The organism is Bacillus sp. AFS031507 (assembly GCF_002584635.1).
In the GTDB taxonomy this organism is placed as follows: Bacteria; Bacillota; Bacilli; order Bacillales; family Cytobacillaceae; genus Neobacillus.
The window spans coordinates 1-48,222 of the sequence record NZ_NUOW01000035.1 but is presented as its reverse complement, the minus strand read 5'-3'; the positions used below and the strand labels follow the sequence as shown (position 1 = coordinate 48,222).

Below are 48,222 nucleotides of genomic sequence, written 5' to 3'. Positions count from 1 at the left end.
AAATAATTCAATATCAATAACGAATATAATATACCAACTAGTAAGTAAAGCGATTGAAGAAAGAAGGAATTACTAATATGAAAAGAATGTTTTGGGTTATTGACTTAACTCGGCAATGTCAATATAAAAAAATCACCATAAAGGAGGATACTTTAACGAATTTATCCCAGGTTTTTTGGACACATTATAAGTGCCAAAAAGCCTTTAAATATAATCAATAGTTTGATAGTAATAAAACTATTTAATTGAGAGGTGTGGAAATTTGAGTACGGTAACAAATAACTTAAAATGGTTAATTTATTCATTATGTTTTGTCGTTCTATTAGGAACAATGAATGCGGTCTTATTTAATGTAGCTCTTGAGGATATTGCAAAAGATTTATCAATTAGTCATTCAAAAGTAAGTTGGATTACAGTAGGTTATGCCTTAGTTACTGCTATTGGCTCTATGATTTATGGAAAACTAGCTGATCGTTTTCGTGTAAAAAAACTATTTATCATTTCAATCATATTGTTTATATTAGGTTCCATCATAGGTTTTAGCAATCAATCATTTGTTGTTGTTATCTTTGCAAGGCTTCTACAAGCTAGTGGAGGATCTGCTTTTGTTGCGCTCGCCATGGTTACTGTAGCAAGACTATTTACTCCTGATGAAAAACCTCGAGCATTAGCAATGATTAGTTCTTCTATCGCTTTAGCTGTTGGTATGGGGTCACTAGTTGGTGGAGCAATTAATGATACATTTGGTTGGCCGTATCTATTCTTAATTATGGTCATTTCCATTGTAGGTATTGCATTACTGATGAAATTTATGCCAAAAGAAGAAACTCATTATTCAAATGACGTATTTCACTTTGATTTTCTTGGTGCTTTGTTGTTATTTGGATTGATCGCTACCTTTTTACTAGGGGTAAACATAAATAGCTGGCTTTTTGTATTCTCATTCGTTTTATTTTTCTTATTCAGGACACGAATGACCAAAGCAAAATATCCATTTATTGATATTGAATTATTTAAAAACAAAGTTTACCTTCGCTTAATAACTGTTGGATTTATTAATAATACTGCCGGATTGGCAATTATCTTACTTGGCACCCGGTGCGGGGAGTGAGGAAAATTCGCCGGCAGCAAAAACATTTCCCCCTCTTTTACCGTTACGACCTCACGCTTTCCTTCTGCATTAATCACTTCCACGTAACAATAACCTTTGATCTGATAGAACACTTCTTCAGACGGATCCACATGAAAATCGCGCCGTTTATTCGGACCTCCGATCACTTGTACCATCAATTCGGCATCTTTCCAGATCACTTTATTATTCACCGGTGGTTTAAGTAGGTCTTTATTTTCCTCAATAAAATTCCACTGCGCTCATAGGTTTAGACACTCCCTTATATCATTTAATTGTTTTTTTAAACAGAGTAATTTAGGCTTTGAATTCTTTTTGCATCATGACGACCTCTTTAGCTAGCTCCTTAATTCTGTTTAATACATCTTCATCTACAATTTCATTCTGCTTATTAAAGTGGTCGGTATGAGTATAAACGGAACCTGGTGCTAAGCTTTACACCAATCATCGTTCCGGATATATCCAATAATTTCATTTAAAGTCCACCTTCAAAAACCGTTAATCTTTTCTTTGCCAAGTAGGAATAATTACGATTAATAAAATATTACTCGTTATTTCATTACTGTATATTTAGAGGACTTTTTATTATCTACTACTGTCAATAAATTGCTAATGAGGTTCTTAACAACTGTTAATGCCATTTCGTCAGTCAATTGACCATTTTCATCGATTTTTACATGAACCTGCGGAATTAGAACCTCTGGCCGATTAATCGGATCCATATTTATTTTTAGTAGAATATCGCGTAAATGTGATTGAGCACGAGCTGTCCCTAATATTCCCAACGATGCTCCCATGATGGCGACAGGTTTGTAAGCAGATGGATAACCAACAAATGGACGAGATAACCAGTCAAGAGCATTTTTTAATGCTCCTGGAATCGAGGAATTGAATTCTGGCGTAGCAATTAGAAACCCATCCCCTGATCTGACTAAATTGGCAAGCTGTATAACAGTTTCCGGAGGATTAGCTTCCAAATCCTCGTTATAATTTGGTATTTCTGAAATATCAGCAAACGTATATTGTATTTCGCTTGGCAGCATATTTACTGCATGATCTAGTAGTATTTTATTGTAGGATGCCTTTCGCAAACTTCCGCAGAATCCGACAATATGTGCTTTTTGAGTTGTCATGAAAAACCTCCATAAAATATTTATCAATTACATCTTGGTGCGTGCGGACCAAAGCTCAGGAAATAGATGAATTGTCGCGTTTTGTTCCAACCAACTTGATGCTGGCTCCTTATAATAAGCGAGTTTTTGTCCATGTGTTCGCCGAGACAACATGAGATGCAGGTGTTGCCAAGTTGCATATTCCTGTGCCAGATCCATCATTACTTCTGCCAGGTCCCGTAAATCGAGATAAGCTTCGCTTCCACTGTAAACACGAACCCAGCTATCCTCAACTTCCGGGATTGGTTCGTTGGATGAGTGGAATGACGAGATAATGGAAGTATCCGGAATCGCAAACCCACGTCGATTTAAAAGGGATAATACATCGTCATACAAGCTTGGCGCATGGAGCATCTGTTGAAGCTCACTATAAATCTCCGGAATGTTTGCTAGTGGTTCCAACGACTTTTCTGATTTTTTTCCTAGAAGAAACATTAATGCACGAAACATAAACGAGTGCACTGAGGATGAACGGCCTTGGCCTAAATTCTGCTTTATCGGACTCCATTCTTGTGGCGTCATCCCTCTTGTAATCTCATAAGAAGCGTTCATCGCTTTGAAAATCGCAATTGCTCTTCGTAGCGTACGAGTAGCTGTATAAACATCATCTTGTTGGAGGTGATGCTGCGCAAGACGGACCTCATGGCAGACAGTACCAACATACAATTCACCTACTTGACAGGTAATCAAGAACCCCATTTCATATGGACTCTCACTAATTAATTCCTGTTGGGATAAAAGGATTTGTGGGCGGATGTATTCATTATAGCCATTACCGCCTTGCAATGATTTAAGGACACCTATAAAAGGTCTGAGATCTTTAAGATTCTTATCCATGTTTAATCACCTTTCCCTACGCTTTTTCACGCAAAAATAGTATACAAACTGTCCCAAGTAATCCACTTATAGAAAAAATATAGAAGTACCAAGAAAGATCTACATTCCAGCTTATCAGCAATCCCCCAAGCAGAGGACCGCAAACCGCTCCTATTCTGCCAAACCCGTGAGCCCACCCCAATGCGGTAGCATGATTATCTGCAGGATAAAATGTTTGAATGTATGAATTCATCAAAATTACACCACCGTAACTTCCAAAACCTGCAATACCAACAAGGATGAATAACAATACGATTGAGAATTTGATGCTTAACAGTATTATGCTTATACTTGCAAGGAAAAACGAAATACTTATAACACGTTTAGCTCCCCATCGATCTGCAATAACACCAGCAAGAACCGGGCCAATCGCCGCAAAGGCGTTAAGAGCTACTAAAAATGCCAGGCTTGAACCCATCGGGTAGCCAGATTCACGCATGATTTTTGGAAGCCATGTATTCAGGCCATAAATCATCAAAAAACCCATGAAAAAAGTAATCCAAAAAAGCAGCGTTGATCGAACATTTTCGCGTTTAAATAGATTTGTCACAGACTGCAATTTCTTTTTTTCTTGGTTTTTGTAATCCCCCGAATCTTCGTTATCTTTAATTTCTTCCATAGAGAGACCATAGCGATTAATAATCTCCTCTGCTGCAGCATATCTATTTTTGGACCTTAGGAAAATAATTGACTCAGGTAAAAATCTGATAATAATCGGCACTACCAAAATCGGTAAAAAACCGAAATAGAATAAGAAACGCCATCCATGTTCTTGTAATAAAAAAATAGCAAGAATTGCCCCTGCCACTCCACCTATAGAATACCCAGTGTACATCAACGCATAAATAAATGATTTTCGCTTTGCTGGGGAATATTCTATGGTAAGAGCCGTTGCCGTTGGGACGACCCCCCCCAATCCTATTCCTCCGATAAAACGATAAAATCCAAATAATTCCGGATTAGGAGCCATGGCGCACAAAGCCATTGTAATGGAAAATAACGATATGCATATGATCAAAGACCCTTTACGTCCAATAAGGTCGGTCAATGTGCCAATTATTACTGCGCCGAGTATCATGCCCACAAGTGCGTAACTTCCAATCGCGCCAGCCTGGATAGCAGTCAATGACCACTGCTTATCATCTAGTAATGCAGGTAGCACAGCCCCATATATCCCCAAATCATAACCCTCAGTAAAAATACTAAACCAACAAATGGCGAAAACAAGCCAAGTCATTCTTTTATTACTAGATGTACTTAAGTTCTTCAATTCTTGGTTAAGTGCATCAATACTAGGTTCCATTGCAGAAATATTCACCTTGTTACTCAATTTTTTCCCCTCCTGTATAGTCGGTATTTGCAAGCTTTAATAAATACTTTCAAACACTAGAACACATGCATTTAAGTAAGCCTTTTCTAAATATACATCAGCCAATGAAAAATCCTCTTTTCTCAAGAGTCTGTTTCAGCTCATTCCTTAAACTGGCCGCAGGTGAGATGGTTTCAGGTCGGTTGCAACGGCGTGCTGTGTGCTCGCACCATCCATATACAATTTGATCATCATCCACCACATTGCCTAGTATGCTAATACGCCGGCCATCATACGTTCGGAGTGAAGACATCAGTTCGTCATACTCCAAAAGTCCCTTTTCAAGGTGTTCCGTTGAATAGCGCTCATGGTGAATTAAAACATCCTCGGGGAGTCGGGGTTTTATTCCCCTCCTTGCTCCTTCTTGCTCATAACCTACTGCTAAACCCGCAACTGCTAAAACTCTTTCTGGGAGCCCTAACAGGTTTGAAAATTCTTCTACATTATTTCTTACAGCACCAACAGGAACAGTTGCTAGTCCCAGTGATTCTGCAGCAATCGTTGCATTTTGTAAAGCCAATGCTGAATCAACAACTGCTGTTATAAACATTTCGAGATTATCGCCAAGAAATTCATAATTCTGCCGCTCAGTTACATACTTAACTCGGTATAGATCCGCACAAAATACCAGGAATACAGGGGCTTCTCGAATAAAATTTTGATCTCCTGCAAGACTCGCCAGTCTATCCTTCTGCTCTTTATCAGTTACTATGATGATACTATAGGTGTGTAGGTTTGATGAAGTTGATGCACTGCGTGCAGAAGTTAAAATTGCTTTTAACGTTCCCTCAGGAAGCTGATCTACTTTAAATCTTCGGATCGACTCATGAGAATTTAAAATTTCGAGAGTCTGGTTATTGATGTCTGAAAGCAATTTTATACCTTCTAAATCGAATCTGTTTGTATTTTTTTTAGTCAACATGCTAAATACCCCCTGAACCAACTCAATGTGTTTGTAGAAATTTTGATTAATTATTTTCATGGTGCAAATACAAGGCAGATCAGTTCTTTCACTTTTTCCACGGAACGACCATCTAATATTTCAATATTTACAATTGGCATAGGAATCTCTCTTACAATATGACTACTCCTCAACCCTGAATGAAATTAAAACGCTTCGGATTTTGCTCGATCGTATCGGCAATAAAGTCATTTTGGATGCGTGCCATCACTTCTACATCTTGCGTAGGCGCCCAGTTCGAAAATGTAATAGGGATTGGGGATAAAACTTGGATATCCACATTTTTCCATTTTGAATGCGCTTGCAATGCTCCCAGGTTGGCCCCACGAATATTTTCTTTATTTCCAAATCATATAAATCTGAACTCAGATATATCTCCCTAGGTTTTTTATTATCTTGATCAGACCATTTTATTTAATTTCCAACTTTATTGGATTCCTTTAACATTTTTTACCTCCTCTTGTTTTGTGAAGATGTTTTTAATTTAATAAATAATAAGATTAATTATTTTAATATTAATTTGATTGTTTTATTTGAATTTATTATTACAATTCATTTGTTTAACTCATTTACTGATATCTTAAAACACCAACATATAACTTTTGTTTTTAGGTTTCTATTTGAAAATATCTGTTTTTAACCTACAATTACTACAAAAACAACTCCCTTCGAGTATTATTTTTTAAAAATTTATATCAATTTGACTATTCGTAGTTTTTAGTTTACTATGCGAGATGAGATAAGTAAAATTGTCTTAATTGATTTTAAAATTAACTTTTTTAATAGTAATAATTTATGAGATATATAGTCTTAGGTCGACTTAATATAGTGAGGTTAATTTCTAGACTTTAATGGAGCATAGTAGTTTAAATGGGGTGTATGATATGGATATTGATCATCTAAAAACATTTGTTTATGTTGTTGAACTAAAAAGTTATTCAAAAACCGCCCTTGTTCAACATATCTCACAACCGACCGTAAGTACCCGAATTCGGTCTTTAGAAGATGAACTTGGACAAAAGTTATTATATAGACATGGAAAAGAAATACAACTTACTCCAGCTGGAAATTATTTTTACAATAGTGTACAAAAAATTATACAAACCAACGATGAAATAAAGATGGGCCTTAAAGAATATGTTTCAGATTATGAATATTCTGTAGGTACGACCCTATTTCTAAGCAATTATTACTTATCAGAAATTATTCCGCAACTCCGAGAAATTCATAATGACATTACATTAAACATTCGGACCGTTTCTCAACCGTACCAATTGATCGAATTATTTACTAAAGGCATTATAGATGTTGCAATCCTATCAGCTCATAGCTTTCCAAATTACAGCCACCAAAAATTACAAAGCGTAGAATTGCTTTGGAAAGAAAAAACTGTCCTTGTTGTATCTCCAAACCATCCGCTTGTTGGAAATGTACTTGACTCATGTCACTACCTATCCAAATATCCTTTAGCACTACTTGGGACAGATGTTAATCATTACAGCCATCAATTAATTGAATTATGCAGGGAAGAGAATATCGCTATTAAACCTGAAGTAGCAACTGATAACTTTGAAATGGCAAAAAGATTAGTTGAAAAAGGAGATCTAATTTCATTCTTGCCATATGTTTGTGTCGAAAATGAAATTAAAAATGGCCAATTGGTTGAAATTCCATATAATTTTTCCAGAGATTTATCAGCTAGTATTTATCTTTTTTACCGTACAGATAAACACCGTAAATTTTTTAATTCCTTATATACATTATTACTGAAGAGCTATAATTCCCGTATATTGCCGTAATTTAATGTCCGCAATTTTACGGATTTTCAACCTAAAAAGGAGGCTGTCAGCCTCCCTTTTTAATATTTCTACTTTTTTATATTCCTTTGGATGTTAATAACAGCCTCTCAAAGAAAACTCATGGATATGTCTACATTAGAAAGGAAAAAAGCATAGATAAAATTGAGGATATTATATTAGTCGGTGGGGACTTTCTCTGCGCTGCCTATCACCTTTGCAACATGATGCAGAAGCAGTCGTAGATATTGAGTATGGTAATTGGTGTAAGTTGGTTAAAAAAAGATTACCAATAAAGAAGGATGAATCCATTAAGAAAATTGATATAGAGGGTACAGATGTTAACGAATATCGTTTTGTCTTTTTTGAATTAACGAATGATACAGATGTTTTAGTTGCTCAATATAAAAAGAGTCTTAAGGCTAAATGGGAATTGATTAAAATTGATCCTGAAAAATGCTTAAGGGAAAACAAATAATATCTTCCTTAATGCTTTAACTTAAAAGAAATGAATATTGGGTAGTTGACCAGGAACTTTTCTCCGAAGATATGTTGAATTTGATTTTGAACACAAAAAGAGCAATCCTATCTAGGTTTGCTCTAGGCTTAATGCTTGAATTTAAACTAAGTGTATAAATGACCGCCTACGTGACGTTGAATGTCTTTCATGTGGTTAAATTTATTACAGTCAACCATATGACTTTGGAAAAAAATTAAACAAAATAAAAAATTTAACACCTAATCAGGCTAGGACCACTAATAGTGGTATAGTTAAAGCCGCCAGTAACATAATTAAAAGTTATTGGCGGCTGAATGATATAACTTTAAAAATAATTTGCTAATCAGAACGATTATTGATAGGCTCGAGTATTTAATAAAGTTGCAAGATCAACAATTTTGAACCCTCTTCGTTTCAGTTCATCTATTATAACCGGAACAGCTTTAGCCGTTTCTATTTTATCCTCATCGCTATGCATTAGTATAATGTCACCATTGCGAACGTTGTCAAAAACATTTTTTTCTATATGGACATGCTCACGTTGAGACCAGTCTAATGTATCAATAGACCAAATGATGATTTTATAATGGTCTTTTTTTGCAACTGAAACCAGTTTAGAATCTGTCTCACCATAAGGAGGTCTTAATAAAGCTGGCGCCTTCCCGATTACTTTACGAAATGCGTCTGCAGTTTTTTGTAAATCTTGATGGATTTCTGCAGCTGTTTCTTTTGGTAATTCATGATGATAAAAGCTATGGCTTGCGATCTCGTTTCCATTATTGTAGGCAGATTTAACGACGCTAGGATATTTTAGAACCTTTTGTCCGATAAAAAAGAACGTTCCTTTAACATTTTTTTGTTTAAGAGTAGCGATTATTTTTGGTGTATTAATTAGATCTGGACCATCATCAAAAGTAAGTGCCACCATTTTTTTATTTGGTCCATTTACAAACACATCATTTGGGTAGCTTTTCGGAAACGCAAGTATATCATGACGCCATTGTACCATCCGCTGCCAAGCAGAAGCGGTAAGTTTCTGAGAGGTCCCCTTGATTGGAAGTATATAAGATGAAACGGGAATAACTATGTCACTAGGACTAAATACAGAGATGTGATTTACTTTTCCTGTTGATTTCGGAATAATCCATTTTAACTGGAATTGAGAATTTACTTTATAGGTATAGATATTGTCATTATTAAATACAGTAATCGTTGCAGGATTACCCATTACTTTTTTTATGGAAGAAAGTGTATATGCTTGTAGTGACGGATCATATGAACGTACATCAAAAATACGTCCCGCTTTGGTATAGCCAAAAACTGCATGCTTTTTTGAATAGGTTGCATAATAGCCACTCCCTGCAAAATCCACACTATCTGGGTTGCCCCAAACTTTTTTTACATCAGAAATAGATTGCTTATGAGCTGTAAATGGAATATTTGGAGCCATACCTGTTTTAGCTGCGGATACTATCTGCGGGATAGTTGCAGTTACAGTTTGGAATCGGTGTTCATTTGTATTTTGTGTGTTTGTTCCAACATCACTCGACATATTCTTAGTTGGAAGTGCCGATTGATCTTGATAACTTTTAGTTGCATTTGTTTTACTTTGACTTTGATTCGTGATATTGTTTGGATTGCACCCTATAAGTAGAATAAGAATACAGCTATATATGGCAAAAGAATATAATTTCATAAATTTCTTCCCTTCAGTGTTCTATTTTATTTTTCCTATTTATTAAGTTGTTATAAACATTAAAGAAAGTTGCTTCGGATTTTATCTCAATCATTTCACCCCCACATAAGAATGCAACTTGTCGCATAAGGATTAATTATCCCGAAGTATTATCTAATTCCACATTTTTTTAAAAAGGCGAGCACGGATTGTGTTTGCTTTTTTAATGTGTCCCGTTTATTTACCCGTTATGGTAAATAGGAAGTATTTTTTTGTTAAACATTGTGTGAAGCTTTTCACTTAAATAAACGAGTGCTTATGTTAAAGAAGGGATTGCTGCGGAATCCCGTTTTTCTTGTTCCGCTAACGATAGCAGTTTAGTTCAATAAAAAAGACAAAGTTGGTTTGGACTAACCACCTTCAAAATGTTAATGAAAATCCTTCCGGTATTTCGAATCTTGTTTTGGCAATACAAAAGAGGCTGCATGGTTAAAGAAAAATGCAGCCAGTTACGGATTTAGTGGCATACGATCGATAGGCAGACACTCCGCTTAAATAAATTCCGACCATTAATAAGTAATAATGAATTCACAATGAGCATCATTTTGAAAATCAACTTTTTCATAGTGTTTCTCCTTCAATTGTAATCTAACTATAGAACTTCCCATTCAACTTTAATAGGCCCTAACATTGTCTCCACTAAAGTCGGTGAATGCTTTATCATACCTCGGTTAACGAGAACTGTAATGCTTCCAATAGTCGCATGGATGCATCACCACTGTCTTCCCGGATCGCCTGCCATATTATTAACGGTACCCCTAGGGTAAAGTACGGAGTAGTGGTCCATTACCGGGTCCTGATTGTTATTTGAAGGCTGAGGAAATACTAACAAAATCTTGTATTCCGAACTTACAACATACCCTATAATTTCCTCACCATTACTTTTTACATCATATGCCGGAGTTCCATATGCTTTCTTGACCATAGAAAGTGATAATTCATTTAATTCCTTATCAAAGGATCTCGCCTCGAAGATCTGATCCCCTTTGTTGAAGCCAAATACCACATTGTATTTCGAAAATACAGCATAATTCCCTTTAGCTCTAGGTACCCAATCGACCTTATCCGGATTTCCAAGCTTTTTCTCTGCTTCATCTATAACTGTAGTTTTAACAGGAAACTCAGAATTTATGATTTTACCCCGCTTTGCCAATTGCATGATACTTGCAAGAAGCTTTCTCTGAATGCTCTCTTGAGATGATGAAGCAGCAGAATTGTTATTCGATGCTGACGATTGGTTTGTATTGTCTTGTGTTGTATTGTCCTGTTTTGTATTGTCTTGTGTTGCATTGCTTGGTGTTGCTTGATCTTGCGATGTTTTATCCACTGACGGAGTAGAATTAACATTAGAACTATTTGTACCGCTGTTGTTATTTGGGATAACCCCTGTACTGACTGATTTAATGGTGCTTGAGCAGCCTACCATAATTGTAAGAAATACAGCTAAAACAGCACATATTGCCGAACTTTTTTTGAATCGTGTAATCATAATAATTCTTCTTTTATTGGATTTACTTGCAAATCCTAATGCCCCAGTAATGCCCTTTTTTTCTGAGAATAATCTAAGCATACTGATCATAGTCTGACCGTATTTTTTGACTTCTTCTGTCTTTAAGGTGTTGAGGACAGCCGCATCACAAGCCAGCTCACAGTCTTGTTTTATCTGATTAAATGAATACCAGATTAAGGGATTGAACCAATATATTGCTTTAACAAACATAAGCAAGGTGTTTACCGCTAAATCCTTGTTCCTAATATGAGTTAATTCATGGCTGAGAATAAACGTAAGCTCTTCCGGGGTTAATTTGTCTATAAGCTCCTCTGGAATTAAAATTTTAGGACGTATCACCCCGTAAACTGCAGGCGATTTCGAGTAATTATTATAAATAATTTCCACCTTAGAATTTACTTTTAGCCTTGATTTTTCTGCTTCAAGAATTTCGATTAAGTCTTCTCTTTCACATCTTGAGCACTTTTTCAATTTAGCCATCATCAAGATATTTACGCATAGAATAAACAGTAAAGCTGATGAAACACCTATTATCCACAGCACCGCCGCAGTATCATAATTAAATATAGCCCCTTTAATACTAGGATCAGCTAATGCCTTACTATCTTCTTTAGGCGGTGTATTTCCGGTTTTAATAGTACTGTTTGATATTATGTTAGGAACATATTGCTCTGCTATAATATCAAGTTTCTTCTGCTCATTTGGAATAAAATTCAGCAAGCTTATATGACTTTGAATGCCTATTGGGAGTATTAGCCTAAGTACAAGCATAAACCAAATATAATAATGAAGCCTTGCGCTAAGCTTTTGTCTAAAAATTGCCTTAATGGCAAGTATCCCTAAGGCTAAAATACTGCCCATAAGTGACAGTAACAAGACTTCTTTAAACACTGCAGATAAAACCATGCTTCATCACCTGCCTTTTACTCATTCATTTTTTATCAAGCAATCTTTGAAGTTCTTCTATTTCTTTTTCAGAAATCTTCTCATCCTTTATAAAATTGGCGAGCATAAGTTGGAGAGAACCATCGTATACCTTTTGGATAAACGACCTTGTTTCTTCTAGTATAACGTCTCTTTTATCTACCAAAGGATAGAACTCATACTGAGGCGTCTCCTTATTCACACCTAAAACTCCCTTTTTTACGAGTCTGCTTATTAATGAATGAATTGTTTTCGGACTCCATTCCTTATTAGAACTTAATGCCTCTATTATCTTCGCAGCAGTTAATGGAGCTTCTTCCCATAACACCTTCATTACTATCCACTCTGCATCAGATATTTTGCAATCTATTTTCTTCATCTTTCTTCCTCCATCCTACAAGTGTAATCTGTATTTATAGATTACACTTGTAGGATGGTATTGTCAATAGCTTTTTTGCCTACAAAAATACAAAAAGTATTCAGGCAAAGCCTGCTGGGACGTGGGTTTATAGCGAGCTTATAAGTGTGCTTACCGACGAAGATTTTCTTTCCGTTAAATTTGTTCATAAGCCAGCCAGATACTGGAACTGCAATCGCAAGGGTTAAAACATATCCTGTAATGGACCATTGGATGGTATCTAATGTCGTGTTGAAATCCTTAGTTAGTTTGTCGATGTCGATCTTCACCATAGTTGAGTCATGCATTGGAGCAATTGCTCCAACTGCAAATAGCCCAGGCAGCCGACATATTCAGGTACCTATACAGAAGAAATATTGACTCAGTCTACGTTTACTTGCTTCAAACATAAAAAAACCCGACTTTCCATTTATAAGAAAATCAGAGTTTTTACTTTCAAAAAACTATTGCTTAAACACAATTATTTAGAACTTAAAGCACCAACTACAGGATTTGGAACATAAGGATGAAGAGGATAGGAACATGTGTACCTATCCTCTTATAAAAAACTTAATTGAGACTTTAAATCACTGGAATGTATTTACCTATGTAGACCTTCTAGTTGCCCATTACAATAACTGTTTGCGACGTTAGCTTAAGTACATTTTTTTACAAACCTTTTTTTAATTAAAAAAGGCACTATTGCTAGTGCCTAACCGCTTCATATTCCTTCATGATTTTATAAAATGTATTTTTCCTTAAATCCATTTTATTCATAAATTCAACTGCCGTTATTTCGTTCTTTTTCCATGATTCATATTTATTTATTAAAATTGCTTTCTGTTTCTCATTTAATGATTCTAGGCTTATTTTCGGTCTACCTAGATGTTTGCCTTTTGCTTTGGCCGATTCAATTCCTTCTCGTTGCCTCCTATGAATATCCTCTCTTTCTTTTTCAGCAACGAACGAAAGAACCTGCAATACTAAATCAGAAACAAATGTCCCCAAAGTATCCTTGTGCTGTGTTGTATCCAGCAATTGCATATCAATTACCCTAATGTCAGCTTTTATTTCGGAAGTAATGATTTCCCATTCTTTTTTAATCTCTTTAGAATTTCGGCCAAAACGGTCAATCGACTTTATAAAAAGTAAATCACCTTCACGTAAGCACTGTTTTAGTGCTTTGTATTGGGGGCGATTAAAATTTTTCCCGCTTTCCTTATCTATAAATATATCCCTTTCATTTATACCTAGTTCAAGCATTTCGTTAAGTTGACGATCAATATTTTGGTCTTTACTGCTTACTCGAATATAACCAAATATTTTATTTTTCATGATGTAATTATCTCCTTGATGCATTCTGTATGATACTTAAATCATAACAAAATAGTTTATAAAGATATATAATATTTTACAAACGTTTATAAAATTTTTTCGGACCTTTAAAACTATTCAATCATTAATAACTTAAATAGTGTAATAGTGTTTAAAATGGTGTACCTTTTGAAACTATCCTCATGTCCGTTTAGAGACAATATACGTCTCCAAACGGTACGACCTTATCGAAACACTAGCAGTGACTCTTCAATTTAGCCATTATTTCTTCATCACCTTAAAAAATTGCATAAAAAAGAGGACTTTCCTGTTTATGGATGTTGCTAGGAAGTCCTCAGACAAAATTAGATTTAGTTTTGTGTATGGTTTTTCATTTCAAATAAAAAGACAGGGGTTATCCCTGTCTAAGTGCTTTACCTAGCTAATACCTTAACACCAGAATGGATGGTAAGATAAAATGGGAAAAAGACCATTGTGGTATCATTTAAATTATCAAAAATAGCATCCAATAATAAGACTGATTCTTTTAGTTTTGCTGTCCATAAAGGATTGTCTGTGACAACATCACCTTTTAAGGCATTCAAATAATCAAATGCTTCCCATCTCATCTCTCTCAAGATACTGTATAGTCCATCAAGGAAGGCATACTCTGGGGGAAAGGCTTTATCCCCATTCCTTATAACTACCTCCATAAATTCAGTTAAATTCTCTACTAATTTCTCTGCATGGTCTAATTTCATGTCCATTGCCATTGCCCTTCACCTCAACCCTAATTTAATAAAATTCCCTATATAGGTAATATCCTTTTTGACCCCACTTTCCTTATATGGTTTTTCAAAAAAATTTCTGCTTAATTTAATTGTAAAACAGTTCAAGTCTAACTGTTTGTTTCACAGTGTTTCACAGACCACTCTTTTGAAAAATTCTTTAGGAAGAACTGCTGTCACCTATTAAATAAAAGCTACAAAGTAATATATAACAGGGGCAGAAATTCTTTTAAAAGTTTCCTTGTGGATTTTAGGGATAAATAAAAGATTTACAAAGTTATGATTTTAATTCTAACTTAGATTTTATTGTGGTTCATTTGTTTAAGGGAAGAAATGGCTAGGCAATGCAGGGAAAAGCAGTGTTTTAGGGGTATTTTTAATGAAAATATTGTTCACCAAGTTCAAATCATAGGACTTAAAAGTCCTCAATGAAGCCTTTTGTGCAGGATTCTTTGCTTGTATGGTGTTAGCAACCCTTTTTGGTATTTCAATGACATGGTGGGGTAGCCATAAAAGCATCCAATAAAAAAGACACCTGCTAATGCAAGTGCCTTCTTGGTTATACTTCTTGTTTTTTAAACTCTGGGTCAAATTTCCAATCAGTTCCCATGCAACATGCTTTATATGTCAGCTTCTTGCCACATGAAGGACAATCCCTTGTAAATTCATCTTTGAAAGGATAATCCCCTTCTTGAATAACATTGTAAGGTTGACCACATGAACATTTATATGGATATTTTTCCATAACTGCACCCCTTTTATAAGTAGCTTGCCTAATACAATCCTACCATATATTGGGTGAAAATAATTAAATAAAAGACAGGATTATATCCCTGCCTTCCTCTTATTAATCTCCTTGTACAGCTTACCCTGTGAGATGCCCACCTGTGCCACTATTTCCTTAATGGAATAGTCACCACTATCATACATCCTAAGTGCCACTGAAACCTTATCTGTGTCCATTGTAGGTCTTCCAAGTGTTACCCCTCTAGCCTTAGCTGATGCCAACCCTTCATTAACCCTCTGGACTGTCAATGACCTTTCAAGTTCTGCAATGACAGCCATCATTTGAAACATAGCCTTACCTGTTGGTGTTGATGTGTCCATGTTCTCCTTTAAGCTGATGAATGTCACACCTAACTTATCAAACTCTTCTACTGTTGTAAGGATGTCAAGGGTCTTCCTGCCAAGCCTACTGATTGATTCAACAATAACAGTATCACCTTCTCTAACAGTGTCCATAAGCTGTTGTAAGCCTTCTCTGTCCTTTTTAGTACCTGTCATCTTCTCTTGTATCAGCCTATCATGGGTACACCAGTGCTATCGGAATCATTATCGAACTTAAACAGATTTTCACTACTTGATTTACCCCTTTAACGCACTAAAACACACCCATTACTTGAGTCGTGTCGGAAATTTACCGAATGCCAGTATGTGATTGTGTGCGGTTTCTGTTTCATACCAACACACGAAGTAGTCATAAGCGGCTTACATAATGCCATCAGATTCACTCTAGAGCAGAACTTCATGTAAGATGAACGTAAGAGGGGGATAGCCACCACGAGCCATGTTGAGCGTCTATGTGCATGATGTTTTTGCTCTCAAGGCTTCCCTCTCACCTATCCCTTACCACAATACAAAAAAGCGTTCCTGCCAATTACAGAAACGCATCCTTAAGTTGAGAGAAGCAATACTATTCGAGTGGTAAAGTTGCACCAATCAACTCGTCTTTCTGATTAAGATAATCCAATACACTCTGTATATCCTCTACATCGTAACTTTTAACAACTATCATATGCTTTATGTGAAGTCCTGTGGGATATAGATTTGGTTGTTGTAAAAGGTTTCTTAATCGTTCTGGAGTGTAAAGAATACACCATCTTTCACTTCCGTCACTCATTTTCATGCTTATTTCTATCCAATTTGTTTCATTAGGGTCTTTTGACACTTCATCATCAAACTTCCAGCTTATTAAATCTATAATGTCCTCACCATTTACATTAAAGAGTGATAACGGAAACCATCTTAATCGTCCGTTCTCGCATTTAATTCGAACCATTTCATTATCATTATTTATATCAATTACTTGGTATGCTTTTCCCCTTGTTAAGCTATCAGAATAAACTCCTGCTGTTCGACAAACGAAGTTCAAGCTATCACACCCTTTTCCCAATTAGAAAAAGCGTTCCTGTCTTGTTACAGAAACGCAGCTTGTTAGCTGAACATAAGACTATCTTTATCAAAATACTTTTTAACCTCCTCAGTAAATCCATTATCCTCAATCCATTCATAGACTTCATCCTCTAATTTTTCCATTTCGTCAATTTCTGTCTCTTGTTTTGAAGAAAGATGTAATTCACCAATCTGTGCGATTGAACGAAAGAGATTGTGTCTCTTCTCCATTGCTTCTTTTCTCTCTTCATCAGTTTCCCGCTCCATAAATTCACCATGTAAACGACTAAAATGATGTGATCCCTTGTGCAGGAAATACATCGCAATAAACAATCTGCGTTTTTCTTCTTCTGTCATTGTATTAAATTTCAAGAAAAATCACCTCAGTTTCTATAATACCAAACACTTTATGATTTAACTCCTTTTGCATTAACCCTTACTTTAAGCTGCGGTGGAGGAAAAAAGGGGGGGTTTACTCTTAATGAAATCACAGTTTTATTAATCCTTACGTTATGTCTTAAACTCCTCATAGACATCCCACTCCAAGACACAAAAAGGGGATAACTCAATCCTAGTAATCCCCATTAACAACCCTTTGAATAGTGCATAGATATCAACGCAGTTGTTTTGTAGAAAAGCAACCGTTGGTTGAACAAGACATAATCTCTCTATTTTCCTACATAATCAATCTCAATTCCATTCACGCTTTCATCCATTTCGTAAGTTTCTGAGTTTTTATCGTAAATGACTCGTAATTTCATTTTACTAAGCCATCCAATTGAAAATTCCTTATTAGACCTAAAAGTATTTCCCGACTTATTTGGTAAGTTTTCATCCTTATTTAAAATTGATAACTGAGGTGATGAACTTGTTGTTGCACCACAATCTCTTGTGAAAATATAAGCTACTTTTTCACCATTAGGAGAAGGGACTTTTTGTACAATATCATTTCCACACATATCTCCAAATAATGTATTCAATACATATTTACCTACCATAAAAATAAGAAGTATTACAATTAGTGTAATCAAAATAGACTTCACCTTCATTAAATTCACCCTTCCCCAAAATGTAGTAGTTTAACTATCCTGCCCATTACCTCAATAATAATGGACAAATCAGATGGCTAATCTCCAATAGCGTAAATATGTTTCTTTTGATTTATCGCATCATCGCATAGTTCTTTTAATTCTTGTGCAAAAGTCCATATTTGTCGTTCTTTTTCATTAGTCAATTTGTATTTATTTAATAATTCTTCACAAATGCCTTTTAGCACTGGGATATCTTTAGTACATATGATTGTTCGACTAAAACGGTCTAGATTCAAGAGTAGGTTAAATTCCTTGCCAGTACTCTTTTCCATTGTTAATAAGTAATCGTGGGTTCTTTCATTAAAATGAACATATTTTTCTGCTTTTGATGCTTCTTTATCAGTTACTCCAATTACAAAATCAATCCCACACATCGTAAATCTCCTTCCCAAAATCCAAACAACTCTTTGTAGATAAATTTATCCTATACTATTTCAAGTAACCTATCTAGTACGCACAAAAAAGCGTTCCTACTTATTACAGAAACGCAGCTTGTAAACTAATATCATACTTTATCAATACCATTACCTGTTACAACAAAGTGAGGACTGCCATCCTTACGATTAAAGAATCTCCAGAATTCACTGTATTCATCGTCCTCTGAGGTGTCTGGGAATACTTCGAATACAAAACCTTCCGATAAAAATACCTTGAATCCTCCAACATTATCTGAGTCAATGCTTTCAACAATACAATTTTCTTGTACGGCTTCCAAAAAGTATTTAATACGCTCATCAAATCTATTGTTTCCTTGAATGTCCCAATCAAAGTTCTCATTATCTTCATTCCATCCTGACCAAGGAGAATAGAAATCCCGTGAAGCTACTAAGATTTTATTTTCTTTGATAATTCTCCAAGAACTTTGAATATCTAAAGCATATTCCGCTAATTCTTCAGTTTTGCCCTTCCTTGTTACTGAAATCATTTCCCCAAAACCAAGCCAAAAAAGATTAGATGCTCTTCCAGCACACTGTAATTTTAAACCCACTAATTTCCCTAATTCGGAACTGATTGCTTCTTTCATAATTCATCTCCTAGTAAGTTTAAAGTGTATTTTATCATCCTTATTGTACTGCCTGTAACTTCAACAAAAAAGGTTCTTCTCCTTCTTCATACAGACAGGAGAAGATTCAAAGTTATCGCTCCCTATTTCACACCTTAACTATCATCGAGAATAAAGTGTCGCCAAAATGACACTTCGTTCCCCCCCTTGGAACAGAGTGCAACTAACCTTCCCACTTAGCAGAAAAACGTCTCTGCCAATTACAAAACGCAGCTGTTAATATAACAAGAGTTATTCAATTTGAAGGTATTGTTTTGTGATAAGTGTGGTCTGATATAAGAGAACTGGTTGTTCTTTAATTAGTTTTTTTAAAGCCTTAATGCTTGTTATGGGAGAGACAAAATATTTGATGTTTTTCTCTAGTCCATCAGCAAGTTGGTCTTTAAGGACTTCGTTAATATCAACAACATCAGTGTTTTTGCCATTAAGTTCAAAGTCAAATCTCAAACGAATATTTCCATCGGTATATTTAGGGTCTTGCTTATCATTTAAATCTTTAATTATGTATCCCAGATTAAAGTAATAACTAGATGAGTAGCTTGATTTTTGTAACCCAAGTACAACCATTAATTCAATACTATCTAAAAAATAACAACTTCTTCTTTTGGTCATTCCGTTAGAAATAACTATTTCTTCTACAATCTCTTTAAACTCAGCAGTTTCCATCGGATTCCCCTTTTTGTTCTTTTAGGACAATTATTCTATGTAAACTTGTCTATTCCTTCTTAAGCTATCCTGCCCCGTTACTTGAATAAGAAAAAGGCTTTACTCCTTATTGAAGTAACACCCGATAGTGAAAGAAGAAAGTATCCAAAATTTACAGCTTGGTACCACACCACGGACAAAAATCTATTCCGATTCTTGAGGTGCCACCATCATGAATTATTAATCCATAGTCCTTATCCTTTTCATCGAATATGATGAGTTTGTCAGGACATTCAAAAGGGTTTTCATGAATATCGCACTCGAAATTTGCATGATAAGCCATATCCTCACAACAATGTTTTTTCATAATTTCATTTCTCCTTATTTAGTTCAAGCACCCGTTTGTTTAATTATTACTCACTATGAATTTCAAAGCAGAAATATCCAAAAGGCAAATGTTCTTCTTTTAATTCCATTTCTGATTTTGCAATTTCCATCATTTTGGGCAGGATTTCCCTTAAAGATTCTTTATATTTTTTAAGTGCTTTTTGATAAGAATCCACATCGTTATTCTTACATAAAGGATATAAAATTGCCCCTAATCTTAAATTACTAAGTGTTCTTTGGGTATCAATGGGGTTAAGACAATCTAAGATGTGCATCTCTTGAATCTTTTCATCAAACCAATCTCTACATTCTATATAAAACATAAATTCCTCGAATTCAATTTGCATATCTACTTCTTCATTTATATAGAATGGTGTAATCCTAATGTATTCGGTAGTTGAATTAGAACTAATAATCTCATCTAATATTCCATTTAAGTTCGTGATGGTCGGATAATAACTATATTTTCCGTTATAGTAAACAGTGTTATTATAAATAATCTCGTTAATCTTTCCTTTACCTTTCTCTATCATTCTCATCGCCTCCCTTATTACATATTCTTCATATATTAAGCCCACTTCTTCTTGAACTAAACTGCACCCGTTAGTGCAAAAAGGAAGGGATAGCAGCACCGATTCCTTTGTTTAACTCTTGCACCCGTTACTTCAATAAGAAGAAATTCAATTCCAATTATTTTTCAATATGGTGCGGATGGAACAAATATGATTGGATATTTTTCTCCTAGCTGTTTCTTCACTTCTTGGAATAATTGCAACCCTTTTTCATTGTGATTTTCCTGTTGTTTTAATCCATTTTCCTTTAATGAATCGGTTTCTAAATCAATCCATTCACCATATTCCGATACCCATTGCAATAGTTCTTCCCGTAATTTATCTGATAAAGGGAAATCCTCTATATCAAGATTCCCGCCACATACGTTGCACCAAATAGGGTCAGCCACAAAATCCGCTTCTAGTTTAAATGAATTAGTAAATTCGCATTTACAAACATCTTTTAACATCAAAAAGTCATCTCCCAAAAATACAATTTCTCCTGCAAGTTATTCAACTAATCTGCTTCTTTAGCTTAAGTAGATTCTTTCACAATCCATATAGCTTATGGTAACAATTAAAAAAAGACGAGTTTTATTAATGGTTCTATAAGTTCACTTCAATTTCGACCAATTGTCCAAACATCCGCTCCATTATACGAAAAAAGGAGAGCCTCAATTTAAAGCCCCTCTTCAACATATTATCTACTCCAATCCTTCAACTGTTGCAATATCTTCAGACTTGCAATTCTGAAGTGTTTCTGCTTCATTCTTTCCCACAAACTAATACTTCGACTCTTTAGCATTCCACTTTCAACCTAAGTCCTTTATTTTCTTCTGTACTTTTCTGATCAAGACATTCATTTCCCTACTATGTGGTCTATGCTTGTCCCCTTGTATATATCCGAAAAGCTTCTACGACACATGTATATACTATCGCTGTATGTATTACAAGCTGCCTCCTTAATACCCTAAGAGCATGTAGGGGGTTACTCCTTTCAGTCCTAATACCCCTTTTATGAATAAATAAGTTATTATGTTACGTTTACGGAATTTCTCAAATAACCGCAGCTACCCACTTAAACTGCAGAAGGCTTCTCGGACAATCCATAATTCTGTGGTGTGCGGATGAACCCACCTATGTCCTTTTCCCATAATAACCCCCCTTCATATGTGGAAATTACCCCTCCCCATGCCTACTCTGCTTTATGTTCGTCTCCCTCCTCTTATACTAGAATGAATAAGGTAGTAGTGGTCTATAGCATGATATGTATGGCTTGTTGGAATAACTAAAGGCATTAAAGATAGGGGTATTGTTCCGTATACACTCCACAATACCCCTTTTATGAATAAATAAGTTATTATGTTACGTTTACGGAAAAATGAGTATGAACGCAAAATGAGTATGAACGAAAAAAGAGCAGCCACAATAGCTTCTCCTATATGACTACTATCGTCCTGCTCCCATATTATTAAACTGATTCTGTAAATTTCACCCTACTTTGCTACCTTGTAAATTGGTTTTACCTTTTCATAGTAATATGTTTTCGGCACTAGTTTTCTTGCTTTCTCTTCCGCAAAAAGTGTAGCAATAATTGTGTCTATTTTTTTGTCTTCCTCAACACTCTCAGCAGTCAATACTAGAATGTTACTGTCACCTTCTGCCTTTGGAATGTTGACCTTGAAGTAGTATGGTGTCTTATATTTGCCTACTTGCTCTGTTTTTTTTGCTATTTCCAAAACACCAAGACCAACAAGCTTGTCAATTTGTTTCTTTAGTCTTTGTCTGTTACTGTCGCAACCATACTTAGCTAATGTACTGTATGGTGTATAGAATACATAACCATTACTCTTCTTTGCATGCTTCTTACTTTCCATTAGAAAGGCAAATAGCAATTGAATTAGTGGGAACTTTCGCTTCTCACTGGTCTTATTGACTGTCTCGAGAATGAATGTCAACTCGCTTTCGAATATTTCCCATTCTTTGCGACCTTTATTGTATAAGCTGTAGTCTTTTTCGTATATTATCCCTGTAAGCCTCTTAACTTCCCTCAGTGCATACTCAAGAGTTGTGTCTTCACCAAACTTGTTTCTTTCATTCGTATAAGCTTCTGTTATAAATGCTTTGACTTTTGTAGTCGTTTGCTCTTGAGTGTTTCCAAGTTCTTTTAGGTATTGACCTATGAGCAGGGTTGCATTATGCCTTGAGCCTTTGTAGGCAAGCTTCCTACTAAGCAGTAACTGTTTGCAGTATTCTTGCTTTTCCTCTACAGACTGGAATGTGTTAGCAATGTTTGCTTTAGCATTTGACAGAAGCTTCTCTGTTTGCTCAACGTGCTTATGCTCTACTGCAATAGCATTTACGGTTGGCTTTAGCTTCTTGCACATGTCTATGAAGCTGTGAGTGTATATTCTGTTCTCTTTTGCCTTCTGTAAGTATGCTATATTACGTTTAGCATCAGTCAATGGCCCTCTTAAGAAGTCAAACGTATCGTTTGGTACAAAATAGGTTGCTACGAGTGTGCCTTGATGAAGGCTCAACGGTAGCTTCACACCTTGCATATTTGTTGGTCTGAACTCTATCTTATGTTTGTCACCTTCAATATCCTTCAATATATGCTCATAGAAAACTTGCATTATCTTTATACTCGTAGCTTGCTCGAAGAACAGGTCTATATGAAAGCCTTTTTTACCACTGAAAGAGACATGGATTTGCTCTCGCTTAATGCCATGTCTTAGCAGGCTGTTTATGATTCTCCTCGCCCACTTCTCGCTTTTTTTCCATGAGCCATAGTCAATGTCAAAGCACAAAAACTTACTTAGTACTGTTCCTCCGAATATTCCATATACCGCTTTTCCTTGTACATGCTTCACTAACTCGGCTGTAGTAATAACGTAACGAGCATTCTTTAAATAACTTGTACCCGCTTCTTCTGTCCTATACTGTGCTTTCCCCTCCTTGTCCCTATATTGAACAAGCCTCTTCTTCTGCTCTGTTACATACAAGTCGAATAACAGTTGTGCAATTTCTCTTTCCTGTTCCATTGTTGGTCGAAAAGAGTTAATTTCTTGTACAAATTGTTCCATCTTGTCGTTTTGTTCTTGAATGTAGTCTCGCATGTTGGATTTTGATCCTTTCTAGTTTAATTTGCATAGTTTTCCTTCTCTTTCATTTGCTTGTAACGTTCCATTTCTTGAAGCAAAGCTGGTGTTTTCTCATACAGGAATACACTCACCTGTTGAATTCTTTTATTCTCTTTAATTGCTAAAAGCTTGTGTCCTCTCTGTAGCAAATAGTTAGCCATTCAAACGCTAAAAACGTGTTTACCGCTGTTTGTTGCAGTCGCTTTTTTCACTTTTAACCCTCCCTTGCGATTGATTTACTTAATTTGATTTGTTTAGCCATTCCTTAGAAAACACAAAAAAGGAGCGAGTCTACAGTACAACTACTTCACCAGAAAGCACACTTATCCCATCTAAATAGGCATTCAATCAGCCTACCCCCTATGAGTGTTCATAGGAAAAACAGTATAAGTGTGCCTCCTAATGAGGCGGTTGCATGTAGATTCACTCCTTACAAAGTATATTTGTTCGTTCAATTAATATCTCTTACATTATAAAACTATTCTTTTGGCAATACAATAGACCGACTCGATTGCATCTATTTACCATATTGGAATGTTGTATAAGATAGAAAAGGTTACCCTATTCACTGGTATCCTATTTCCATTCTTTAAACTCTCAATATAATCCCTCCGTTCCACCTACGAGTATCCCTCTAGTTGGATATGTAATAATGGCTAAAAAATAGGAGTGTATCGAGATCAGTGTTACAAACACTGGGAATTAGGTGTTTAAGATGGCAAAAAAGCAGTAAAATATCCTTCTCGTATCGGGATTTTTTACACCGTTTAGTGTGAATTGAGGTGCTGCCCCGTCTCTTTCTAATATAGGCTACACAAGATATCACTGTCACATCCCCTCTGCTTCCACCAAAAAGAGCAGTTACAATTACCGCTACAACTATTATTCCTCCTAAAGCAAAATTGTTGCATTTTTTGTCGACTTGTAACATTAAGTGCAATATAATTGCTTTAACATTTACTGTCACAAGGTGGTAATAGTATGAGCAAAGTAGATACTTTAAAACTAGAATTAGGTAAGTACTACAGTGAGAACGGTAGCTTCGATGGATTTAGGGTAAGTAATCCCAAGTTATACGATCAAATTAGAACATTTATGAAAAGAGAAATTGGCTTCTTCCCTAAATTCTTATTACTTTGCGGATATGACGTTCTTTACCACGGTCTTCCATTGGATCGTTCAAGAGATAGTATTATACAATGGCTGTTGGAAACTGGTAGGCTTGAAATAGATACTGATGTCTCCCATTTGGCATTATTTATAACAAGATCGTCAAGAGTGACATTTAAGCTTGGGGATACCCCTGTATTACTTGGATGCGAAGGATGCGAGTCTATTTTACCTGCCGAAGAATTCAATGCATCACATACAACAAAGATAGGCAAGCAGTCAAAATGCAGGTCTTGCGAAGCTTATGTATTTAAAAAGGACGATAGGAAAAAGAATGGAAATGCTCAGTGGAGGAATAGCAATCTTGACAGAGTCGCTGAAACTGGAAAGAGATATTATCTGAACAATATAAACAGGATTAGAGAGTCATCTAAAAAGTGGTATATTGACAATGTTGACAAGGTTAGAGAAAACGGAAAAAGGCATTACTTGTTAAACAGGGATAAAATATTGAAAAGAGGCAAAATACGCTACGCCATAAACCGAGAGCCTAAATTACAGTACTGCAAATCACATTATCTCAACAATAAAGATATGTACAGGAGAAGATCAGAGAAGCGAAGGGTTATCATGAATGAATTGCCGTATGAGAAATTAAACGAAGACAAACTTAAAAGTCTGCAAGGAAATGTATGTCCTTTGACGTTAGAGCCTCTTAACGAAATCGATTGTAATTTGGAGCATTTTATCCCAATTTCTTGGGGTAACTTTGAGGAAGACGATTTTATGGGTGGACACGTATTTGGTAACTGCTATTACTTGGAAAAGAATCTAAATATGAGTAAGTGGAATAAAAATCCTTTTGAGTGGATTGAAGAACAGTCAGAATTTATTAGGAGCAACTTCTACGACATACTAGTTCCCCTTCTGGCTGATAGAAATGGATTGAGCGTAGAAGAATTTTCTAATAAGGTAAAACTATATTGGAGGAATAATAAGCTTACTAAATGAATTACAAGAAGTATTTAATTAGCTAAACCCTCTCCCAAGAAAAAAGCCGTTAGTCACTTCTAACGACTTGAATCGTAAATAATATTCTAATCAGAGTCGAAATTTACTTTCCTCTTATTTAACAAAAGCAAGCTGTTTTCCCACTTTAAACATCTAATGTATTTAATGGATTATACTTATCATTTTGTTCCCTTAATTCATTGCCCCACATTGCAACATACTTCATTGTAACGGCAATATTTTGGTGTCTCATAAGCTTCTGAATTGCAAAGGCACTCATTCCAGACATGGCAAGGCGATGGCAAAAGGTATGGCGGAATGTATGAGCAGATACCCGTATATCCTTGAAGTTCATTTTCTTACCTAGATAATTAAAAACTAACATCAAAGAATTGTCGGTCAATTGAGTGTTATCTCGTTTCACGAAAACATAATCACTTAGATTTCCCCAGTATTGCTTACAGAAAGTCTGATATCCTCCCAGTTCTTTTGCCAATTTATCTGTAATCGGAATCGTTTCTTTCCTTCTGCCTTTCCCAAAAACAGAAATCGATTTATTAATGAAATCCACATCTGACCACTGAAGATTAATGACCTCACCCCGTCTAATTCCAGTACCGAGAATTATAACAATAATCATATAATCTCGATAAGCTACATAGCTTTTATCACGATGTTTTATCCTTCTATAGAAGTTCAACATCTGCCGTATTTGTTCATCACTGAATACATCAATCTTTACATCATCCTTTTGCATTTTGACCTTCTTGGCTGGGTTATTCTTAATGACCTCACATTCCACCATGTAATTTAAGAAGGCTCTGATTCTTAATAGCTTTGTATTAATGGTACTTGGTTTATCGCCTTTCTCTTGGCATTGTAATAGATACTGCCGAACATGACTGTAGGTAATGTTTTCAACATTTACTACTTGATTCTCAATACAGTAGTCCACAAATTTCCCTAAAAGCATTTCATAATTTTTGATATTCGTCTTGGTTGTGTTCTTGAAACGTCTGTCATCCAAGAAGTCTTGATACGCAAATTTTAACAACACAAAAAACCACTCCCTCATTTTTTAGGAAGTGGTTATTGCTATTGAAAATAATTATCTACATGACAGCTTCTCAATAGGATTGAAAAATGGGGCGAAAAATAGCCGTAACTATTTCTCTATTTAAGAGCATATAACAGGGTTTTAATCCCCTGATTACATCATGCCGCCCATTCCACCCATACCGCCCATGTCAGGCATACCCATACCTGAGCCAGCTGGTTCTGGTTTGTCAGCAACAACTGCTTCAGTTGTTAAGAACATAGCTGCTACAGATGCAGCGTTTTGTAATGCAGAACGAGTAACTTTAGTTGGGTCAACGATACCAGCTTGAATCATGTTTACCCATTCTCCGTTCGCAGCGTTGAAACCAGTACCGATTTCTTCACGCTTTAAGCGGTCAACGATAACAGATCCTTCAAGACCAGCATTGTGAGCAATTGTGCGTACAGGCTCTTCCATCGCACGTAATACGATGTTGATACCAGTTGCTACATCGCCTTCAGCTTGGATTTCAGCAACTTTGCTGTATACGTTAAGAAGGGCTACACCACCACCGGATACGATACCTTCTTCAACCGCCGCACGAGTTGAGTTCAAAGCGTCTTCGATGCGAAGTTTGCGCTCTTTTAATTCAGTTTCAGTTGCAGCACCAACTTTGATTACTGCTACACCGCCAGCTAATTTAGCTAAGCGCTCTTGTAATTTTTCACGGTCAAATTCAGAAGTAGTTTCTTCTAATTGAACACGGATTTGGTTTACACGAGCTGCGATTTCAGCAGAATCTCCTGCACCTTCAACGATTGTTGTATTTTCTTTTGTAACAACAACTTTAGCAGCACGTCCTAGAGAGCTAATTGTAGTTGTCTTAAGTTCGCGGCCAAGTTCTTCAGTGATTACTTCCCCGCCAGTTAGTGCAGCGATATCTTCAAGCATTGCTTTACGACGATCGCCAAAGCCTGGAGCTTTAACAGCAACTGCATTGAATGTTCCGCGTAGCTTGTTAACTACTAGAGTAGAAAGTGCTTCACCTTCAACATCTTCAGCAACTAATAATAGCGGCTTACCTTGTTGAACTACTTGCTCAAGTACAGGAAGGATTTCTTGAATGCTAGCAATCTTCTTGTCAGTAATTAAGATATATGGATTTTCTAAAACAGCTTCCATTTTATCTGTGTTTGTTACCATGTATGCAGAAGTATAACCACGGTCAAATTGCATACCTTCTACTACATCCAATTCAGTTGTGAAGCCTTTAGATTCTTCAATAGTGATTACGCCGTCGTTCCCAACGCGCTCCATTGCTTCTGCAATTAATTGGCCAACTTCTTCATCAGCAGCAGAGATGGAAGCAACTTGTGCGATCGAAGCTTTGTTTTCGATTGGTTTAGAAATTGCTTTTAATTCTTCAACAGCTGCAATAACTGCTTTTTCGATCCCTTTACGGATACCCATTGGGTTTGCACCAGCAGTTACGTTCTTTAAGCCTTCGCGAATCATCGCTTGTGCTAGAACTGTTGCAGTAGTTGTACCGTCACCGGCAACATCGTTAGTTTTGCTTGCTACTTCAGCAACAAGTTTTGCACCCATGTTTTCGAATGCATCTTCTAATTCGATTTCTTTTGCGATAGTTACACCATCATTTGTGATAAGTGGTGAACCAAATTTTTTCTCAAGAACCACGTTGCGTCCTTTAGGTCCAAGAGTAACTTTTACTGCATTTGCTAGAGCATCAACACCACGAAGCATTGCGCGGCGTGCATCTTCACTAAACATAATCTCTTTAGCCATTGTTTAAAAACCTCCTCATATCTTTTAAGTTCTTTGTATTTTTTTAAGTAAAAATCTTAAGCGCCAACGACAGCAAGAATATCAGATTCGCGTAAGATTAAATATTCTGTTCCTTGGTATTTCACTTCTGTACCGCCGTATTTTGAGAAGATAATACGATCACCTACAGAAACTTCAAGTGCTACACGCTCTCCGCTTTCAAGGACGCGGCCAGTACCAACGGCAACAACTTTTCCTTCTTGAGGCTTTTCTTTCGCTGAATCCGGTAATACGATCCCGCTTGCAGTTTTTTCTTCTGATTCAACAAGCTCAATGATAATACGATCACCTAATGGTCTTAACAAATCAAACAACCTCCTCAAAAATATATGTAATTCTGACTTATTAGCACTCTCTATGAATGAGTGCTAACACAATTATTATAATAATGAATCTCAAATTTTTTTGCAAGTGTGAAGCATAAATTTTTCTAAAAAAAATAATCCGATTGACAACCTTATAAAGTATGTGAAAAACGTCATTTTCTATACCCATTTTTTTAAAAAGTCTTTCTAAATTGAAACAAAGCCAGTTTTAAGAGTAGAATGAAGAATAGTATATATAAAGGCACGAGCGATTTGGCTCCCTGTAAAATGGATGATTATAAATTGACTATTCGTCAAAAATATAAAATGGAATCTAAAGGAGACTAGATTAATTGAAACGGGAATATTGGATAATCATTATTGTTTACATCGCGATGCAGTTTTCTAGCCTAATCGGGATACCCCTATTTTTGTTTGGCTTTAAAAACTTTGGGATCAATCAAAGTCTTGCTGTACCTTCCTGGCTTCTAGCTAGTTTTACGATTGCCTTATTACTCATTATTTTTATATTACGGAAAGAAATGAACAACCGAGGCTTCAGCAAAAATGGCGGTTCTTTCGGTCATTCGGTGGTATGGGCCATTTCAGGAATCTTCCTTGCTTTAGCTGCCCAGTACGCCGCCGCAATCATCGAGAACCAATTAGGCATCAATATGGGGTCTGAAAACACAAAGGATATTCTGAAGATTATTGAGGCTTTTCCCTTAGCGATCATTGTCACGAGCATCATTGGACCAATCCTAGAAGAAATCGTTTTTCGAAAAATTATTTTCGGAGCTCTTCATCAACGATTTAACTTTTTTATCTCTGCTCTTATCAGTTCAGTCATTTTTGCCGCGGCACATATGGAGTTTCAGCACATTCTGCTATATTCGGCCATGGGCTTTACGTTCGCCTTTCTTTATGTAAAAACAAAATCCATTTTCGTCCCAATATTTGCCCATGTCACAATGAACACCTTGGTGGTCTTGGTTCAGTCAGTGTACAAAGACGACATTGAGAGGCTCCAGCGAGAAGCCGAGGCGGTTCAAAACTTTATCGGAGGATTTCTATGAGACGTTCACCTTTGTTTTCCGGATTAATTTACTTTTTGCTTGGCGGGTTGTTTACTTACTTTGCCATTGATAATGTTCAAAAAAATGGCTGGGGGTTTTTCAGTTACCTCCTCGTCCTATTAGCAACCTTTGACTTTGGCTCAGGCGTAAAAATGATTATCTTTCACGTTAAATACAAAGATAAAATGAAAAAGAAATAAAACAAGGTGTCAGGCACCATGTGAATTTTTCACATGGTGCCTGACACCTTTTCATTTTGAAGCCTCTTTTTTGTGAATCACCATACGCTCTTTCCCTAGGATAAATATAAATAGGAAGGCTAGACCTGCGGGTACGAGTGCCCATGTAAATGTGTGGACGATGGAACTTGAAAGTGCATCTGTAATTTTATCGAGAATTTGTGGTGGGATTAATTTTCTTGCTTCCTCCGATAATAAGGCCCGCGAATCTCCGAAACTTTGACCCTTAGGCCCCATTCCAGCAAAAGCATTTTCCAACCCTTCTTTGAGATCACTTCGTTGGATCGTACCAAAAACGGTTATCCCGATCGTCATTCCTAAGGAACGAATAAAGTTACTAGTGGATGTTGCTGAGCCCCTTTGCTCGATTCCAAACGGATGAATCGCTGCCATACTTAACACAGAAAAAGAAAAGCCGACGCCTAAACCAATTATAATCATGTAAAGCGTCAACACCGCTCTGCTTGTTTCTGGTGTAATCGTACTCAATAACAATAAGCCGCCAATCAAAATAACTCCGGAGATAAACATAATATTTCGATAGCTCATCTTCGTTGTCAAAAAACCGCCCGCTTGTGCGGTAACCACGGAGCCAAGCATCATTGGCAATAATATTAACCCTGAATTGGTGGCAGTCCCGCCATATACCCCTTGCACAAAAATCGGGATGTAAACCGTAGCTGCCATAAATGCAGCACCGTAAAATAGGCCAACTATTGTACTGCCTGCAAACAAGCGGTTTCTAAACATGGAAAAGGAAATAATCGGATCCTTTGCTTTTGTCTCCACAAATAAAAAGATCAAAAATAGAATCGAAAATCCTGCAAACAGGCTGATGATCACGGTAGAATTCCAATCATATTTTTGCCCTCCAAGTTCAAGCGCAAACATTAGACAAACTACGGCTCCGACCAATGTCACAGCCCCCGACCAATCAATTATCTGCTTTTTGTGAATTGGAGATTCCTTATAGGCGATAGTAATAAAAATGAGTGATAAGATACCTAGTGGCATATTAATGTAGAAAATCCAATGCCAGCTGATATAGTCTGTTATATACGCACCAAGCAATGGACCAAAAATACTCGACAATCCAAAAACGGCTCCGAACAAGCCCCCCATTTTCCCGCGCTTTTCAGGGGGAAACAGGTCAAACATTATCGTAAAGGCGATTGGGACAAGAGCCCCACCGCCAATCCCCTGAATCGCACGATAAATGCTTAATTGCGTGATCGTTTCAGCAGTACCGCACAAAGCGGAACCCACCATAAATAAAATCAATCCGAAAATAAAGAATCTTTTTCGACCGTACATATCCGATAACTTACCGAAAATCGGCATCCCTGCCATCTCAGCTACCATGTAGGCAGATACGACCCAGACAAAGCTCTCCAGACCACCAAGATCACCGACAATCGTACCCATTGCGGTTACAACAATCGTATTATCCATCGAGGCCATCAAAATCCCCAACAATAACCCCGCAACAACCAATCCTAATTTTCCTTCTTTCGTCACCATCACATTTCTCCTTTATATCTTTGTCGTCGTTTTTATTGCCGCCTTCGGATCGTGTGAGAAATCATTCCGATACTCCACCACTCCTATTTGGCAGCCAGGTCCAATTTTCACCTTGTTGCCCCGAACAATATCAGCCTTGGTATTTTCAAGGTAGATATCATCCCCTTCAATGACTTTTGCACTTAGGGATCCTGCCTCTTTTCCAAAGGGGAGGAGTGAGTTACTTCTTTTTTTGACGGTTATTTTTCCGCCGCCGATTTCCTCAGCAGAGCTCTGCCCAAAACGCAGACCAACCTTAATTGTATCCGCCGTCAGTAAGCCTTTGATCTCAAATCCGCCACTAGAGTCGAACGTCTCATACTCTACATCGCCATTTACTGCGATACTTCCTTTAATGTTTGCTTCATCCCCCGTAAGACTTTCGCCGACTTCCAGCAATCCGAAAATTTTTATCCTTTTTAAAAGAGCATTGCCACCGACCATCATCGTTCCCATGATCAGTGTTTCCTCTGCATCCATATTCCCTTTGATCTCTGCTTCACCAAATACTTTTACCGAGCCTGTTTTGACATTCTCGACGGCCTCACTCGTACCATAGACATGGAAAGTCGAACTTTCCACAGCATTGACAATCGTCCCTTCCCCTCGAATACTGATTTTATCGTAACGGCCGCCAGGATAGCTGCCCGAGCCATTGATAATAAGATTTTCACTCATTTTCATTTTTCTTCCCTCCTTTTAAACCTTTCTGTTCTCAGTAACAATTGCCTTTTTATCCATCGAAAGTTCCTCAGTATATTCCACTAGACCAATTTGACAATTTGGACCAATCCACACCTGGTTCCCACGAACGACTTTAGCGATCGTATTTTCAAGTTCAATTTTATCCCCTTCAATTAATTCCGTTTCAAGCTGTGGTTTAAAAAAGGCCTTAAGCAAATTACCGACTAAGGATCCCTTTGCCTTTACCGTAATCGTTTGCCCGCCGATTTCCTTTGCTTTACACTCTCCAAACATCTTTATGTCAACTTGGTCTGCATTTAGAAGTCCGCCAATCGTAAACTGCGATTCCGCTTTAAAAATTTCAGCCTCACAATCCTCACTGACCGTAAATGCCCCCTGAATTTTTATTTCCTCACATTTGACCCTGCCGCCAACCGTTGCCTTACCGGAGACCTTTAATTTTTCAGCTGATAGGTTTTTGTCGATCCTTGCTGATCCATCAATCGATATAATTTGACTCTCGATATTCCCTCTGAACCTCGCATGCCCGTTTACTTTTGTTTTTTCAGAAATGACATTTCCATTGACGATCCCGGAACCATTACAATCAAGTTCCACGCATTCTAAATCATTGTTAACCGTCCCTCGGCCATTTAATGTGACAACGCGGAACTGTCCCCCATTGGATGCACCGAAGCCATTAATAACCAAGTCTCCCCTGCTTTTCGTATCCATCATCATTCTCCTTTATAATAATTTCGCTTTAATTTCTTCCATGCACGTCATTAGCGACAAAGCGGCTACCACTTTCGTTCCGCGTTCAAAATGAAATTCTTCTGTATTAATAAGTAACAGACATGATGACATGCCAAGCTTTCTGGTAATCACCAATTCACAGCTTTTTTGCTTGATTACCCCGGCATGATCCCTTAATACCTGCAAGACCATTTTCCCTTCTTCCAGGTTAATTTCACCCGACTGAAGCAGCTTTTCTAAAATAAATACTTCGAGCATACGTGTAAAATTAAATTGAAAACTGCCCTTTTCTTGTTCTAAGTAAAAATCGACAACTGTTGTCGAAACAATGTTACGTTTCACTAATTCGTCTTTGGTGTAATTTAAATTCGTTACATTAGGTGAAAACATGTCAGCAAGTTCATCCAAGGATAAGTTTTCTTTCATCGTTTGGATTTTTTCAATTCTTTCTAAGACCTTTTCCTTTGGAAAAAAAGTTTCTTGACCCGTAAACGTTGATTTACGCACAAACCATTCTTCCGGAATGAGATCTTTTCGTTTCCATCTATATAGCTGTCCATAGGATATTCCGGCCAATTCTAACAGGTCTTTCTTTGAGATTAACTCCTCGCTCATCATAAAAACCCCTTTCTAAAAACAATGTAACATAACACTGTTACGTATGTAAAGTGCAAATCATCTTCTAAACTCGACTAATTATCTTCCTACAAAAAAAAGAACCTTTCACTTATTTAGTGAAAAGCCCTTTAATATTAATGATTCTGCTTCTTTTTCTACAGTCGGCTAATTTTGCCATTTAACTCCTGTTCTCAAATGATTTCAACTAGTTTTTTGTAGTTGGAGCTTTTTCGTGCTACTCCCGATTCAATCGCTGCAGTTGAAACAGCTGCAGCCACTCGATCCCCCACACGAGAATCCAAGGCGTTAGGAATGATATACTCCGCACGAAGCTCCTTATCCGATACAAGACTTGAAATGGCGTAAGCTGCTGCAAGTTTCATTTCCTCCGTGATGTCGGTTGCCCTTACATCGAGAGCACCACGAAAGATTCCTGGAAAGGCGAGCACATTATTTACCTGATTAGGATAATCAGAACGGCCTGTACCGACTACTGCTGCACCTGCCGCAAGCGCTTCTTCCGGATAAATTTCAGGCACTGGATTTGCCATTGCAAAAACGATTGAATCTTTATTCATGGTCCTGACCATATCTCCCGTTAAAGCCTTTGGACCTGAGACACCAATAAAAATGTCGGTGTTTTTAATCGCGTCTTGAAGGGTTCCATGTATCCTGCCTAGGTTTGTTCTCTCTGCTATTTCTGCTTGCCGGTCGTTCATCCACTCTTCGCCTGGACAAAGAATTCCCTCCAGGCTTACTAACGTAATATTCTTAAAGCCCGCTTTTAATAAAAGCTTGGCAATCGCTATCCCTGCAGAACCAGCACCATTTAGAACAACCTTAACCTTATAGATACTTTTCTTCACAATTCTTAGCGCATTTAAAAGGGCTGCTAATACAACAATCGCTGTCCCATGCTGGTCATCATGAAAGACGGGAATGGTAAGTTCCTTTTTTAAGCGTTCTTCTATTTCAAAGCATCTTGGGGCGGCAATATCCTCCAAATTGATACCACCGAATGTTGGCTCTAATGCTTTAATAATATTGACAATCTCATCGACATCTTTTGTACCCAGGCAAAGCGGATAGGCATCAATCCCTGCAAATTGTTTAAATAAAACGGCCTTCCCCTCCATAACTGGCATAGCAGCCTCAGGACCAATGTCTCCTAACCCTAGGACAGCTGTTCCATCTGTTACAACAGCTACTAAATTACCCCTTCCAGTATGCTCAAAAGAAGCCTCACTATTTTTGGCTATGATCTTGCATGGCTCAGCCACTCCTGGCGTATAGGCTAAACTTAAATCATCGGCATTGTTCATTTCTACTTTACTGATGATGCTAATCTTACCTGCCAGCCTTTTGTGGAGCAGCACTGCCTGCTCTTTTATCTTGCTTTCATTCATTCCAACCTTCTCCTTTTTTCTAATCTAAGATCTAATAGTTAATTCAGGTGACAAGAATTCAATCCATACAATCAAAAAAGTCGGGCCGTGACAAACCGGCACCGCCCGATTTAGGAATATTAGCTTAATAATTTCAGCAAAAGAATAGCCAAAATAACAGTTGAAGCGCCCCCGATTCTTGTTGAAACTTGGGCAAATGGCATCAATGACATCCGATTGGAAGCGGAAAGAATTGCAACATCACCTGTTCCCCCTAAACCACTATGACAGCCTGTAACAATCGCGGAATCGACTGGGAACATCTTCATCAACTTACCTACAAAGTAGCCAGTAGTAATCATTGCCACTACCACAGCGGCACAAACAACCACATATCCTGGGGTTACAATTTTGACTACATCCTTAAGCGGAATATAAAGCATACCTAACCCCACCATTAATGGCCATGTTAAACTTGATGAGACAAATTTATATAAGTGATAAGCCCCTTGTTCCATTTTAGCTGGCATTACTTTTATACTCTTTACAACAGCTGCTGCAATAATCATTAACACTGGTCCAGGAATGCCTAGGAATTTATTCCCCAGTCCACCTAAGATAAAGAAACTACAGGCAATTAACAATCCTGCGCCCATAAGTGGGAAATCAACCGGCTTATCAATTGTTGATGCTTCTGTGATTCCATCGCCGCCTTTTGTCTTCACTAATACTCCATTACCTGTCAGATGCTTCTTTTTCTCCCCTAAGCGCGATAAAATCCCTGCACAAATGATCGCGACAATATTTCCAATCACCGCTGCAGGAATTAATTGCCCTACAAATGTTTCAGAAGATTTTCCGAGCACTTCTGCGTAGCCTAATGACAGCGGCAAAATTCCTTCTCCAATCCCACCACCGATAATTGGAACAACAATATAGAAAAGTGTGTGTTTCATGTCATATCCAAAAAGCAAACCTACTAGAACGCCTGCAGCAACAGATGCTATTGTTCCGACAATAAGCGGTACAAACATGCGTGTGAAGCCTTGAATCAGGACTCTGCGATTCATCCCTAGAATACTTCCTACTACTAAAGTAGAGATATATAGGTAAAGGAAATTGGATGTTTTCATCAACTGGGTAACCGCATTCATTCCAGTCGTGTTAATGACACTAAAATACACTAATATAGACGGAATCAAGAGTGCTAAAATAGCAGGGCCGCCGATATCCTTCAAAATCGGAATCCTCATACCAAGTTCCCCTAGTAAAATACCCATGACAATAATAACGGCAAAGCCGCCAATCATATCCGCTGGAAGCAGGTTATAGACGGCAGAAAAATAGACAACAGTTGCGATCACGATATAAAGCGGAAGTGGAACTACCCCTACTTTCATACTTCCAAATTTACCTAAAAGTCCTTTTTTCTCTTCCTTTTCCCCTGGAACAACCGTAAGCGGTTGCAACTTTCTAGCTGGCTCCATATGTTCATCCCCCTAACTCTTTATGTTTCTATCATATTTCCAATTAAACCGCTTTCATAGTTTATGTAAATTTAATAAGGTTTTTGTAAATAAAAAAAGTAAGCAGTTTTAGGCTGCTTACAAAAAGTTTTTGATAAGATGTTGTTTCAATCGATTAAATTCATGCTGGTATACGGGTCTTCCCACTGTACCGTAGATTACCTTAACGTCCAGGATTCCAATTTCCTTTAAAAAATTTAAATACTTACGAACCGACACTCGAGAAATCCCGACGACCTTCACCACGTCTTCTGTTGAAAAGGGGGTATTTTTTAACTCTTGAATCGTATCCCAAATTTGCTTAAGGGTATCTTTTGTCAATCCCTTTGGTAAATCTTCGATCACGGGCTTATCCTCTCGGTGCAGAATTTGATGGTCCAAAACGTCTTGGTTAATCACTTGTTGAGTTTGAATAAACTTGGTTTGATCCTTATATGCAACTAATGCTCTACTAAAGCGTTCAAATTCAAAAGGTTTAATTAAATAATCAACGGCTCCGTACCTTAAAGCCTTTTTAATCCGCTCCATATCTGATGCGGCTGAAATTATAATCACATCGGTCTCTTTCTCATTTTCACGAAGGTAGATTAACAGCTCTAGTCCTAGTTTCCCCGGCATAAATATATCCAATAAGATAAGATCGATTTCTAGCCTTTCAATATTCTTAATCGCCTCTTCCACGGATGCGGCCATTGCCATCAAGGTAAAACCATGAATTTGCTCAAGATAGCGTTTATTAAATTCTGCTACCATTGGATCATCTTCAACAATCATTACCCGAATCATTCTGGTCCCCCTCTCCTTCATATGGTATATACACGGTAAAAACGGTCCCTTTTCCTGGCTTTGATGAAAGAATTAATTCCCCTTCCAGCTTCTTAACCGCTTGCGAAACGAGATACAGTCCTAACCCCCTATTTTCACCGTTTGTGGAGAATCCTTTGTTAAAAATTTGGTTTTGCAGTTCTTCACTTATCCCTGCCCCCGTATCTTTTACTTCGATTGTTAAAATATCATCGCCATATTCGAATTCTATTGCTATTTTTTTAACCATACAACCATTCATAGCCTCGATGGCATTATCAATTAAATTGCCAACAATGGTTATGAGTTCGTGTGTCACATCAGAAACAGCGGGCTGCGGAAGAGGCTGCTCACAGGAAACTGATAACTCTGCCCCTGATTCCCTTGCATAACTCAACTTTCCAATTAAAAAGCCAGCTAATACAGGGTCCTTTATCTTTTTTGTCACAAAGCCAATTTCGCTATTTCGATGGTCAACCGTTTCACTGATATATTCGACCACTTTTTCATAATAACCTGTATGGACCATCCCCAAAATAACATGAAGTTTATTCATAAACTCATGGGCCTGAGCCCGGAGTGCGTCAGCATATATTCTAACTCCGGTCAGTTGTTCAGCGAGCACCTGTATTTCTGTTTTATCCCGAAAAGTAGCAATCGCGCCGACTACCTTATTACCAACGATCACAGGGACTCGGTTGGTTAAAATGGTCATCCCATTTATATTCTGTTCTTCATCCAATTCAGGTTTACCAGTTTTTAACAAATCACCCAAGCGAGTAGATGACATATATTCTTCGATATTTGTCCCCATCGGGTTATCTTGCAGGCCTGCTTTATCGAACAGCTTTAAGGCCGCTCGATTGACGAGTGTGATGTTAGACTGTTGATCAACTGCCACAATTCCCTCACGCACCGATTGAAGCATCGCGCTGCGTTCCTCTAATAATTTTGCAATCGCAAATGGCTCAAGCCCAAGTAGGATTTTTTTTATATATCTGGCTAAAATCACGGCCCCGAGAACACCGATTAAGATACCAATCATCGTCCCAATATATATCCCTATTCTGCTCTTATTGACGGCCGTTTCCACATTATCAAGAGAAATCCCAACGGCTACTGCCCCGATCTGTTTCCCAGTTGCATCCTTAATCGGCGTAAAAGAACGTAAAGAAGGTCCTAGAGCTCCTTTTGAAATAGATTCATGCTCTTTCCCTTTTAGTACCGGCCCTTCATCTCCACCCTTGAATTGTTTGCCAACTTCTTTGCTATCAGGATGGGATTTACGGATCCCCCTCATATCCATCACAACAATAAAGTAAACGTTTGTCACTTTTCTCATTTCATTCGCAAACGTTTGGATTTCCTTTACATCCTGTTCTCCACTCATCGCATCAATCACAAGCGGACTATGAGCAACCATTCGCGCCACATTTCTCGCCTTCTCAGCCTGACCTTTTTCCGTCTCCTTAGCAATTCTCGAACTGATAAGTAAATCTGTTATCAAAAGTGAAAAAGTAACCACCATACACACAAAGACAATAATTACCGTCTGTAAACTCCATCTTCCCTTTCTCATATTTCCCTCCATCTTTGAGAAGGCGACAGGCACCATTCTGATTTTCACCTGATGACATACTAACCAACAGGGTTAGTAAACGCAAAAAGGATGCAAAGCATTCTTATGAAAATACATTGCAGTCTAAAAGCTTTCTTTAACTTAGGCTGGTCTGAGGATTAATTTTCAAAGGAAGTTAACCATCCTTGCGAATGATGCCTTAACTTATGAGCAAAATAGCTCCTGCGATAATAGGGGTCAGGACCATCGCACTTTTTAATACAGGCTGCGGAGCAAGGGCTGTAAACTTAGCCCCGACATAGGAGCCAATCATCGTTCCTCCTACCACTTCAACTAACAGGGTTAAATTCAGGTATCCTTCTAAATAGTAGCCGATTCCTCCTGCTAAAGCGATTGGCAAAATAACGAGCATTGTTGTACCCACTGATTGTTTAAGCGAAAGTCCCATGATGACAAGCAATCCGATTTGAATGAACGGCGCAGCACCTATCCCAAATGTACCAGACAACAATCCGGTAACCAACCCGACGACTGCCGCTTTCTTAATGAGAACCAGGTTGCCAGGTTTCACTTTTTTGTTGTTTGCCTTTATTTTTTGAACAATAAATAAGCGTACAACCAGTATTACAGCCGACAAAAATAACATCCCTGCTGTTAACCAATGCAAAGAATGGATCGGAATCAAACTGGCTAGTTTTGAACCTAAATAGGAGGCAACTGCCCCAAATCCGCCTACGATTAAACCGGTTTTAATTGAGATATTTCCTTGACGAAAATGACTGTAGGCACCTGACATGCTCGTAAACACCATCGCTGCTAGTGATGTCCCTAACGCCATATGTATTGGTACTCCAAAAATAACTGTTAAGATGGCAATAATAAAGCCGGAGCCGCCCGCCCCAACAAATCCTAATAATATCCCAAGCACAAACATCGTCAGCACAATCGCCAACTTCATCCCCTCCGATTGCAAAACCCTAGATGTCCTTCTAGGAAATGTTAAAATTACTTACCTAAAAACGTGGTCATACCCACCGATTTAAAAAAGAAAAAAACTATCATTCATTATTGTACTAAAAATTTAAAAGGTATATCGGAATTATGCCCTAATTCCCAAAATTTGAAAGACTACCTCTAGTTTGAGATAGTCCTCCCTTAAAAGCTAGATTTTACTCGACCTAAACATGCACTGGTTGTTTTGCTTCTGCTAATGATAATAGGCGTTGTTTTATTTCCTCAACATTGACATTTTTTTGAGCTACCCCTGTTTCCATTGCAGCGTAAGCGACTGCAGCCGCTACTTGTGCTGCGACCCTAGGATCAAAAGGGTCTGGAATAACATGATCAGCATGAAGTTCTTCATCTGAAATTAATCCAGCAATTGCATATACCGCAGCAAGCTTCATTTCCTCGTTGATTTCCTTTGCACGGACATCTAAAGCACCGCGGAAAATACCTGGGAAAGCAAGCACATTATTAACCTGGTTTGGAAAATCAGATCGTCCTGTACCCACTACAAGTGCTCCTGCTTCTTTGGCCGCATCGGGCATAATTTCCGGTACAGGGTTGGCCATGGCAAAGATAATCGGGTTACGGTGCATAGAACCAACCATATCCTTTGTAACGGCCCCGGCTGCTGATACCCCCACAAACACATCTGCGTCAACGAGCGCATCGGCTAACGCTCCTTGTTTTTGCTCGCGATTTGTCATTCGCGCCATTTCATCTTTGAATCGATTCATTCCGAACGGGCGGCCTTCATAAATAATTCCTTTTGTATCGCATAAAATAACATCCTTCGCGCCCATATGCAGCAGGAGCTTAACAATTGCTACTCCAGCTGAACCTGCTCCGTTTACGGCAACACGAATATCTTTAATTTTTTTATCTGCTAATTTTAATGCGTTGATTAGACCAGCGGCTGTTACAATCGCGGTTCCATGCTGGTCATCATGAAAAACAGGAATCTCGCAGGCTTTGCGGAGGCGGTCTTCAATTTCAAAGCATTGCGGCGCAGCAATATCCTCCAAGTTCACTCCGCCAAATGTTGGTTCTAGCAGCTTGACGGTTTCTACGATCTGGTCTGTGTCAGTGGTGGCCAAGCAAATGGGAAAGGCATCAACATCTGCGAACGATTTGAATAACACGGCCTTTCCTTCCATCACAGGCATCGCAGCTTTTGGTCCAATGTTTCCAAGCCCCAGGACCGCTGTCCCATTGGATACCACTGCGACAAGATTGCCCTTCGAGGTATAATCATAGACTTTATTTTCGTCTGCATAAATGTCCAAACATGGCTCTGCCACACCGGGTGAATAGGCAAGGCTTAAATCTTTTGCATTATGTACTGCCACCTTAGAATAAATCCCAACCTTGCCTTGGTGTTCCTTGTGCATTTTTAACGCTTCATCTCGTAAAATTGACATTGAATTTCCCCCACTTCCCGGTTAGTAACCGCTTGCATTTTATCTACCTACATCTTAGTGCATAAGAAAGTATTTTTATAGATTATGTAATTAAAAAAAGCAGGGAGTTAATCATACAAAAGGCCTTCCACAAATTTTGTGGAAAGCCTTTTTAACTAATTATTCTTCATCTATTTCGACCGTTGGATAATGCTTTAAAAAGTAGACTAGCGATTGAAGCTCCACAGCCAAGTCAATATGATGGACCCTTATTAAGGGTGGAACATTTAACCTCGCTGGAGTGAAATTTAAGATCCCTTTTACATTCGCTTGGACCAGTCGATCGGTTATCATTTGTGCGGCAGGAGCCGGAACCGTTAATATCGCCACTGAAATATTAGTTTCTGATAACACCTTCTCTAAATCGTCCATAGGGTGAACAGGTACCTCGCGAATCATGGTTCCCATTTTGTCGGGATCCACATCGAAGGCGCATTCTATTTTTGTGTTATTATTTTTTAAAAAGTTATAGTTTAAAAAGGCAGTCCCAAGATTTCCGACTCCTATTAAGGCAACCTTAGTTAATTCATCCTGATCTAGGGTCTTTCGGAAGAAGGATATTAAGTAATTAACATTATACCCATAGCCCTTTTTTCCTAACGCACCGAAATAGGAAAAGTCGCGGCGAATCGTTGCTGAGTCTACCTTTACTGCTTCACTCAATTCCGCTGAAGAGACCCTTTGCTTGCCTGAACTTTGCAGGTTTTTTAGAAATCGATAATAGAGGGGCAGCCGTTTTGCTGTCGCCTGTGGTATTTTCGTTGTTTCATTACTCATAATCTCCCACACCCCATGAATGGTTTAGTTAAAAATTTATTTAACTCTTTCATCTCTTTTAAAATCACCGTTTTTACCGCCCGTTTTTTCGACAAGATACGTCGGTCCAATTACCATACCTTTATCAACGGCTTTACACATATCATAAACCGTTAAGGCACATGCGGATGCGGCTGTTAACGCTTCCATTTCTACACCTGTGTTCCCTTTCGTTTTAACGGCTGCAGCAATATATAATTGATAGTTCTCATCCTTATCCTGTTCCCAAGAGAAAGAAATATTAACACCTGTTAATGGAATCGGATGGCACATTGGAATCAAATCCCATGTCTTCTTTGCTGCCATGACAGCTGCTATCTGGGCCACAGCTAAGACATCGCCCTTCTTCATCTCATTATTAGTTATTTTATCATAAATTTCTTTACTAACGGTAATGCTGGAATGAGCAAGCGCCGTACGTGCCGTTTCCGGCTTATCACTGACGTCGACCATTTTTGCTCTGCCTTCTTCATTAAAATGCGTAAATTCTGCCATATAAAAAATCCTCCCATCAAATCATACACTATTTTTCCTTATATGTGTGTGAAACTTTGAACTATATATTACATTTTATGTCGGTTTAAGACTTCACTCCGCTAATATGGCGAGCAGTTTATTGCCGACATACCGGGAATAAGGTACACTAATCCTATGTAATAGAGGTGAATGAGAATGATTTTGCTACAGGTTAATCAATTACAAAAATATTATGGTGCTGACCTTATTTTATCGAATATTAAGCTCGAATTACAAACTCGGGACCGTGTTGCCCTTGTTGGACGCAATGGGGCGGGAAAATCGACATTATTGAAAATTATTGCCGGACACTTGTCGCATGATGGCGGAGAAATCATCAAGCCAAAAGAAGTGACGATTGGCTATTTAGCTCAAAATACTGGGTTAGAATCATCATTATCCATATGGGATGAAATGCTGACGGTTTTTGAACCGCTGCGATTGATGGAAAAACAACTCCGCACACTTGAAGAACAAATGGCTGATCCCCTCGTTTTTGGAGACAGTGGCAGGTACGAAAGAATCCTAAAAGAGTACGATCATCTTCAGGTCAAATTTAAAGAACTGGGAGGGTATCAGTATGAGGCAGAGATGCGCTCCGTCCTTCATGGGCTGAATTTCCATGATAAATCCTTGATGATATCTAGTTTAAGCGGCGGGCAGAAAACTCGTCTAGCCCTTGGTAAACTCTTGTTAACCAGGCCTGATATCCTAATATTGGATGAGCCCACAAACCACCTTGATATTGATACGCTTTCCTGGCTGGAGCAATATTTACAAAGTTATCATGGGGCGATTTTGATCGTTTCCCATGACCGCTATTTTTTAGATAAAGTTGTTACTCAAGTTTATGAAGTATCCCGTAAGCAAATCCAAAGGTTTACAGGCAACTATAGTACTTACCTTGATCAAAAGGCCGCAAATTATGAGCGTGATTTAAAGCTTTTCGAAAAACAACAGCAAGAGGTCGCGGATCTCCAAGACTTTATCAACCGGAATTTAGCGCGGGCATCGACAACCAAACGTGCCCAAAGCCGTCGTAAAAAGCTTGAAAAGATGGAGATGATGGATCGTCCATTAGGCGATGAAAAGTCTGCTTCCTTCACGTTTGAAATTGAAAAACAAAGCGGAAATGATGTTTTAACAGTGGATTCACTCGCTGTTGGGTACAAGGATGGTAAGGTTTCAGAGTCCATATCTTTCCGGGCCTATAAAGGTGAAAGTATCGCCTTGGTTGGACCGAATGGTATCGGCAAATCAACACTGTTAAAAACAATAATCAAAAAGTTGCCTGCACTTGAGGGAACCATATTCTATGGGACAAACCTTCAGATTGGGTATTACGACCAGGAGCAAGCTGAATTGACCTCCAATAAGCGGGTCTTAAATGAACTCTGGGATGACTATCCACTAAAAAATGAAAAAGAAATACGTACGGTACTCGGTAATTTCTTATTTTCTGGTGATGATGTCTTAAAAATAGTTTCCACCTTAAGCGGCGGTGAGAAAGCCCGTCTAGCTTTAGCTAAACTGATGTTGGAGAAAGCAAATGTCTTAATTTTGGACGAGCCTACCAACCACCTTGACTTAGATAGTAAGGAAGTTCTAGAGAATGCTTTAATCGATTACCCGGGCACGATATTGTTTGTCTCACACGACAGGTATTTTATTAACCGGATTGCCACAAAGGTCTTAGAACTTAGTCGTCATGGAAGTACAGAATACCTCGGGGATTATGATTATTATTTAGAGAAGAAACTAGAACAGGAAGAACTTGCGGCACTGGCCATGGCTGCAACAGCAAAAAGGGCAGCACAAACGGATGCTTTTGAAAAAAACTCTTATCAACAGGATAAGGAAAGTAAAAAACAAGAGCGTCAGCGAAAAAGAAAATTAGAAGAAATGGAACAACGAATTGAAGAGCTAGAAGAGCAAATTCAAGGATTCGAGCAGCAATTATGCGAACCAGACATTTTTCAAAATCATGAAAAAGTATTGGAAATCAACATAAAAAATGAAAAGGCAAAGTCTGAACTCGAGCACTTAATGGAAGAATGGGCGGAACTTGCTGAATAATTATGCAAAAACCAGGCATTCGCCTGGTTTTTTGTTTATTATGACAATTATCGACAAATTTTGATATGATGGCAATAATTCATTAAGTTATACACTTTTCCACATTCTTATTCACATTACAAACAGGACAGTTTCAATGTTATTTTTACTTTTCCACATTATCCACAATAAATCCCTTACTTATCCACATTATACACAGATAACACCCCACTTATCCACATTCACCAGTTTTTGATCTGCATTTTTATAAAATCTTATCAACAAAAAAACTCTTCTTATCCAGAAGAGTTATTCATTGTATATTTCGATATCCAGTCCCGGGTTGGCATTTAGGGAAAGGTCTGCTCTAATTCCTTTTTCGAACATCACGCTTCCAGCAGCAGCAATCATCGCTGCATTATCAGTACATAGGGATAATGGCGGAATCACTAATTCAATTCCAGGTTTCTCTGAAAAGGTCTTTTCCAAAGCATTTCTAAGGCCTTTATTGGCGGCAACTCCGCCAGCCACTAATACTTGTCCTACCCCATATTCAGCGACGGCCTTTTCTGTTTTCTTCACTAACACTTCAATCACGCTGGCTTGAAAGCTTGCAGCAAGGTCTTCAGGGGCAATTATCTCACCGCGTTGCTCGGCATTATGAACCGTATTAATAACAGCAGATTTTAAGCCGCTAAAGCTAAAATCATAGGAACCTTCTTCTAGCCATGCCCGAGGTAAATTAATTGTTGGATTTCCAGCCTGCGCCAAACGGTCAATATGTGGACCACCAGGGTACGGCATGTTTAACGTTCGCGCAACCTTGTCGTAGGCTTCACCAGCAGCGTCATCCCTTGTTTCGCCGATGACTTCAAAATGTCCATGTTCCTTCATATAAACAAGCTCTGTATGCCCGCCTGAAACGACCAGAGCAAGGAGCGGGAATTTTAACTCAGTGACAAGCCTGTTCGCATAAATATGTCCAGCAATATGGTGGACTGGAACTAGTGGTTTGTTTTGAGCAAATGCCAATGCTTTCGCGGCATTTACCCCAATTAAAAGGGCACCGACTAATCCTGGTCCTTCTGTGACAGCAATGGCATCAATCTCAGCAAAAGTAACATTTGCCTGCTTCAATGCTTCCTCAATGACAATAGTCATTTGCTCTACATGGTGGCGGGAGGCTATTTCTGGAACCACACCACCGAAGCGTTTATGACTTTCAATTTGCGATGCGACAACATTTGCCGCAATTTCTCTGCCATTTTTAATAATGGCGACAGCCGTCTCATCACAGCTTGTCTCAATACCCAAAATCCATTGATCTTTTTTCATAAATTTACCCACATCACTAAACCATCTTCCTGATTATCTGAATAATAATTTTTGCGGATCCCGCCATTTTGAAAACCAAGCTTTCGATAAAGAGATTGTGCAACATGATTGGTCACACGCACTTCAAGGGTCATACTCTTTGCTCCCATCTCTTTGGCCACTGTCATCATTTTTTGCATGGTTGCCTCACCAAGTTTCCTGCCCCTATATTCAGGCAGAATGGCCACATTCGTTACATGTGCCTCATCGATCACGATCCAAGCCCCACAGTACCCGAGAATTTTGTTACTTTCCTCTAGGACGATATAAACAGCAAATCGATTATTATGCAATTCATTATAAAATGCTTCACGACTCCAGGGGGTTGTAAATGATGCATGTTCTACTTCTAAAATTTGGTCAATGTCCTCTTCCCTCATCTTGCGAAAAACAAAAGAATCTACCATAACTCTCTATTCCTATCCATTTAAAATTTTTCCTTTCGCTTCTAACCATTTAGCTTCAGCTTCAGCTAAACGGATATAATTTGGAACAAAAGAATGAATGTCCTCCCCTGGTTTATCCTTACCAAGAAGGGCAAGTTCAGCTGGACGTGGATTTTGTTCCGTACTAGCTGCGAAAATAGCCTGTGATCCTAATGCTGCTTCAATTGCTGCTTGATGGAGTGGTAAATCATTTCCGACAAATAGTATCGCTTTTCCTGAATTTTTTAGATCCTCTGCACGGTCTACTAACATGACCAAACGATCCTCTTCAATCGTTTGTAGTTCGTCATTTTGATATTGATACAAGCCAGTATAGACCTGTCCCCTTCTTGCATCAAATAGAGGTGACACATAACCATCAAAGTAGCGACCGACCCCAGATGCTAAAATTTCCAAGCTGGAAATACCTACGAGCGGGATGTTCAAAGTCCAAGCTAATGTTTTAGCAATGGTTACACCTATTCTAACTCCTGTATACGAGCCCGGTCCTTTGGCGACGACAATCTTAGTTAAATCCCCCGGAACCTTTTCGCAATCCTTCATTAGTGTCTGAATAGCAGGCATAATTCGAACAGAGTGGTTCTTTTTTAAATTGGTTATATATTCACCAAGTACTTGATTATCTTCTAACAGCGCCACTCCTAAGGCATAGTTAGAAGTATCAATCGCTAATATGGTCATGAAAAAGTCTCCTTACATAATTGCTCATATCTTTTCCCCTGAGGTACTAAAACCATTCTTCTAGTATCCCCTTCTTCACGATATAAGAAAATAGTCAGTCTTTCCTGTGGGAGCTGCTCTTCAATTAAATGAGCCCATTCCACTACCGTCACTCCATCACCTTCAAAATACTCATCAAAACCGAGGTCTTCGAAGGCATCCGCAACCCGGTATACATCCATGTGATATAACGGGAGTTTTCCCTTATATTCTTTAATAATCGTAAATGTCGGACTGTTAACTGTTCTTTTAATCTCCAACCCTTTAGCCAAGCCCTTAGTGAATGTAGTCTTTCCAGCACCTAAATCACCTTCAAGAGCAATGACATCTCCAGGTTGTAATAACCCAGCTAACTTTGCTGCAAATTGGGAAGTTTCCTCAGAATCCGTTGTTATTAGTTCGAATTGATTCATTCAATCACCTTTTTATTTTAACTTAGCGTCACATCTTCATTTTACCTTAATTATGTGCAAAAAACCTTAGGATCTCTCCTAAGGATGCATATTACATATGTAGTTTACATGATTTTTAACAATTGAGCAAAAAAGCTTGTCCTTATTAAACGGCATAAAAAAAGACGAAACCTTGTTTCGTACTAATTTTTGCAATATAAATGGCGGTCCGGACGGGACTCGAACCCGCGACCTCCTGCGTGACAGGCAGGCATTCTAACCAACTGAACTACCGGACCAAATTGCGGGGACAGGATTTGAACCTGCGACCTTCGGGTTATGAGCCCGACGAGCTACCAGACTGCTCCACCCCGCGACA

At 38.0% G+C, this 48,222-nt stretch carries 46 protein-coding genes, 2 tRNA genes and 5 pseudogenes; 7 read left to right on the top strand and 46 right to left on the bottom strand.

The window, feature by feature from the left end:
* Window positions 1-262: 262 nt before the first annotated feature.
* A pseudogene (locus COE25_RS25295) lies at window positions 263-1,090 on the top strand (MFS transporter); the annotation flags it as partial.
* A gap of 2 nt (window positions 1,091-1,092) precedes the next feature.
* Here COE25_RS25295 and COE25_RS25290 read toward each other — a convergent pair.
* The 6 genes and pseudogenes from COE25_RS25290 to COE25_RS31030 form a co-directional block, all read right to left on the bottom strand.
* Window positions 1,093-1,356, bottom strand: a pseudogene (locus COE25_RS25290) (cupin domain-containing protein); the annotation flags it as partial.
* 324 nt (window positions 1,357-1,680) lie between these two features.
* Window positions 1,681-2,262: an NADPH-dependent FMN reductase gene (locus COE25_RS25280; protein WP_098934581.1), complete on the bottom strand. Its 582-nt coding sequence runs from the start codon at window positions 2,260-2,262 to the stop codon at window positions 1,681-1,683.
* Between the two features lie 27 nt (window positions 2,263-2,289).
* Window positions 2,290-3,138, bottom strand: coding sequence for a tryptophan 2,3-dioxygenase family protein (locus tag COE25_RS25275; protein ID WP_098934580.1), 849 nt, complete (start codon window positions 3,136-3,138; stop codon window positions 2,290-2,292).
* Window positions 3,139-3,154: 16 nt separating this feature from the next.
* Window positions 3,155-4,480, bottom strand: coding sequence for an MFS transporter (locus COE25_RS25270; RefSeq protein WP_098934586.1), 1,326 nt, complete (start codon window positions 4,478-4,480; stop codon window positions 3,155-3,157).
* Window positions 4,481-4,604: 124 nt separating this feature from the next.
* On the bottom strand, window positions 4,605-5,420 hold the full coding sequence (locus tag COE25_RS25265; protein WP_257208957.1) for a nitroreductase family protein: 816 nt from the start codon (window positions 5,418-5,420) through the stop codon (window positions 4,605-4,607).
* A gap of 235 nt (window positions 5,421-5,655) precedes the next feature.
* Window positions 5,656-5,793: pseudogene (locus COE25_RS31030) on the bottom strand (amidohydrolase family protein); the annotation flags it as partial.
* Between the two features lie 598 nt (window positions 5,794-6,391).
* Between COE25_RS31030 and COE25_RS25260 the strand changes: the two are divergent.
* Window positions 6,392-7,306: a LysR family transcriptional regulator gene (locus COE25_RS25260; RefSeq protein WP_180247598.1), complete on the top strand. Its 915-nt coding sequence runs from the start codon at window positions 6,392-6,394 to the stop codon at window positions 7,304-7,306.
* A gap of 214 nt (window positions 7,307-7,520) precedes the next feature.
* Window positions 7,521-7,781 carry a hypothetical protein gene (locus COE25_RS25255; protein WP_098934577.1) on the top strand — a complete coding sequence of 87 codons (261 nt, stop codon included), beginning with the start codon at window positions 7,521-7,523 and terminating at the stop codon, window positions 7,779-7,781.
* A gap of 373 nt (window positions 7,782-8,154) precedes the next feature.
* Here COE25_RS25255 and COE25_RS25250 read toward each other — a convergent pair whose 3' ends face one another.
* From COE25_RS25250 to COE25_RS32390, 19 genes and pseudogenes are all read right to left on the bottom strand, one after another.
* Window positions 8,155-9,498, bottom strand: coding sequence for a DUF4309 domain-containing protein (locus COE25_RS25250; protein WP_098934576.1), 1,344 nt, complete (start codon window positions 9,496-9,498; stop codon window positions 8,155-8,157).
* A 751-nt stretch (window positions 9,499-10,249) separates the two neighbouring features.
* On the bottom strand, window positions 10,250-11,953 hold the full coding sequence (locus tag COE25_RS25245; RefSeq protein WP_098934575.1) for a M56 family metallopeptidase: 1,704 nt from the start codon (window positions 11,951-11,953) through the stop codon (window positions 10,250-10,252).
* A gap of 25 nt (window positions 11,954-11,978) precedes the next feature.
* A complete protein-coding gene (locus COE25_RS25240; protein WP_098934574.1) occupies window positions 11,979-12,350 on the bottom strand; it encodes a BlaI/MecI/CopY family transcriptional regulator in 372 nt (123 codons plus the stop codon).
* Window positions 12,351-12,502: 152 nt separating this feature from the next.
* Window positions 12,503-12,719 (bottom strand): annotated as a pseudogene (locus COE25_RS25235) (MFS transporter); the annotation flags it as partial.
* A gap of 354 nt (window positions 12,720-13,073) precedes the next feature.
* Complete coding sequence (locus COE25_RS25230) at window positions 13,074-13,703, bottom strand: recombinase family protein (RefSeq protein ID WP_098934573.1); 630 nt, start codon at window positions 13,701-13,703, stop codon at window positions 13,074-13,076.
* 413 nt (window positions 13,704-14,116) lie between these two features.
* Window positions 14,117-14,455 (bottom strand): hypothetical protein, encoded by a 339-nt coding sequence (locus tag COE25_RS25225; protein ID WP_098934572.1) that lies wholly within the window; start codon window positions 14,453-14,455, stop codon window positions 14,117-14,119.
* 574 nt (window positions 14,456-15,029) lie between these two features.
* Complete coding sequence (locus tag COE25_RS25220; protein WP_098934571.1) at window positions 15,030-15,215, bottom strand: FmdB family zinc ribbon protein; 186 nt, start codon at window positions 15,213-15,215, stop codon at window positions 15,030-15,032.
* Window positions 15,216-15,295: 80 nt separating this feature from the next.
* A pseudogene (locus COE25_RS25215) lies at window positions 15,296-15,778 on the bottom strand (recombinase family protein); the annotation flags it as partial.
* Window positions 15,779-16,163: 385 nt separating this feature from the next.
* Window positions 16,164-16,622 (bottom strand): hypothetical protein, encoded by a 459-nt coding sequence (locus tag COE25_RS25210; RefSeq protein ID WP_098934569.1) that lies wholly within the window; start codon window positions 16,620-16,622, stop codon window positions 16,164-16,166.
* 62 nt (window positions 16,623-16,684) lie between these two features.
* Complete coding sequence (locus COE25_RS25205) at window positions 16,685-17,014, bottom strand: hypothetical protein (protein WP_098934568.1); 330 nt, start codon at window positions 17,012-17,014, stop codon at window positions 16,685-16,687.
* 296 nt (window positions 17,015-17,310) lie between these two features.
* Window positions 17,311-17,673: a hypothetical protein gene (locus COE25_RS25200; RefSeq protein ID WP_257208956.1), complete on the bottom strand. Its 363-nt coding sequence runs from the start codon at window positions 17,671-17,673 to the stop codon at window positions 17,311-17,313.
* Window positions 17,674-17,768: 95 nt separating this feature from the next.
* Entirely contained in the window at window positions 17,769-18,107 is a 339-nt protein-coding gene (locus tag COE25_RS25195; RefSeq protein ID WP_098934566.1) for a hypothetical protein, read from the bottom strand.
* Between the two features lie 131 nt (window positions 18,108-18,238).
* On the bottom strand, window positions 18,239-18,757 hold the full coding sequence (locus COE25_RS25190) for a hypothetical protein (protein WP_098934565.1): 519 nt from the start codon (window positions 18,755-18,757) through the stop codon (window positions 18,239-18,241).
* A gap of 270 nt (window positions 18,758-19,027) precedes the next feature.
* Window positions 19,028-19,462: a DUF4304 domain-containing protein gene (locus COE25_RS25185; protein ID WP_098934564.1), complete on the bottom strand. Its 435-nt coding sequence runs from the start codon at window positions 19,460-19,462 to the stop codon at window positions 19,028-19,030.
* Window positions 19,463-19,613: 151 nt separating this feature from the next.
* The gene (locus COE25_RS25180) at window positions 19,614-19,808 is read right to left on the bottom strand and encodes a DUF6980 family protein (protein ID WP_098934563.1); all 195 of its coding nucleotides are present in this window, start codon (window positions 19,806-19,808) and stop codon (window positions 19,614-19,616) included.
* Between the two features lie 46 nt (window positions 19,809-19,854).
* Window positions 19,855-20,361, bottom strand: coding sequence for a hypothetical protein (locus COE25_RS25175; protein WP_098934562.1), 507 nt, complete (start codon window positions 20,359-20,361; stop codon window positions 19,855-19,857).
* A gap of 164 nt (window positions 20,362-20,525) precedes the next feature.
* Window positions 20,526-20,849 carry a hypothetical protein gene (locus tag COE25_RS25170; RefSeq protein ID WP_098934585.1) on the bottom strand — a complete coding sequence of 108 codons (324 nt, stop codon included), beginning with the start codon at window positions 20,847-20,849 and terminating at the stop codon, window positions 20,526-20,528.
* Window positions 20,850-21,875: 1,026 nt separating this feature from the next.
* Window positions 21,876-23,498 (bottom strand): TOTE conflict system archaeo-eukaryotic primase domain-containing protein, encoded by a 1,623-nt coding sequence (locus tag COE25_RS25165; RefSeq protein ID WP_098934561.1) that lies wholly within the window; start codon window positions 23,496-23,498, stop codon window positions 21,876-21,878.
* A gap of 23 nt (window positions 23,499-23,521) precedes the next feature.
* Window positions 23,522-23,683 carry a DUF5659 domain-containing protein gene (locus tag COE25_RS32390; RefSeq protein ID WP_373605375.1) on the bottom strand — a complete coding sequence of 54 codons (162 nt, stop codon included), beginning with the start codon at window positions 23,681-23,683 and terminating at the stop codon, window positions 23,522-23,524.
* 820 nt (window positions 23,684-24,503) lie between these two features.
* On the opposite strand from COE25_RS32390, the gene COE25_RS25160 reads away from it, so the two are divergent.
* On the top strand, window positions 24,504-25,643 hold the full coding sequence (locus COE25_RS25160) for a hypothetical protein (protein WP_098934560.1): 1,140 nt from the start codon (window positions 24,504-24,506) through the stop codon (window positions 25,641-25,643).
* 145 nt (window positions 25,644-25,788) lie between these two features.
* Here the strand turns inward: COE25_RS25160 and COE25_RS25155 are convergent, their stop codons facing one another.
* The 3 genes from COE25_RS25155 to groES all read right to left on the bottom strand — a co-directional run bounded on the left by COE25_RS25155 (window position 25,789) and on the right by groES (window position 28,832).
* Entirely contained in the window at window positions 25,789-26,700 is a 912-nt protein-coding gene (locus tag COE25_RS25155; RefSeq protein ID WP_098934559.1) for a tyrosine-type recombinase/integrase, read from the bottom strand.
* Window positions 26,701-26,853: 153 nt separating this feature from the next.
* Window positions 26,854-28,488, bottom strand: a complete 1,635-nt coding sequence (gene groL, locus COE25_RS25150; protein ID WP_088085080.1) for a chaperonin GroEL — start codon at window positions 28,486-28,488, stop codon at window positions 26,854-26,856.
* Window positions 28,489-28,544: 56 nt separating this feature from the next.
* Window positions 28,545-28,832, bottom strand: a complete 288-nt coding sequence (groES, locus tag COE25_RS25145; protein ID WP_026565252.1) for a co-chaperone GroES — start codon at window positions 28,830-28,832, stop codon at window positions 28,545-28,547.
* Between the two features lie 353 nt (window positions 28,833-29,185).
* Here groES and COE25_RS25140 point away from each other — a divergent pair, with 353 nt between their 5' ends.
* Both COE25_RS25140 and COE25_RS25135 read left to right on the top strand, forming a co-directional pair.
* Entirely contained in the window at window positions 29,186-29,908 is a 723-nt protein-coding gene (locus COE25_RS25140) for a CPBP family intramembrane glutamic endopeptidase (RefSeq protein ID WP_098934558.1), read from the top strand.
* A complete protein-coding gene (locus COE25_RS25135; RefSeq protein ID WP_098934557.1) occupies window positions 29,905-30,108 on the top strand; it encodes a YdiK family protein in 204 nt (67 codons plus the stop codon). Before COE25_RS25140 ends, COE25_RS25135 begins: the two co-directional genes overlap by 4 nt.
* Window positions 30,109-30,159: 51 nt before the next feature.
* On the opposite strand, the gene COE25_RS25130 is transcribed toward COE25_RS25135, so the two are convergent.
* The 12 genes from COE25_RS25130 to moaC form a co-directional block, all read right to left on the bottom strand.
* Window positions 30,160-31,668 carry an MDR family MFS transporter gene (locus COE25_RS25130; protein WP_098934556.1) on the bottom strand — a complete coding sequence of 503 codons (1,509 nt, stop codon included), beginning with the start codon at window positions 31,666-31,668 and terminating at the stop codon, window positions 30,160-30,162.
* A gap of 12 nt (window positions 31,669-31,680) precedes the next feature.
* The gene (locus tag COE25_RS25125; RefSeq protein WP_088085076.1) at window positions 31,681-32,391 is read right to left on the bottom strand and encodes a cytoplasmic protein; all 711 of its coding nucleotides are present in this window, start codon (window positions 32,389-32,391) and stop codon (window positions 31,681-31,683) included.
* Window positions 32,392-32,406: 15 nt separating this feature from the next.
* The gene (locus COE25_RS25120) at window positions 32,407-33,132 is read right to left on the bottom strand and encodes a bactofilin family protein (RefSeq protein ID WP_257208955.1); all 726 of its coding nucleotides are present in this window, start codon (window positions 33,130-33,132) and stop codon (window positions 32,407-32,409) included.
* Window positions 33,133-33,138: 6 nt separating this feature from the next.
* Entirely contained in the window at window positions 33,139-33,762 is a 624-nt protein-coding gene (locus COE25_RS25115; RefSeq protein WP_098934554.1) for a YhbD family protein, read from the bottom strand.
* A 194-nt stretch (window positions 33,763-33,956) separates the two neighbouring features.
* Window positions 33,957-35,171 carry an NAD(P)-dependent malic enzyme gene (locus tag COE25_RS25110; RefSeq protein ID WP_088085073.1) on the bottom strand — a complete coding sequence of 405 codons (1,215 nt, stop codon included), beginning with the start codon at window positions 35,169-35,171 and terminating at the stop codon, window positions 33,957-33,959.
* A gap of 119 nt (window positions 35,172-35,290) precedes the next feature.
* Window positions 35,291-36,637 carry a 2-hydroxycarboxylate transporter family protein gene (locus COE25_RS25105; protein ID WP_088085072.1) on the bottom strand — a complete coding sequence of 449 codons (1,347 nt, stop codon included), beginning with the start codon at window positions 36,635-36,637 and terminating at the stop codon, window positions 35,291-35,293.
* Window positions 36,638-36,754: 117 nt separating this feature from the next.
* Window positions 36,755-37,462, bottom strand: a complete 708-nt coding sequence (locus tag COE25_RS25100; RefSeq protein ID WP_088085071.1) for a response regulator — start codon at window positions 37,460-37,462, stop codon at window positions 36,755-36,757.
* Window positions 37,440-39,059, bottom strand: a complete 1,620-nt coding sequence (gene dcuS / locus COE25_RS25095) for a DcuS/MalK family sensor histidine kinase (RefSeq protein ID WP_098934584.1) — start codon at window positions 39,057-39,059, stop codon at window positions 37,440-37,442. Before dcuS ends, COE25_RS25100 begins: the two co-directional genes overlap by 23 nt.
* A gap of 199 nt (window positions 39,060-39,258) precedes the next feature.
* Window positions 39,259-40,011: a sulfite exporter TauE/SafE family protein gene (locus tag COE25_RS25090; protein ID WP_257208954.1), complete on the bottom strand. Its 753-nt coding sequence runs from the start codon at window positions 40,009-40,011 to the stop codon at window positions 39,259-39,261.
* Between the two features lie 226 nt (window positions 40,012-40,237).
* Entirely contained in the window at window positions 40,238-41,485 is a 1,248-nt protein-coding gene (gene ystJ / locus COE25_RS25085; RefSeq protein ID WP_098934553.1) for an NADP-dependent malic enzyme, read from the bottom strand.
* Between the two features lie 159 nt (window positions 41,486-41,644).
* Complete coding sequence (locus COE25_RS25080; RefSeq protein ID WP_088085069.1) at window positions 41,645-42,301, bottom strand: redox-sensing transcriptional repressor Rex; 657 nt, start codon at window positions 42,299-42,301, stop codon at window positions 41,645-41,647.
* Window positions 42,302-42,337: 36 nt separating this feature from the next.
* Entirely contained in the window at window positions 42,338-42,835 is a 498-nt protein-coding gene (gene moaC / locus COE25_RS25075; protein WP_088085068.1) for a cyclic pyranopterin monophosphate synthase MoaC, read from the bottom strand.
* A 177-nt stretch (window positions 42,836-43,012) separates the two neighbouring features.
* Here moaC and COE25_RS25070 point away from each other — a divergent pair, with 177 nt between their 5' ends.
* The gene (locus COE25_RS25070) at window positions 43,013-44,932 is read left to right on the top strand and encodes an ABC-F family ATP-binding cassette domain-containing protein (RefSeq protein ID WP_098934552.1); all 1,920 of its coding nucleotides are present in this window, start codon (window positions 43,013-43,015) and stop codon (window positions 44,930-44,932) included.
* Window positions 44,933-45,220: 288 nt separating this feature from the next.
* Here the strand turns inward: COE25_RS25070 and tsaD are convergent, their stop codons facing one another.
* From tsaD to COE25_RS25040, 6 genes are all read right to left on the bottom strand, one after another.
* Entirely contained in the window at window positions 45,221-46,246 is a 1,026-nt protein-coding gene (gene tsaD, locus COE25_RS25065; protein WP_088085066.1) for a tRNA (adenosine(37)-N6)-threonylcarbamoyltransferase complex transferase subunit TsaD, read from the bottom strand.
* A complete protein-coding gene (rimI, locus tag COE25_RS25060; protein ID WP_088085065.1) occupies window positions 46,243-46,692 on the bottom strand; it encodes a ribosomal protein S18-alanine N-acetyltransferase in 450 nt (149 codons plus the stop codon). The genes tsaD and rimI overlap by 4 nt, the downstream gene beginning before the upstream one ends.
* 12 nt (window positions 46,693-46,704) lie before the next feature.
* Window positions 46,705-47,412 carry a tRNA (adenosine(37)-N6)-threonylcarbamoyltransferase complex dimerization subunit type 1 TsaB gene (tsaB, locus tag COE25_RS25055; RefSeq protein ID WP_088085064.1) on the bottom strand — a complete coding sequence of 236 codons (708 nt, stop codon included), beginning with the start codon at window positions 47,410-47,412 and terminating at the stop codon, window positions 46,705-46,707.
* On the bottom strand, window positions 47,409-47,864 hold the full coding sequence (gene tsaE / locus COE25_RS25050; RefSeq protein WP_088085063.1) for a tRNA (adenosine(37)-N6)-threonylcarbamoyltransferase complex ATPase subunit type 1 TsaE: 456 nt from the start codon (window positions 47,862-47,864) through the stop codon (window positions 47,409-47,411). Before tsaE ends, tsaB begins: the two co-directional genes overlap by 4 nt.
* A 201-nt stretch (window positions 47,865-48,065) precedes the next feature.
* Window positions 48,066-48,142 (bottom strand) — tRNA-Asp (locus COE25_RS25045).
* 3 nt (window positions 48,143-48,145) lie between these two features.
* A tRNA-Met gene (locus COE25_RS25040) sits at window positions 48,146-48,219 on the bottom strand.
* Window positions 48,220-48,222: the final 3 nt, after the last annotated feature.

Excerpts from the sequence above, each read along its gene's own strand:
- COE25_RS25280 (WP_098934581.1), bottom strand. The coding sequence starts at position 2,262 with ATGACAACTCAAAAAGCACATATTGTCGGATTCTGCGGAAGTTTGCGA.
- COE25_RS25275 (WP_098934580.1), bottom strand. The coding sequence starts at position 3,138 with ATGGATAAGAATCTTAAAGATCTCAGACCTTTTATAGGTGTCCTTAAA.
- COE25_RS25270 (WP_098934586.1), bottom strand. The coding sequence starts at position 4,480 with ATGGAACCTAGTATTGATGCACTTAACCAAGAATTGAAGAACTTAAGT.
- COE25_RS25260 (WP_180247598.1), top strand. The coding sequence starts at position 6,392 with ATGGATATTGATCATCTAAAAACATTTGTTTATGTTGTTGAACTAAAA.
- COE25_RS25250 (WP_098934576.1), bottom strand. The coding sequence starts at position 9,498 with ATGAAATTATATTCTTTTGCCATATATAGCTGTATTCTTATTCTACTT.
- COE25_RS25245 (WP_098934575.1), bottom strand. The coding sequence starts at position 11,953 with ATGGTTTTATCTGCAGTGTTTAAAGAAGTCTTGTTACTGTCACTTATG.
- COE25_RS25240 (WP_098934574.1), bottom strand. The coding sequence starts at position 12,350 with ATGAAGAAAATAGATTGCAAAATATCTGATGCAGAGTGGATAGTAATG.
- COE25_RS25230 (WP_098934573.1), bottom strand. The coding sequence starts at position 13,703 with ATGAAAAATAAAATATTTGGTTATATTCGAGTAAGCAGTAAAGACCAA.
- COE25_RS25225 (WP_098934572.1), bottom strand. The coding sequence starts at position 14,455 with ATGGCAATGGACATGAAATTAGACCATGCAGAGAAATTAGTAGAGAAT.
- COE25_RS25220 (WP_098934571.1), bottom strand. The coding sequence starts at position 15,215 with ATGGAAAAATATCCATATAAATGTTCATGTGGTCAACCTTACAATGTT.
- COE25_RS25195 (WP_098934566.1), bottom strand. The coding sequence starts at position 18,107 with ATGTGTGGGATTGATTTTGTAATTGGAGTAACTGATAAAGAAGCATCA.
- COE25_RS25190 (WP_098934565.1), bottom strand. The coding sequence starts at position 18,757 with ATGAAAGAAGCAATCAGTTCCGAATTAGGGAAATTAGTGGGTTTAAAA.
- COE25_RS25185 (WP_098934564.1), bottom strand. The coding sequence starts at position 19,462 with ATGGAAACTGCTGAGTTTAAAGAGATTGTAGAAGAAATAGTTATTTCT.
- COE25_RS25180 (WP_098934563.1), bottom strand. The coding sequence starts at position 19,808 with ATGAAAAAACATTGTTGTGAGGATATGGCTTATCATGCAAATTTCGAG.
- COE25_RS25175 (WP_098934562.1), bottom strand. The coding sequence starts at position 20,361 with ATGATAGAGAAAGGTAAAGGAAAGATTAACGAGATTATTTATAATAAC.
- COE25_RS25170 (WP_098934585.1), bottom strand. The coding sequence starts at position 20,849 with ATGTTAAAAGATGTTTGTAAATGCGAATTTACTAATTCATTTAAACTA.
- COE25_RS25165 (WP_098934561.1), bottom strand. The coding sequence starts at position 23,498 with ATGCGAGACTACATTCAAGAACAAAACGACAAGATGGAACAATTTGTA.
- COE25_RS32390 (WP_373605375.1), bottom strand. The coding sequence starts at position 23,683 with ATGGCTAACTATTTGCTACAGAGAGGACACAAGCTTTTAGCAATTAAA.
- COE25_RS25160 (WP_098934560.1), top strand. The coding sequence starts at position 24,504 with ATGAGCAAAGTAGATACTTTAAAACTAGAATTAGGTAAGTACTACAGT.
- groL (WP_088085080.1), bottom strand. The coding sequence starts at position 28,488 with ATGGCTAAAGAGATTATGTTTAGTGAAGATGCACGCCGCGCAATGCTT.
- COE25_RS25135 (WP_098934557.1), top strand. The coding sequence starts at position 29,905 with ATGAGACGTTCACCTTTGTTTTCCGGATTAATTTACTTTTTGCTTGGC.
- COE25_RS25130 (WP_098934556.1), bottom strand. The coding sequence starts at position 31,668 with ATGGTGACGAAAGAAGGAAAATTAGGATTGGTTGTTGCGGGGTTATTG.
- COE25_RS25125 (WP_088085076.1), bottom strand. The coding sequence starts at position 32,391 with ATGAAAATGAGTGAAAATCTTATTATCAATGGCTCGGGCAGCTATCCT.
- COE25_RS25120 (WP_257208955.1), bottom strand. The coding sequence starts at position 33,132 with ATGATGATGGATACGAAAAGCAGGGGAGACTTGGTTATTAATGGCTTC.
- COE25_RS25115 (WP_098934554.1), bottom strand. The coding sequence starts at position 33,762 with ATGAGCGAGGAGTTAATCTCAAAGAAAGACCTGTTAGAATTGGCCGGA.
- COE25_RS25110 (WP_088085073.1), bottom strand. The coding sequence starts at position 35,171 with ATGAATGAAAGCAAGATAAAAGAGCAGGCAGTGCTGCTCCACAAAAGG.
- COE25_RS25105 (WP_088085072.1), bottom strand. The coding sequence starts at position 36,637 with ATGGAGCCAGCTAGAAAGTTGCAACCGCTTACGGTTGTTCCAGGGGAA.
- COE25_RS25100 (WP_088085071.1), bottom strand. The coding sequence starts at position 37,462 with ATGATTCGGGTAATGATTGTTGAAGATGATCCAATGGTAGCAGAATTT.
- dcuS (WP_098934584.1), bottom strand. The coding sequence starts at position 39,059 with ATGAGAAAGGGAAGATGGAGTTTACAGACGGTAATTATTGTCTTTGTG.
- ystJ (WP_098934553.1), bottom strand. The coding sequence starts at position 41,485 with ATGTCAATTTTACGAGATGAAGCGTTAAAAATGCACAAGGAACACCAA.
- COE25_RS25080 (WP_088085069.1), bottom strand. The coding sequence starts at position 42,301 with ATGAGTAATGAAACAACGAAAATACCACAGGCGACAGCAAAACGGCTG.
- moaC (WP_088085068.1), bottom strand. The coding sequence starts at position 42,835 with ATGGCAGAATTTACGCATTTTAATGAAGAAGGCAGAGCAAAAATGGTC.
- COE25_RS25070 (WP_098934552.1), top strand. The coding sequence starts at position 43,013 with ATGATTTTGCTACAGGTTAATCAATTACAAAAATATTATGGTGCTGAC.
- tsaD (WP_088085066.1), bottom strand. The coding sequence starts at position 46,246 with ATGAAAAAAGATCAATGGATTTTGGGTATTGAGACAAGCTGTGATGAG.
- rimI (WP_088085065.1), bottom strand. The coding sequence starts at position 46,692 with ATGGTAGATTCTTTTGTTTTTCGCAAGATGAGGGAAGAGGACATTGAC.
- tsaB (WP_088085064.1), bottom strand. The coding sequence starts at position 47,412 with ATGACCATATTAGCGATTGATACTTCTAACTATGCCTTAGGAGTGGCG.
- tsaE (WP_088085063.1), bottom strand. The coding sequence starts at position 47,864 with ATGAATCAATTCGAACTAATAACAACGGATTCTGAGGAAACTTCCCAA.